We start from the raw sequence: 55,574 nt of genomic DNA on the forward strand, positions 1-55,574 counted from the left end.
CTTACCGCTGTCCATGCTTGGGCGTCAATTCCGTGATGCGCTCTTGGAGCGGCCGGATGTTGATCGCGCTTGGATCTTCAGCGGTGGCCCATCGTATCAGCGAGGCTGTGCGGTTCCAAATCCCGTTTCCGTCCTGCTGGGCAGTGCGGTGCGGACTGATCTGGATCAGGGCTGTCAACTCGTGGGACCGGCCTGCCTGGGGCGGCTTCGAGAGCCACCGCTTGGTGTCCGTTCCTCCCTCTCGGGCTGACGTCGAGAACATTAGATCACCAGATGTCGCAACACCAAATCGCCTGTCACCGGCGGCTGCCCGGACCCTCCACCGGGGCGGCTCGACGACCCGGCCGCGAGCCTGCGGCGGCTACCCGACAGGCGTCGGGTGGGGCGTGGCGGAGCCGCGCATCGGCTCCCAGATCCCGCGGCTGATCATCACCGAGCGCAGCCGGTCCGGGCGGTCGGTGATGATGCCGTCCACCCCCATGTCGAGCAGCTCGTGCATCAGGACCGGGTCATCCACGGTCCACACGACGACGCGGACCCCGAGTCGGTGGGCGCGGCGCACGAGGGACGGTGAGTGGATCGGCAGACGCCCGAGCTGGATCGGGACGTGCGCGAAGCGGCCCCGGACCACGGAGGCCGGCGGCTGCACTCCCGCCTTCGCCGCGGAGATCAGCGCGACGAGCGAGCGCCACCCGAGCGCGGTGCGCACGTGGGGTGACTGCGAGGCGAGCAGCTGGAGCCAGCCATCCCAGGCACCGGCGACACAGACCCGCTCCGCATAGTCGCGTCGCTGCAGCAGCCGCGCCATGGGGGCGATCGCCGCACGGTCCTTCAGGTCCACGGTGAAGCACGCGTCGGGGAAGGAGATCAGTGCCTCCTCGAGCGTCGGGATCGGCTCGGTCCCACCGACGCGGACATTGCGCTCGAGGTCCGCGAGGGTCCGCTCCCCCAGCCGACCCGTCCCGGTCGTGCACCGGTCGAGGTACTCGTCGTGGAAGCAGACGAGGTGACCGTCGGAGGTGAGCTTGATGTCGCTCTCGAGGTAGCGCAGGCCCAACGCGGTCGACATCCCGAACGCCGCGAGCGTGTTCTCGGGGGCCAGCTCGGCGCCACCGCGGTGCGCGATGGCCAGAGGCGTGGTCTCCTCGCCGTAGCTCATGTCTCGATGGTGACCCCTCCGACGGGCCCACTTGGCCAGAAACGGCCGGTTCCGAGCAAGGTTCACCGGAACTTCGACCGGGCGTCGTCCCCCCTTCGCCGGGTATGTCGTGACCGCCGCATCACGCCGGCGTACCCGCAGTCGACCGGACTCGTGGGTAGGCTGGCGACGAGAACGCACGCCACCCCCGGTGGCCGATGTCACCGAGCGACCAGGAGCAGCATGAGCAACGATCACGCCCGCACCGCCAGCACCGACCCCGCCACCCGGCGCCTCGTCGGTCAGCCCGCTCCGGGCGAGGCCGAGCGCACGGTCGGTCAGTTGGTCTCCGACGCCACGCACGACATCTCGGCCCTCGTCCAGAGCGAGATCCAGCTCGCCAAGGCGGAGGTCACCAAGGGCCTGTCCTTCGGCGGCAAGGGCGCGGGCCTGCTCGGCGGCGCCGCCTTCGTCGGACTGCTCGGTCTCATCTTCCTCTTCCACACCCTCGCCCAGGTCATCGCGATCTGGCTGCCGGTGTGGGCGGGCTACCTGATCGTCACCGTGCTCCTCTTCCTCATCGCGGCGGTCGCCGGCCTGCTCGGCCTCAAGGCGCTGAAGAAGGCCAAGGAGAACACCGTCCCGCAGAAGGCGATCAGCAACGCCAAGGAGACGGTCGCCGCCATCAAGCCGGGCAGCTGAACCCGCCCGACGCCGCGGCCGCCCTCGTCGAGGGCCCGTGGGAGCACCGATTCGTCTCGGCCAACGGGGCCCGGTTCCACGTCACCACGACGGGGACCGGGCCCGTCGTCGTCTTCGTGCACGGGTACCCCCAGTTCTGGTGGAGCTGGCGTGACCAGCTGCCGGCCGTTGCGGCCGCCGGCTACCGCGCCGTCGCCGTGGATCTGCGAGGCTTCGGCGCCAGCGACAAGCCGCCGACGGGGTACGACGCCCCCACTGCGTGCGACGACCTCGCGGCGATCGTGCGCAGCCTCGGTGCCGAGCGGGTGGTCTTCGTCGGCCTGGGGCTCGGTGCCACCTTCGTGTGGAGCATGCCGACCCACCACCCCTCGGTGACCGCAGCGGTCGCGCCGATCGGCATGCCGCACCCCGCGGTCTTCCACCACTCGATGTGGCGTCACCCCGTGCAGTGGCGGGCCAACCGCTACCTGCGGGCGATGCAGGCTCCCTTCGCCTCGGAGCGACAGCCTCCGAGCGTCGCGCGACGGCTCGCCGCGTGGTCGGGCCCGGACCATGGCTGGATGACCGATGAGGTCGTCGACCGGTACACGGAGGCGATGTCCTTCCCCTTCGCCGGCGTGGCCGCGGCCGAGTACCACCGGTGGTTCTACCGGTGTCGGCTCACCCCGACCGGCCTGAGGTACCTGCAACGGGTCAAGACACCGATCGAGGTGCCCGTGCTGCACCTGCACGGCTCGGCCGACCCGACGTCGCTGCCGACGATGGCTGCCGAGTGCGAGCGGCACGTCTCGGGACCGTTGACGGTGCGCACCGTGCCGGAGGTCGGCGCCTTCGTCCCCGAGGAGGCTCCCGAGGAGACGACCCGCGAGCTCATCGACTGGTTGGCCGTCGTCCACCCGAGCGCATGACGTACTGGCGCACGAAGCGCCACGGCAGGCGACGCCGCACACCTTCGTCCCACGGCTGGGTCAGGCCGGCCGCGTCGAGCAGCACGGTGAGCAGCTGCGCCGTGAAGCCCCACACGAAGAGGTCGGCCACCTCGAAGCCCGGCCCGACGTAGCCGCTCGGCCCCTTGACCATGAACCGGTTGGCGGGATCGACGAGGTCGGCGACGGGGATCCGCTCGACCCGCGCCACCTCGCCGGGGTCGACGACCCGCAGAGGTCCCGGGTCACGCCACCAGCCGAGGACGGGGGTGACCGCGTTCTCGCTCGGACCCAGCCAGAGGTCGGGGAAGGACCCGATGACGTCGACGCCCACCGGCTCGACGCCGACCTCCTCCCAGGTCTCGCGCAGCGCCGCGTCGACGGGCGTCTCCCCCGGGTCGAGCTTGCCCCCGGGGAAGGAGACCTGGCTCGCGTGGCTGCGCAGGCTGCCGGAGCGCTCGGTGAGGACGATGTCGTGCCCGCGCTCGCCCTCGGCGACGAGCATGAGGACCGCCGAGCGGCGTGGCGGGTCACTCGGTGGGGCGAACTGCGTGAACCACCCGGGCAGGTCCGCGCGCAGCGCGTCCTCCGCCTCGAGCAACCACGACGGCGGGACGGAGGGAGCGGTCACTGCTCCCCCTTCGTCGTGATCGCCTCGGGTGCCAGCTCGTACTTGAGGAGCTTGGCCGCCTTGTCCGGATCGGTCTCGCCGATGCCGTACGAGGGGCACCACTTGGTGACGGGGCAGGCCCCGCACGCCGGACGACGGGCGTGGCAGGTGCGCCGCCCGTGGAAGATCAGGACGTGGCTGAGCATGGTCCAGTCCTTGCGCGGGATGAGCTCACCGACGGCGTGCTCGACCTTGACCGGGTCCTCCTCGTCCGTCCAACCCATGCGACGGGCCAGCCGGCCGAAGTGGGTGTCCACGGTGATCCCGGGGATGCCGAAGGCATTGCCGAGGACGACGTTGGCGGTCTTGCGGCCGACACCCGGCAGCTTGACGAGGTCCTGCAGCCGGGGCGGCACCTCGCCCGCATGCTGCTCGACGATCGCCGCGCCGAGCTTGAGGACGGAGTTGGTCTTGGCCCGGTAGAAGCCGGTGGGACGCAGCACCTCCTCCATCTCGGTGCGGTCGGCGCTCGCCAGGTCGGCGGCCGTGGGCCAGCGGGCGAAGAGGGCCGGCGTCACCCTGTTGACCGTCACGTCGGTGGTCTGCGCGGACAGGACCGTGGCGACGAGCAGCTGCAGCGGGGTGTCGAAGTCGAGCTCGCAGTGCGCGTACGGGTAGCGCTCGTGGAGGGTGCGGTACATCCTCCGCGCACGACGGGTCAGGGCCAGATCGGACTCCTCGCGCACGACAGACACCCTCGTAGCCTAGGCCCCCGCTCGGACAGGTCCCGTGGCACACTGCCCTCTGTGAACCTCGATGTCGTACGCCGCGCCCCGCTCTTCGCGACCCTTGACGACGCCGACGCCGCAGAGGTGATGGCGACGATGACCCCCGTGCGCATGGAGCGCGGGGACGTCCTCTTCAACGAGGGGGACCAGGGCGACCGGCTCTATGTCATCACCGAGGGCAAGATCAAGCTCGGCCGCTCCTCCAGCGACGGCCGGGAGAACCTGCTCGCCATCCTCGGCCCGTCCGAGATGCTCGGTGAGCTCAGCCTCTTCGACCCGGGCCCCCGCACGGCCACCGCGACCGCTGTCGCCGAGACCCAGCTCATCGGTCTGGGCAACGAGCAGCTGACCCAGCTGCTCGGCGCCCACCCGCGCATCGCCGGCACCCTCCTCGCGGCCCTGGCCCGTCGCCTGCGCCGCACCAACGAAAACCTGGCCGACCTCGTCTTCACCGACGTCCCCGGTCGCGTCGCCAAGGCGCTGCTCGAGCTGAGCCAGCGCTTCGGCCGCCCCGTCGAGGACGGCGTCATGGTCGCCCACGACCTCACCCAGGAGGAGCTGGCCCAGCTCGTCGGCGCCTCCCGCGAGACGGTCAACAAGGCCCTGGCCGACTTCGCCTCGCGCGGCTGGCTGCGCCTCGAGGCCCGGGCGGTCCTGCTGACCGACGTCGAGCGCCTCCAGCGCCGCGCCCGCTGATCCAGACCGACCACAGAACCGCGCATTTCCCCGGGGAGATGCGCGGTTCTGTCGTCCCGGGCGTGCATTCGCCCGGGCGGATGCGCGGTGGAGGACGAAGGGGGCGTCAGCCCGCCTGCTCGAGGTAGCGCATCTGCGCGAGCACGGACAGCTTCGCCGCGGGCCAGACCGAGCGGTCGACGTCGGCGTAGACCGTGGCCACCACCGCGTCGGCGTCGAGCGCGCCGTCGGCCATCGCGGCGCGCACCTGCTCGAGGCGCTCCCGCCGGTGCACCCGGTAGAAGTCGACCATGGCGGCGGCATCGGGCACGGTCGGTCCGTGGCCGGGCAGGATCATCGCGACCTCACCGCCTCCGGTCAGTGCCTTGATCCGCTCGAGTGAGTCCAGGTAGGCCTCGAGCTCCCCGTCGGGGTGGGCGACCATCGTCGTCCCGCGGCCGAGGACCGTGTCGCCGGTGAGCAGCGCGTGGTCGGCCGCGAGCGCGAAGGAGACCGAGTCGGAGGTGTGGCCGGGCGTCGCGACGACCCGGACCTCGAGGCCGGACGCGGTGAGGACGTCGCCGTCGGTCAGGTCGTCGTGGCCGCGCCCGACCGCCCGGACCGGGGCGCCGGTGAGCTCGACGAGACGGGGCACCCCTTCGTCGTGGTCGCGGTGGCCGTGGGTGACGACGATCTGCGCCACCCGGGCGCCGATCGCGGTGACGTGGTCGACGACCCGCTGCTGGTGGGCGGCCTCGTCCTCGCCGGGGTCGATGACGATCGCCTCGGTGCCGCCGGGCGCCATGAGCACCCACGTGTTGGTGCCGTCGAGCGTCATCGGGCCGGGGTTGCCCTGCAGCAGGCAGTGGGCGTGATCGGTCACCTGACCGCCGACCCACTGGCCGAAGGGAGCAGAAGGCTCGGGTGCCACCGCGCCGGTCACGGCAGCTCCGCCCGCATCGCCGGGCCGGCGTCGGTCTGCACGAGGTGCGGCATGACCGCCGCGATCGGGAGGTCCTGGTCAAGTGCGGCCCGCACCGTGGTGACCTCGGCGAGCTGCTCGAGGCAGACGAGCGTCGGTGGCATGAGCATCAGGTCTCCGTCCTCGAAGGCGGCGACCGCCGCCGACGGCCGCAGCCACTCGGAGTGGTCGGCCTCGGTGGTCTCGCCGTCGGGGTCCTGGCCTTCCGGGACGGCGGCCACGAAGAAGTACGTGTCGTAGCGGCGCGGTTCGACCTCGGGGGTGATCCAGTGCGCCCGGTAGCGCAGCAGGTCGCTGCGCAGGACGAGGTGGTGCTCCAGGAGGACCTGACCGAAGCCGATCTCGTGGGCGACGAGCCGCCGACGGAGGTCGGCGGCGACCTCTGCGGCGAGGTGCGGGGTGCCGGCGTCCGCGTCATCGGCCGGGGAGGCCAGCAGGACGCCGGTCTCCTCGAAGATCTCGCGGACCGCGGCCGCGACGAGCATCCGCGCGCCGGCCTCGTCGGTGCCGAGGATCTCGGCCCACTCCTCGACGGCCGGTCCCGCCCAGGGCAGCTCGTCCTCGGCGTCGCGCCGGTCGACGCCTCCACCCGGGAAGACGTGCATCGAGGGAGCGAAGGCCATCGAGGAGACCCGGCGCAGCATGAAGACCTCGAGAGGGCCCTCGTCGTCGCGCACGAGCATGACGGTGGCGGCCGGCTTCGTGGGCGCCGGGGTGGCCTGCTCCGGCCGGTCACCGTCGAGGCCGAGCAGGGCCTCGCGCACCGAGCCGAGCAGGAAGTCGCGCTGGGCCATCAGGACCGGACCCGGACCGTGACCTCCACCTCGACGGGCGCGCCGAGAGGCAGCGCGGCGACGCCGACCGCGGAGCGGGCGTGCTCACCGGCGCTGCCGAAGACCTCGCCGAGCAGCTCGCTCGCGCCGTTGATGACACCGGGCTGGCCGGTGAAGTCGGGGGCGCTGGCGACGAAGCCGACGACCTTGACGACCTGCTCGACCCGGTCGAGGTCACCGATCGCGGAGCGGATGGCGGCGAGCGCGTTGATCGCGCAGACCCGGGCCAGCTCCTTGGCCTGCTCCGGGTCGACCTCGGCGCCCACGTGGCCGGTGGCCGGCAGCGCACCGTCGACGAGCGGCAGCTGGCCGGAGGTGAGCACGTGGTCACCGTCGACGATCGCGGGGACGTAGGCGCCGGCCGGAGCGGCGGGCTCCGTCAGGGTGATGGACAGCTCGGCGAGGCGCTCGTCGATGCGACCCATCAGGCGGCCTTGGGTCGCTTGAGGTAGGCCACGAGGTTGCCCCCGTCGCCCTGCAGGACCTGCACGAGCTCCCAGCCGTCCTCGCCCCACTGGTCGAGGATCTGCTTGGTCGCGTGGACGATGAGCGGAACGGTCACGTACTCCCACTGGGTCATGTCGGCACCCTACTCGTAGGCTGGCAGTCGTGACCGGCCCCTCCGACTCCCCCGTCCGGCTCCACGTCGTCACCGGCAAGGGCGGCACCGGCAAGACGACGGTCGCCACTGCCATGGCGCTTGCCCTGGCCGCGCGCGGCCAGCGTGTCCTGCTCGCCGAGGTCGAAGGGAGACAGGGCCTGGCCCAGGTCCTCGACGTGGCCCCGTTGGGCACCGAGGAGCGCCTCCTCGTGACCGACCCGTCGGGTGGCGAGGTGGTCGGCCTGTCCGTCGACGCCAAGACCGCGCTGCTGGAGTACCTGCAGAAGTTCTACAAGCTCGGCCGCGCCGGCTCCGTCCTGGAAAAGGTGGGCGCCGTCGACTTCGCGACGACGATCGCCCCGGGCGTGCGCGACGTCCTGCTCATCGGTCGCGTCTACGAGGCGGTCGGTCGGGTGACGAAGGGGGCGAAGCGCCGCCCCGTCTTCGACTCCGTCGTCCTCGACGCACCTCCGACCGGCCGGATCGGCCGGTTCCTCAACGTCAACTCCGAGGTCTCGGAAGTCGCCCGGGTCGGGCCGGTGCGCAACCAGGCCGACTCGATCACCCGACTGCTGCGCAGCCCCGCGACCGTCGTCCACCTCGTCACGCTGCTCGAGGAGATGCCCGTGCAGGAGACCCTGGACGCGATCGACGAGCTGGGCTCACTCCCCCTTCGGGTGGGGTCGGTCATCGCCAACGGCGTGCGCCGCCCCGTGGTGCCCGAGGAGCACGCCGCGGCGGTCGCCGCGCAGGACCCCGCCGTCGCCGAGTCCCTCGAGGAGGCCCTCACGGCCATCGGCGTGAGGACCGGGCCGGCGCTCGTCGGCGGCCTGCTGCAGGAGGGTGCCGACCACGTGGAGCGCGCCCGCCTGCAGGCCGAGCAGCACCACGTGCTGGACCAGCTCGACGTCCCGGTCCGGGTGCTGCCCCACCTGAGCGACGGCGTGGAGTCCGGGGAGCTGCGGCTGCTCGCGGACGAGCTCGCCGAGCAGGCGGGTCTGTGATGGCGACCGACCAGGGCCCCGTGCTCGACCTCGACACCGTCATCGACGACCCGGAGCGGCGCATCGTCGTCTGCTGCGGCTCCGGAGGCGTCGGCAAGACGACCACGGCCGCGGCACTCGCGCTGCGCGCCGCCGAGCGGGGACGGCGCGTCGTCGTCCTGACGATCGACCCGGCGCGGCGCCTGGCGCAGTCGCTCGGGCTCGAGGAGCTGGACAACACGCCGCGTCCCGTCGCCGGCATCGACCCGGCCTCCGGCGGCTCGCTCGACGCGATGATGCTCGACATGAAGCGCACCTTCGACGAGGTCGTCGAGGCGCACGCCTCCCCCGACAAGGCCGCGCAGATCCTCGCCAACCCCTTCTACATCGCCGTGTCGAGCTCCTTCGCCGGGACGCAGGAGTACATGGCGATGGAAAAGCTGGGACAGCTGCGCGGACAGATGGACGATGGCTCCCGCGACTGGGACCTCGTCATCGTCGACACGCCCCCGTCGCGCTCGGCCCTGGACTTCCTCGACGCGCCCCAGCGGCTCGGCTCCTTCCTCGACGGCCGCTTCATCCGCCTGCTCACCGCCCCGGCGAAGGTGGGCGGTCGGGCCTCCCTCAAGGTCTTCAGCGCCGGCGTCTCGCTCGCCAGCGGCATCATGACCAAGCTGCTCGGCGGGGAGTTCCTGCGCGACGTGCAGACCTTCGTCGCGGCGATGGACACGATGTTCGGCGGCTTCCGGCAGCGCGCCGACCAGACCTATGCCCTGCTCTCCCGGCCCGAGACCTCCTTCGTCGTCGTCGCCGCACCCGAGCGGGACGCCATGCGCGAGGCCGGCTACTTCATCGAGCGCTTGGCGAGCGACCGGATGCCCCTGGCCGGCGTCCTCGTCAACCGGGTCCACGTCGCCGCGGCCAAGCAGATGGGCGCCGGGCGGGCCGAGGACGCGGCCGCGCAGCTCGACGAGCTGGGCGGTCATGAGCTGGCGGCGTCGTTGCTGCGGGTGCACGCCGAGGTCGCCGAGACCGCGGCCAGGCACCGAGGGGTCGTCACCCGATTTCGCACCTCCCACCCGGGCGTCCCGCTGGGGACGGTGCCCGCGCACGCCGTCGACATCCACGACCTCGAGGGTCTGCGCCGGATCGGTGAGGCGCTCACCGGCCGCTGAGGACGTGGCCGGCGCGGTCCCGGCACCCCCGCGCGCGTCGCGGGCCGTGCTCAGGAAGCGCCGTTACCCTGTTGAGCATGTCTGACTCTCGGATGCCGCACCTCCTCCGACTGCTCGGCGCCTTCTTGGCCGTGTCCGTCGGGATCGGACTCGTGGGGGCCGGTGTCGTCATCCCGTTCGCGGGAGCGACCGGCGGGGCTGCGAAGTCCACCGCCACCGGGTTCAACGAGCTGGACGACGAGTTCACCGCCAACCCCCTGGCCCAGCAGTCGAAGATCTACTCGGCCGACGGCAAGCTGCTGGCGACCCCGTACGACGCCAACCGGATCGTCGTGCCCTTGAGCAAGATCTCGCCGTGGATGCGCAAGGCGCAGCTGGCGATCGAGGACAGCCGCTTCTACGAGCACGGCGGCATCGACGTCCGCGGCACGATGCGGGCGCTCGTCTCCAACGCCTCGAGCGGTCAGACCCAGGGTGGCTCGTCGATCACCCAGCAGTACGTCAAGCTCATGCTCCAGGAAAAGGCGCTGCGCAACGACGACCAGGAGGCGGCCAAGGCTGCGGTCGAGGTCTCCTACTCGCGCAAGCTGCAGGAGCTGAAGTACGCGCTCAACGTCGAGAAGACGCACACCAAGGACCAGATCCTCAACGGCTACCTCAACCTCGCCTTCTACGGTGACCAGGCCTACGGCGTCGAGGCGGCTGCCAAGCACTTCTTCAGCAAGAGCGCCAAGGACCTGACCATCGCGGAGTCAGCGGCTCTCGCGGGCGTCGTGCAGTCGCCCAGCGTGCTCAACATGCGCACCAACCCCGAGGCCGTCCAGGAGCGACGCGACGTCGTCATCAACCGCATGCAGCAGCTGGGCATGATCGACGCCGAGCAGGCCGAGAAGGCCAAGGCCAAGGACGTCGAGGACATGCTCAAGATCAAGCAGAACGAGGGCGGCACCTGCTCCAAGGCCGTCGACCCCTACTTCTGCAACTACGTCATCCAGTACCTGCGCCAGATGCCGGAGCTCGGGCCCGACCCGGACGCCCGCATGCAGGCGGTCAACACCGGTGGATTCACCATCAAGACCACGCTGCGTCGTGACTGGCAGAAGGAGCTCAAGGAGGAGCTGACCGACCGGGTCCCGCAGGGCACCGAGCGCTTCGGCAGCGCCGCCGCGATGATCGAGCCGGGCACCGGCAAGGTGCGCGCGATCGCGCAGACCTCGAAGTACAAGGTGGGCCTGAAGAAGGCGACGACCTCCTACTCCGAGCAGGCATGGACCGTCCCGGCCCAGTACGGCGGCACCAACGGCTTTGCCATCGGCTCGACGGCCAAGATGTTCGCGATCGTCGCCGCCCTGGAGAAGGGCATGCCGATGGACGCCACCGTCCAGACGCCTCCGGGGAGTCAGGCGACCTTCATGCCGAAGGACTTCGACCAGAAGTGCACCACCGCCTTCCCGTGGGAGGTCTCCAACGCCGAGAACGGCGCGGGCGGGACGATGACGCTGGCGCAGGCCACGAAGATGTCGGTCAACACCGTCTTCGCCCAGCTCGCCTCCGAGATGGGGTCCTGCCGGATCCCCAAGGTGATGGCGAAGATGGGCCTGAGCGACGGGTACGGGCTGCCCTACGGCCTGAACTACAACGACGGCAAGAAGGTCAAGGACGACTACGCGGTGTCCAACCTCGTCCTCGGCTCGGACTCGTCGACGCCGCTGCAGCTCGCATCGGCCTACGCGACCTTGGCTGCGGAGGGCAAGTACTGCCCGCCCAACCCCATCGAGTCGATCACGACGGCCAAGGGCAAGAAGATGAAGATCAAGCCCCCGCCGTGCAAGCAGGTCGTCGACAAGGGCATCGCGCGCGGCGCCACCGACCTGCTCACCAACACGATGGAGCCGGGCGGCACCGCGGCCGCGATGGTGCTCGACGACGGCCGCCAGGCTGCCGCCAAGACGGGTACCACCGACAACAACAAGCAGTCCTGGTTCGCCGGGTTCACCCCCCAGCTCGCGACCGCCGTGTGGGTCGGCTCGCCGATCCGTGAGTACGAGATGACCGGTGTCAACATCGGCGGCCAGTACTACGGCAAGGTCTACGGCGGCACGATCGCCGGTCCGATCTGGGAGGCGATCATGAACAAGGCCTCCGAGGACATGCCGAAGAAGAAGTTCAAGAAGCCCGGCGACAAGGTCGTCAACGGCGACATGCGCAAGATCCCTGACGTCGCCGGCATGGGCCCGACCCAGGCCGAGGAAAAGCTGAAGAAGGCCGGTTTCAAGGCCAAGGTCGGCGACCAGGTCAACAGCCACGCGCAGCCCGGCGCGGTCGCCTACACGCAGCCGCAGGGCAGGGCCCTCAAGGGCACGACGGTGACGATGTACATCTCCAACGGTGTGCCGCCGTACACCCCGCCGCCCCCGCCCACCTCGACCTACACGCCCCCGCCGCCGGTCACGACCACCCAGCAGCCGCGACCGACGTCCACGAGCTCGTCCTCGAGGTCGACGTCGAAGTCCTCCACCTCGTCGTCCAGGCCGAGGTCGACGTCCAGGACGTCCGACAAGCCGAAGACGACCACGCCCAAGCCGAAGCGGACGACGCGCCCGAGCAGTGACGGCGGGGACGACTGAGCCGGCTCAGCCGGCCAGGCGCGCCTTGACCTTGGCCGCGACGGCACCGCCGTCGGCTCGGCCGGCGACCTCCGCCTGCGCGACCTGCATGACCTGACCCATCTGGGCCATCGAGGTGGCTCCGACCTGCTCGACGGCACGGTCCACGATGGCGGTGAGCTCCTCGTCACCGAGCTGCTCGGGCAGGTAGGTCTCGAGGACGGCGAGCTCGGCCTCCTCACGCTCGGCGAGCTCGGGGCGCCCGGCGTCGCGGTACGCGGTGGCCGACTCCTTGCGCTTCTTGGCCTCCTTGGCCAGGACCTTGAGCGTCTCGTCGTCACTGAGCTCACGGGCGGACGTCCCAGAGACCTCCGCGGTGCTGATGGCGGTGAGCGCCATGCGCAGCGTGGCGACCGTGACCTGCTCGCGGGCGCGCATGGCCGCGTGCAGGTCGTGCTGGAGGGTGGTCTTCAGGGAGTCGCTCATGCACCGATTGTCGCAGCGTCTCCCCGCTGCGTCGTCCACTTTGCGAGGATGGGCCCGTGACCGCTCCCCCAACCGCCCGCTCCCTCGCCGGCGGCATCGCCGCGGCCGGGATCGGTGCCCTCGCGTGGGGCACTCTCGTCGAGCCGCGCCTGTTCGCCCTTCGTCGGTACACGGTGCCGGTGCTGCCGGCGGGATCCCTCCCGGTCCGGGTGCTGCAGGTGAGCGACATCCACATGGTCCCCGGCCAGCGCGCCAAGGCGGAGTGGATCCGCGACCTGGCCTCCCTCGAGCCGGACCTCGTCGTCAACACGGGCGACAACCTCAGCCACCTGCAGGCCGTGCCGGTGGCCCTCGACGCGCTCGGGCCGCTGCTGGAGCGGCCGGGCGTCTTCGTCATGGGGTCCAACGACTACTACGCCCCCACGCCGAAGAACCCGGCGCGCTACCTCACCAAGGACTACGCCAAGGTCGTCGCCGAGCGCGTCCACCTGCCGACCGACGAGCTGCGGGAGGGGATGACCTCCCGGGGGTGGATCGACCTCGACAACGCCCGCACGAGCCTCGACGTCGGCGGGCAGCGACTCGACCTCGTCGGCGTCGACGACCCGCACATCGGCCGCGACGACTACGCGAGCGTCAGCGGGCCGGCGAGCGCGGGAACAACGACGATCGGCGTCGCCCACGCGCCCTACCAGCGGGTGCTCGACGCGATGACCGGCGATGGCGCGCGCCTCGTCATCGCCGGTCACACCCACGGTGGCCAGCTGTGCGTCCCGGGCGTGGGCGCACTCGTCACAAACTGCGACCTGGACCGCAAGCGGGCGAAGGGGGTCTCCCGCTGGTGGCCGGGGGCCGGCACCTCCGCGCCGGCCCCGCAGGACCCCGCATGGCTGCACGTCTCCGCCGGGTTGGGCGCCTCGCGCTACGCTCCGGTGCGCTTCGCCTGCCGCCCCGAGGCCACTCTCATGACACTCGTCTCCGAGGAGCTGAACCGATGAAGCCACGCGACATCGTCTTCCTGACCGCTGCGACGCTCTTCGCCGGCAGTGCCTCGGCATGGGCGGTGGCCAGCTCGACGCCACCGGTGGACCTGCCGCCGGCGCCGACGCTCTCGACGAGCTCGTCGTCATCGACGTCCTCCTCCTCGACGTCGTCCAAGAGCAGGACCTCGAGCACCTCGAGCAGCTTCTCCTCCAGCAGTGCCTCGTCGACCGACTCGGAGACGATGGAGGAGCCGACCGAGACGTCGACGACGCCGGAGTGGACCCCGCCGGAGACGAGCAGCACCCCCGAGTGGACCCCGGAGCCAACCACCACCCAGCAGTGGACGCCGGAGCCAACCACCACCCAGCAGTGGACGCCGGAGCCGACCGCGACGTGGACGCCCGAGCCCACCCAGACCTGGACCCCACCGCCGCCGCAGGACACCGCGACGGACCCCGTCGTCCCCTTGCCGGAGGAGACGACCCAGGGCACCGACCCGCTGTCGGAGACCTCGACACCGCTGGGCGAAGGGGGCCCGGCCACCGTGGAGTAGCCCCGATTGTTGCTCGGCAGGGCGACTGGGTTATCCTTCCTTGTCGCTGCCTGATGCAGGTGGTGAGCACCTCGGGGTGTGGCGCAGCTTGGTAGCGCGCTTCGTTCGGGACGAAGAGGCCGCAGGTTCAAATCCTGTCACCCCGACCCGCCGAAACCGGCTCTGGTCCAACGGATCAGGGCCGGTTTTGTCGTTCCTGGACATCTCTCACTTGTATACAAGTCGTGGTGTTGCATACATTGGGTCACCGCTACCGAGGAGGACCCATGACCGACCGCCCCTGCTTCCACCTGGCCATCCCCGTCGACGACATCGCCGCGGCGCGCGAGTTCTACGGAGGTGTGCTCGGTCTGAGCGAGGGCCGCTCGGACACCCTGTGGGTCGACTGGAACTTCTACGGGCACCAGGTCGTCACCCACCAGACCGCCGCCGGTTCCCCCGGCCCGGCCGGCCACAACCCGGTCGACGACCACCAGGTGCCGGTCCCCCACTTCGGCGCCGTCCTGTCCTACGACGACTTCCACGACCTCGCCGGCAAGATGCAGGCCGCGGGCGCCGAGTTCGTGATCGAGCCCTACCTGCGCTTCGAGGGCCAGCCGGGCGAGCAGTGGACGATGTTCTTCCTCGACCCCGCCGGCAACGCCATGGAGTTCAAGGCCTTCGCCGACGAGTCGATGATCTTCGCCAAGTAACCGGTGACGACCTCCCCTTCGCCCTCGACCAAGGCCGGCCGTCTCCACGCCGACCTGCGGGACGCGATCCTCTCCGGGCGCCTGGCGCCCGGGGACCCGGTCGACGAGGCCACCACCGCCGCCGAGCACGGCGTCTCGCGCACCCCGGTGCGTGAGGCGCTGCGCGCGTTGACGAGCGAGGGCCTGCTCGTGCCCGGCCCGCGCCGGCAGCTGCGGGTCGTCGACGTCTCGCCCGAGCACCGACGGGAGGTGACCTCCCTTCGCATTGCCTTGGAGGGCACCGGCGCCCGCCGAGCCAGTGAGGTGCGCACGGACGACGACCTCGAGCGGCTCCGCGCACTCGTCGACCGCCAACGACGCCAGGCGACGGGGGACGACGCCGCCGCCTTCCTCGCCGCGGACGAGGACTTCCACCGCGCGCTCGCCGAGGTCGCGGGCATGCCGACGCTCCTGCTGCTGCTCGACCAGCTGGGCGCCTTCGTCCGGCTCGCCCGCCTCGGCGAAGCCACGCCCCGCCGTCACATGCTCGCCATCACCCGCGAGCACGACGACCTCGTGGACCTGCTGGAGGCCGGCGACGGCCAGGCGCTCGCGGACGCCCTGGCCGCGCACATCGGGAGCACCGCACCGCGCGACTGACCTACCCTGCAGGCATGAGCGACGACCCCTGCCCCTGCGGATCCGGGCTGCCGTACGCACAGTGCTGCGGTCCGCTGCTCTCGATGGAGCGCCAGGCCGCCACGGCCGAGGAGCTCATGCGCAGCCGCTACACCGCGCACGTCTACGTCAACGCGGAGCACCTGTGGCGCACGTGGGACGGGCGCACACGGCCCAAGCAGGTCCAGCTCGACGACACCCGCTGGCTGGGGCTGGAGATCCGCGAGGTGGTCGACGGGGGCGTCGACGACGCGACCGGCGTCGTCGACTTCGTCGCCCGGTACGAAGGGGGCGAGCTCGCCGAGCGCAGTGAGTTCACCCGCCGCGGTGGCCGCTGGTTCTACACGAAGGAGATCCGATGACCGAGGTCCGCTACGACGTCGCCGACGGGATCGCGACGATCACGCTCGACGCGCCCGACCGCCGCAACGCCCTGTCGGTCGAGATGTCCCGCGAGCTCATCGACGCCACCCGCACCGCGGAGACCGATGCCTCGGTGGGCGCGGTCATCGTCACCGGCGGGCAGCACTTCTGTGCCGGGGCGGTCCGCTCGGTCCTGGCCGAGACCGGCAAGGACCCGGTCGAGGACACCGCCTACCGCAACCTCGAGACGGTCTACTCCGCCTTCACCACGATCGGGTCGATCGACCTGCCGACCATCGCCGCCGTGCGCGGCGCCGCGGTCGGCGCGGGCCTGAACCTCGCCCTCGCCACCGACCTGCGCATCGTCTCCCGCACCGCCCGCCTGCTGCCCGGCTTCGCCCAGATCGGCATTCACCCGGGAGGTGGGCACCTCCACCTGCTCCACCGGGTGGCTGGCCGAGAGGTCACCGCAGCCATGGGCCTCTTCGGTGAGGAGGTGTCCGGCGAGCGCGCCGTCGAGCTCGGGATCGCCTGGTCCGCCCACGACGACGCCGAGGTCGAGGGTGCCGCGCGCGCGGTGGCCGCCCGGGCGGCCACCGACCCGGACCTGGCGCGTCGCCTGGTGCGCAGCTTCCGCCGCGAGACCGCCCCCGGCGGCCTGGCCTGGGACGCGGCCGTCGAGGTCGAGCACTCCCCCCAGATGTGGTCGCTGCGCCGCAAGCACGGCGCCTGACTCAGCCGCGCGGCTGGCCGATGTCCTCGAGCAGCTCGACGAACCAGTCGACGCCCGGGTCGAAGGCCCCACCGCCGGCGATGCGGTCGAACTCGATGACGCGCAGCTCGTCGCCGCGCTCCGTGTCCTGGCCGACGACACCGGAGCGGCCGTCGAGGGCTGCGGCCACGGCGAGCTCGGTGCAGCGGGCGATGAGGTCGAGGTCCTCGGCGTTCGGGGCGGCGGAGCGGGCGAAGTAGCCCGACTTCCACACCTTCGACTTCTCCGCGCCCACGCGCTCGGCGACGTCCGACGCGAGACGCTCCCCGGGGTCGAGGTCGTCGAGGCGCACGTGGCCGAAGGCGTCGCGCGGCACGTCCTGCCCGGCGGCCTCCATCGCGGCGACGATCTCGTCGACGCCTGCCCCCTCGGCAACGAAGACGTTGACGCACCCGAACTCATCCATGACGGCGGCCAGGCGCCGCCCTTCGCCGTCGAGGTCGATGGCGAGCTCCGGCACGTACACGGCGTGCACGTCCCACCGTCGCCGGTCGTTGCCGATGCCGGGGACGAACTCGCGGGTCGCCAGGTCGGCCCGGTAGCGCCGCGCGGTCTCGGCGGTCAGCCATCCGCTGTGCCGACCCATGACCTCGTGGACCACGAGCATGCGCGGATTGGACGAGTGCTCGCCGATGACGTTGCGGGCGAAGAGCGCGCCCTGCTCGGCCGCGGTCCAGGCGCCGAGGCTCTGCCGGATGGGGACGATGTCGTTGTCGATCGTCTTGGGCAGACCGACGACCCGCATCTCGTGGCCGTGCTCGGCCAGGTGCGCGGCGAGGTCCGCCGCGGTCGTGTTGGTGTCGTCGCCGCCGATGGTGTGCAGGACGTCGACGCCGTCCGCGGTGAGCTGGTCCGCGGCGACGCGCAGGGGGTCGGCCCCCTTCGCCACGAGACCACGCGCCTCGAGATCGGCCGCGTTGGTCAGCTTGACCCGGGAGTTGCCGAGCGGCGACCCGCCGAAGTCGTGGAGGCGGGAGGCCCCGGCACGCACCTCGTCGGTGACCTCGATGCTGCGGCCAGCGAGCAGACCGGCGTAGCCGTCGAGGTAGCCGATGATCCGCACGTCGGGCGCGACTCGCGTGTACCGCTCGATGAGTCCGCCGACCGCCGAGGAGAGGCAGGGCGCGATCCCACCCGCGGTGAGGATCGCGACGGTGCGAACGGTCATTTCTCGGCCGCCGTGCAGGGCTTCTGGATTGTCTCCGCCGGGCGCACGTACGGCTTGGCCTCGGGGACGGAGGACGCGGGCTTCAGGCCCTCGTACTTGTTGCCCAGGACGAGCGAGACGGTGGCCCCGGCGCGGTCGTCCTTTTGCAGCTGCACGCCGTCGATCTGCTCGGCGAGGCGCTTGGCGGCGCGCTGCCCGTCGGGACCGAAGCGGATGATCGCCACCTCGTCCTCGAGGAAGCTCATCCGCGGGTCATTGCCCGTCTTGCCGATCTTGAACTTGCGGTCCTTGAGACCGGACGCGGTCTCGGAGGCCAGGCCCTCCTTCCACGTCGTGTTGTACACGTTGACGCGGATCTCGGAGGGGGCGGGCAGCGGCGGGTCCGGCTCGTCGACGAGCTTGTCGAAGCCGTAGCCCAGCACGAGCTGGACATTGGTGCCGGGACGAGCGTCGTTCCAGATCTTGGCGCCGGGGATCTGCTTCTGCAGCAGCAGGGCGTTGTCCAGGCCCTCCGGGCCGTGGTAGATCGTCGCCGCGCCCTTGACGTAGACCGAGCTGTCGGCGTTGCCGACGGACGCGATCTTGAAGTCGCGCAGTCCGAGCTCGCGCGCGACGTCACTGCCGAGCCCGTTGGTGTCGTTGCTGTTGAGCAGCTTGATGTCGAAGGAGTCTCGCGCCGGCGCGGGCGCGGAGACCGGCTGGCAGGTCGCGGTCTCGGTGCCGATGAGGCCCGTGCCGTAGGCGGTCGCGACGGTGGCGGTGCCGAGCAGCAGGCCGGGGAGGGTCACGAAGAGCAGCAGACGACGACGTCGCTGACGTCGGAAGTGCGCGGCAGCCGCGCCCTCGAGTTCATCGAAGCCGACGACGCGGTACGAAACCGGTGCGTCGTCCGAGTGCTCATCCACCTCTTGACCCCTATCGCTCATCTGATCCCGCCCTACCACAAGTGTACGTGGCTCATACATTCACTCTGACCACACCAGTCACACAAGTCACAGGCGCAGATCGTTCCCTGACCGAGACCGTCCCGGCCTCTCACCACTGTTGACGCGTGGAGTGACGGGATGGTTGCGCGGAGGTCACCGACTGGCCACGAGCCCCCCTTCGTCGCCGTGGTCTCGATCACCCGTAGGTCGAAAGGGGTGACGCGCGGGCGTCCCGGCGCCCCGGACGACGCCCGGCAGACCGGAGTCAGGAGGCGGTGAGTTCGTCGCGGACGAGCTCCGCGACGAGGAGCATGGCGCTGGCGCCGCGACGCGTGGTGTCGGCGCTGACGAAGAGGTCGACGTGGTGGCCGGCCCCCTTCGGCTGGCGGATCCGACCGACGAAGCGTGGGTCGATCCCGACCGAGTCGACGGGGGTCGGGACCTCGCCGGTCTGCTCGTCGAGGTGGACGAGCGAGGGCGCGGCGACGCAGGCCTGCCGCACCTTGTCGATCGCGATGGGACGCGCGCACCGGGCGTGCAGGGCCATGGAGTGCGCGAGGACGACCGGCACCTGCACGAGCGTGACGACGACGGGAACGTTCTCCGCGAGGCCGAGGACCTTGCGCACCTCCTCACCCACCGCCAGCTCGGCGGAGGTGAATCCCCCTTCGTCGGCGTTGCCGACCCACGGGATGACGTTGAGGGCCAACGGCGCCGGGAAGGGGGAGGCCACCGGGAGGTCGGAGACCGCGGCCCGTACGTCGCCGGGGTGCTGGCCGATCGTCGCGTCGGAGGCCACGGTGTGCAGCTCCTCGCGCAGCCGTGCCACACCCCGGTCGGACTTGGAGACGGCGGCGATGAGGCCGGTGACGACGAGGTGCTGCAGCTCCCACCCCTGGTGGAGGACGTGCGCGGCGTCGATCAGGCCCCAGGTGACCGGACCCGGCAGGGCGATGATCCCCTTGGGCCGCTGGGCGACGAGCTCGGTGTTGATCCCCGGGACGACGAGCGGCACCTCGGGGTCGGTGCGGTGCGCCGCACTGGCGTCGACGACCACGGCCCCGGCGGCGACCGCCAGGGCCGCCCACTCGGGGGTGATCTCGGGCGAGAGGTTGAACAGGGCGACGTCGACGCCCTCGAAGGAGTCCTCCCGCAGCATCTCGATGGGCTCCTCGCTGCCCCGGACGCTCAGGGTGCGCGTGGTCACTCCCGGCGCGAGCAGCCGGATCTCGCCCCAGACGTCGTCACGCAGGGCGAGCGCCGAGACGATCGCCTCCGCGAAGCGTCCCGTCGCCCCCACCAGGGCCAGCGTGGGCCGGGTGGAGGACGACGGGGCGGGTCTCACCTGCCGGTGCCCGCGTAGACGACCGCCTCGCCGTCCTCGGAGTCCAGTCCGAAGGCGGTGTGCAGGGCTTGGAGAGCATCGTTGAGCTGGTCGGCCCGGGTCACCACGGAGATGCGGATCTCGGAGGTCGAGATCATCTCGATGTTGATGCCGGCGTCGGCGAGCGCACGGAAGAAGGTCGCCGAGACACCGGGGTTGGTCCGCATCCCGGCGCCGACGAGCGAGAGCTTGCCGATCTGGTCGTCGTACTGGATCGACTCGAAGCCGACCTCGTCCTTGGTCCGCATGAGGGCCTCGACCGCCTTCTGGCCGTCGGACATCGGCAGGGTGAAGGAGATGTCGGTGCGGCCGGTGTCGGCCTCCGAGACGTTTTGCACGATCATGTCGATGTTGACCTGTGCCTCGGCGATGGTCGTGAAGATCTGGCCCGCGCGGCCCGGCTCGTCAGGGACGCCGACGATGGTGATCTTGGCCTCGCTGCTGTCGTGGGCGACGCCCGCGATGATCGGTTCTTCCATGCCTTCGGCTCCTTCGGTGTCGGGGGGCAGCACCCACGTGCCTTCCTTCGAGGAGAAGGACGAACGCACGTGGATGGGGATGTCGAAGCGGCGCGCGTACTCGACGCACCGCAGGTGCAGGACCTTGGCGCCACTGGCGGCCAGCTCCAGCATCTCGTCGTGGGAGATGCGGTCCATCTTGTGGGCCTTGGGGACGATGCGGGGGTCCGCGGTGAAGATGCCGTCGACGTCGGTGTAGATCTCGCAGACATCGGCCCCGAGCGCCGCGGCGAGGGCCACGGCGGTGGTGTCGGAGCCACCGCGACCGAGGGTGGTGATCTCCTTGGTGCCCTGGCTGACGCCCTGGAACCCGGCGACGATGACGATGTGCTTCTTGCCCACGGCCTCGGTGATCCGGCCGGGCGTGACGTCGATGATCTTGGCCTTGCCGTGCTCGGTGTCGGTGATGACACCGGCCTGGCTGCCGGTGAAGGACCGCACGCTGTGGCCGAGGTCGGCGATGGCCATGGCGACCAGGGCCATCGACATGCGCTCGCCGGCGGTGAGGAGCATGTCCATCTCGCGGGGCGGCGGGACCGGGCTGACCTGCTCGGCGAGGTCGAGCAGCTCGTCGGTCGTGTCGCCCATGGCGGAGACGACGACACAGACGTCGTGCCCCGCCTTCTTGGTCTCGACGATGCGGTGCGCCACACGCTTGATGCTCTCAGCATCAGCGAGCGACGATCCGCCGTACTTCTGGACAACCAGGCTCAAGGACAGCTCCGTGGATTGGTTCGCGGGTCCGGCCCGGGCGCGGACCGGCACGACCCCACGAGGATAACGACCGGAGCGCGTCGGTCCGAGTCGCGTCCACGGTCGGGGGTCGGTCGAGACCCAGACGTGACCCTTCGGCGAGCGGGAGCGCAGCCGAGGAGTCAGGTGTTGAGCGCGTCGAACTCCGCCTCGCCGACGACCTCCGCGTCGGCGTCCAGGCGCAGGTGTGCGAGCAACGTCTGCAGCACGCGCACGGCCATCGCCGCCCGATCGCCCCAGTCGGCGAGGTAGCTGTACTGCCACCACCAGAGGGCCTCCACACCGCGTCCGGCGTCGTGATGGGCCAGGCCGTGCGCCAGAGCCGAGGCGATGGCGGCCAGGTCATTGCTCAGGGCGCCGCGAGTGGTCTCGACGGAGGTGACCGGGTCGACGACGTCGGCGTAGTCGTCGACGCCCTCGAGCAGCTGGGCCAGACCGACGCGCAGGGGGTCGAGCTCGGTGTCGGGACCCGGGTCCTGCTCGAAGCGCTCCTCGAGGACGACGTCGGCGATGGCCCCGAGGCGGGCGCCGACGAGCTGGATCTGGCTGGTCGTGAGCAGCAGCAGGGGAATCGCGCTCTCGGGGGCGGCCCCGGAGGCGATGTCGGCGACGGTCGCCAGCCAGGTGCGTGCCTCGGCGGCGCACTCGTCGGCGAGCAGGGTGGTCTCGTCAGGCACTGAGCAGCTTCCTCCCCTCGAAGGCCCGCCCGAGCGTGACCTCGTCGGCGTACTCGAGGTCGCCGCCGACCGGCAGCCCGGAGGCGAGGCGGGTGACCTTGATCTCGAAGGGGGAGAGCAGCCGCGCCGTGTAGGACGCGGTCGCCTCGCCCTCGAGGTTGGGGTCGGTGGCGATGATGACCTCGGCGACCGTGCCGTCGGACAGGCGCGACATGAGTTCGGTGAAGCGCAGGTCGTCGGGACCGACGCCGTCCATGGGACTGATCGCTCCGCCGAGGACGTGGTAGCGGCCGCGGAACTCACGGGTCCGCTCGATGGCCACGACGTCCTTGGGCTCCTCGACGACGCAGATGGCGGTGGCGTCGCGGCGGGGGTCGGCGCAGATGCGGCACTGCGGTCCCTCGGCGACGTTGCCGCACGTCTCGCAGAAGGCGACCTTGTCCTTGACCTCGCTGAGCGTCTGGACGAGTCGCTGGACGTCCTGCGGGTCGGCCTGCAGCAGGTGGAAGGCGATCCGCTGGGCACTCTTGGGGCCGACCCCGGGGAGTCGCCCGAGTTCGTCGATCAGGTCCTGGACCACGCCTTCGTACACGCCTCGACCCTACGCCCCGGGACCGTCAGCGCGGGACATCGACCCTCACTCCTCGCGGATGACCGTCCCACCGAGGATGCGCTCGATGACGGCCGGCCCGGCGGCCCCCGCGTCGATGATGTCCTCGTCGTCGTCGCTGACCGAGGAGTCGTCCGGCTCGGCCGGTCGCGTGGGCTCAGGAGGAGCGGCGGGTTCAGGGGCGGGTGCGGTGGCCCAGGCCGGCGCGGACGCCGCGGTCGATGGCGCACTCCCCCAGTCGGATCCGGCGGGTCCGGCCACCGGCGCGGGCACGCCGACGTCGGCCGGCGGAGGTGAGGCGTCCGCCGGTGCCTGCTGGGGCGCTGCCCCACCACTCGTGTCGGGCGCACCCGGTCCTCCGCCGGCGGCGGCACCGGACGTGGGGGCGTCCGGCGCGGGCGCGGACCGGGCCGTCGTGGCCTGTGCGCCGCCTCCGGTGGGGGTGGAGCCGGTGTCGTGCGGCACCCCTTCGACCCGGGCATCGACACCGAGGGTGTCGATGAGCGCCTGGCGCACGACCTCCGCGTGCGACCCGATGCGGAAGGCATTGGCCAGTCCGACCGTGGCGATGCCGAGCACCAGGCGCTGGCCGTCGTAGCTGAGCACCTGCGCGTGCTCCGAGAGGAAGGTCCAGGTCGCGCGGCGCATCTGGTAGATCCGTCCGAGGACGTCCGGCCAGCTGCGGCGCAGCGCCTCGACGTCGATGCCTCCAGCCGTCGTGCCCGTCGGCTGAGGCGCCGATGCACTCTCCGTCGGCTGAGGCGTCGACTCGCTCTCCGTCGGCTGAGGCGTCGCGACCCCCGAGTCGCGCATCTCCCCGGGCAAATGCGCGGGAGCAGGCGCAGAATCGCGCACTTCCCCGGGCGAATGCGCGGGAGTCGGCGCAGAATCGCGCACTTCCCTGGGCGAACGCGCGGCTGCCGGCGCAGATTCGCGCACTTCCCCGGGCGAATGCGCGGGGGCGGGCTCGGGTTGGCTGGGTGGAGCCGCCTGCGGCGTCGGCGCGGGTCGCGGCGGAGCCTGGGACGCCGGCTCGGCCACCGCGCCCGAGGGCACTCCCCCACCCGACGGCACGCCACCGACCTCGAGCCGCCGCTCGATGCGGTCGAGGCGCGCCGCGTAGCCCGACTCGCCTGCCGCAGCCGGCAGCAGGACGCGTGCGGCGATGATCTCGAGCTGGACCCGGGGTGAGGTGGCTCCGGTCATCTCGGTCAGGCCGGCGTTGACGATGTCGGCGGCCCGCGAGAGCGACGCCGGACCGAAGACCGCGGACTGCTGCCTCATCCGGTCGATCTGGTCGCCGGGGACGCCCCGCAGGATCGCCGCCGCGCCGTCCGGTGCCGCCGCGACGACGATGAGATCGCGGAATCGCTCGAGGAGGTCCTCGACGAAGCGCCGCGGGTCCAGCCCGGTCTCGATCACGGAGTCGATGACCTTGAAGACACCCGCGGCGTCACCCGCGCCGAAGGCGGTGACGGCAGCGTCGAGCAGCTCGCCGTCGGTGAACCCGAGCAGCGCGGCCGCGCGCTCGTAGGTCAGCCCCTGCTCGTCGCTGCCGGCCATGAGCTGGTCGAGGACCGACAGCGAGTCACGCACCGAGCCGCCACCCGCACGGACGACGAAGGAGAGCACGCCGGGCTCGACCTGCACGCCCTCTGCCTCGCACAGCTGCGCCATGTAGTCCTGCAGCCGCACCGGGGGGACGAGTCGGAAGGGGTAGTGGTGGGTGCGCGAGCGGATCGTGCCGATGACCTTTTCGGGTTCGGTCGTGGCGAAGATGAACTTCACGTGCTCGGGCGGCTCCTCGACGATCTTGAGCAGCGCGTTGAAGCCCTGCGGCGTCACCATGTGCGCCTCGTCGATGATGTAGATCTTGTAGCGGCTCTGCGCCGGGCCGAAGGAGGCCCGCTCGCGCAGGTCACGGGCGTCGTCGACACCACCGTGGCTCGCCGCGTCGATCTCGATGACGTCGACCGTGCCGGCCCCACCGCGCGCGAGCGCCACGCACGAGTCGCAGCGGCCGCAGGGGGTGGGGGTCGGCCCCTCCTCGCAGTTGAGGCACCGCGCCAGGATGCGCGCACTCGTCGTCTTGCCGCAGCCACGTGGCCCCGAGAAGAGGTAGGCGTGGTTGACCCGACCGGACCGCAGCGCCTGCATCAGCGGATCGGTCACGTGCTCCTGCCCGATGACGTCGGCGAAGGACTCGGGGCGGTAGCGGCGGTACAGCGCGGTGCTCACGGCACGACTCTACGTGCGGCGCACGACAGCAGCCTCCCCCCGAGCCCGCTTGTGCACAACGCAGCGCACCGACGCCGCGTCAGCGGCGCCGGTGCGCTGGAGTCAACGATCAGGGGCGAAGGGAGGAGGTCGCCTCGGTCAGTCGCGTCAGCTGCTTCAGGACATTGCCCAGCTCCTTGACGCGGCGCTCGGCAGGGGCGAAGACCGCTCCGTCCTCCTCGACCTCGAGCATCGTGCTGAACGAGACCTGGCCGCGCGTGACGTGCATCTGCACGTTGGCGAGGATCGTGCGCCAGTGCTCGACGGCCCGCACGCCACCATCGGCGCCGTAGGAGACGAGCGCCACCCCCTTGTGCAGCCACTCCGGGTAGAGGACGTCGAAGGCGTTCTTCAGCGCGGCGGGTACGCCGTGGTTGTACTCCGGCGTGACGAAGACGAACCCGTCGAACTGGTCGATCGTCTCGCTCCACCGGCGAGTCTTGGGATTGTCGTACTGGCGCTTGGCCGCCCCGGGGACGGTCGGCTCGTTGAGCAGGTCCAGGTCGTACTCGGCGAGGTCGACGAGCACGTACTCCGCGTCGTCGCGACCGGCCACCTGCTCCATGACCCAGTCCGCGACCTGGGCGCCGAAGCGGCCGGGTCGGGTGCTGCCGAGGATGATGGCGATCTTCACGAGTCTCCTTGTGTGTCGGGGGCACGCGTCGGGCCCGCCACCGTGGTGGTGACGGGCCCGACGGTCGTCAGGTCACCTGCGGGGACCCTCGTCCCCGCGGATGTCCTCGACCTTACCGCGCAGCTTGTCGATGAGACCCGGCTTGGCGTGGTCGCCGCCGGGCCGCTCCTCGGCGTCGAGGTGCGAGGGTCCGCGCGTGTCCTCCGGACCGGTGGACGAAGGGAGGTCACCCTCCGTCCTCATGTCGGGACGGGTGGGGTCGGAGGACTCCCAACCGTCAGCGGTCCCGGGCGCGGGCTCGGCTCCCGCGGGGGGCACCGTCCCCGGCTCGTGACGTACGTCGGATCGCGAGGGGTCCGAGGACTCCCACCCGTCGGCGGTCCGTGGGGCCGACTCGGCGTCGACCGGCGCAGCCCCGTGCTGGGTGTGACCGGGCTCGGCGGAGGCCACCCCGACACCGGGCTGGTCGACCTCGGGGTCTCGCGCGCCCGCTCCCCCGGTCACGGCCGGGTCCTGGGTCTCCCAGCCGCGCGTCGGGTCGTTCGCCCCCTCCACGGGGGGCGAACCCGGCGTGGCCGGGCTGGCCGGAGCGTCGGCGTAGGAGTCCTCTGACTCGATGACGCCGTCGCGGAAGCCGTCACGGTTGTCGTCACGGAACCCACCAGCATCCCGCGACTCGTCACGGAACCCACCAGCATCCCGCGTCTCATCACGGAACCCACCGGCATGGCCCGACTCGTCCCGGAACCCACCGGCTTGACCCGGCTGGTCCGGCAGACCGGCGTCACGCGTGTCGTGCCCAACGCCATCCCGCTCGTCACCGAAGGCGGTCGCACCTGCGGCGGCACCCCCGGCGCCCACGGCGGCGCCACCGGCCACGGCCGTCCCCGTGCCGACCCCACCGTCGCGCCGGTCGTCGTGGCGCACGTCGTCCTGGCGCACGTCGTCCGGTCGCACGTCACGACGGGTCGTGTCGTCCACGGAGCCCCGCTCGTCGACGTCGTCGATCCGTCGGCCCTGGTCGTCGACGTCAGTGATCCGGCGACCTTCGTCATCGGTGCGCACGTCCGGGTCCTTGGCGTCGGCCTCCCGGAGCTTCTCCTCGTAGGCGCGCTGGTCGTCGGCAGCAACCTGGGAGCGCGCCTGCGCCTCCTGCTGCATCCGCTCCGCCTCGACGCGACGCTGCTCGGCCTCGGCGGCCTGACGATCAGCGTGCGCCGCCTGGCGCTCCGCCTCTGCCTGTGCGGCGCGGGCGTCCGCGTCGGTCGCGGCCGCTGCGGCCTGGCTCTCGCGGGTCTGCCGCTCTCGCTCGGCGGCCTCCATGCGCAGCTGCTCGGCCTCTGCGCGCTCGCGCTCGATGCGCTTGGCCTTCGACCCGCGTGACAGGGCCACGATCAGTCCGATGACGACGAGCAGCAGCACGACGCCGATGATGATCCAGATCCACGTGTCCATGAGTCCCCTCCTCGGGGTGGGCTGCGGCCGCGGTCGCGACCGCTTGGTCACCAACCTAGAGGGATCTGCGCCGCACGCCACTCGAGAGACCGCCGCGTGTTTCGCCCGGGTCCGGACACGAGGACACCCCGCGTACCTGGAAGAGCTCACCTACCCTTGCTGCATTCCTGCCCTGGGGGAGTTCGGCGAGGTACCACCACGCGGGGTGCCGATCGCAGAGTCTACGTCGCCGTCGGTCCGGGATCCAACGCGCCCCGGGAGCGGCATGACGCAGGCCCGCCCCGCGCAGTGCGGACGGGCCTGTGGGTCGTGGCGGAGGATAGGGGATTCGAACCCCTGAGAGCTTTCACTCAACGCGCTTTCCAAGCGCGCGCACTAGGCCACTATGCGAATCCTCCGCGGGAGAGATTACCCGAGCGGTTCGCCACCTCGAAATCGGGTCGATTTCACCCCTTCGTCACCCGTCGGTGACCATGGGCCCATGACCCTGCCGTCCCCCCGCCGTCTCTACACCTTCGTCGCGACCGCCGAGGCCGTGACCTGGACCCTCCTGCTCATCGGGATGTTCCTCAAGTACGTCACGGAGACCACCGAGCTCGGGGTCCGCATCGGCGGGATGCTGCACGGCATCGTCTTCATCGCCTACGTCCTCGTGACCGTGATCGTGTGGATCGACGGTCGTTGGAGCACCAAGCACGGAGTCATCGCCCTGCTCTCCGCGATCCCGCCGCTCGTCACGCTGTGGACCGAGCGCTGGCTCGACCGCGGCGGTCACCTCTCGAGCACGTGGCGACTGCAGGCGAAGGGAGAGGCCGTCACCCCCTTCGAACGGATCGTCTCCGGCGGGCTCCGCCGCCCGCTCGCCGCCGCCGGGGCGCTCGTCGTCGCGGTCGTCGTCCTCACCGGCGTCGCCCTCGTCGCAGGACCCCCCACCGGCTGAGCGACCCAGATCACAGCGGATCGGGTCGCGGGGCGAACTCGAGACTGCCACAGTGGTTTTCGGTCTGAACCACCCTGCGACCGAAGGTCCGCCCTTGATCCCCTCAGCCCTGACCCCGGGCCGCCTGTGCGGTGGTGACGTCACCCGCTGGGAGATCGCAGCAGCGAGCCTCGCCGCGTGGGACGACGCCCCTCTCGACCCCCGTCCACCCAGCCACGACCAGCACGGGCGACTGCACGAGGACCCCGACGGCACCGCGGACCACTCCGCGTGGATCGGCTTCTCCGTCCTGCTGCCCGGCGCAACCTGCGAGACCGTGCAGCGGACGCTCACCGCGTGGATCCGTCAGCACGAGTCGCTGCGCAGCAACCTGCGTCTCACCGAGGGCCGGCCGCAGCGCCGCACGCTGGCGCCCGACGACCTCGCGCTCACGCCACGACCGCTCGGACCGCACGACCCGGACGAGCTGTGCGAGCTGCTCCGGCGCGAGTTCCACGCGAGCTGCCGCCCGACCCGCCGACCGGCGTGCGCCTTAGTCTCCGTCGCGACCGACCAGGGGCACGTCCTGCACGCCGCCTTCGACCACGTGACCTTCGACGGGTTGTCCGCCTACGGGGCGGTGGGCCACGTGGCCGGACTCCACACGGCGATCGTCAACGACGTCCACGAGCAGCACCACTCCCCCAGCTACGTCGACGTCGCCGAGCAGGAGGTCGCCGTCGGCGCGAGCACGACCACCGAGGATCCTCGCCTGGCACCGTGGCGCTCCTTCCTCGCCGAAGGGCGCATCCCGCCCGCTCCCGCGGCATCGGGCATCGACCCCGCCGGCCGCTACGACCACCGCTTGGTCCGCCACGACATCTGCGACGGAGACCGGGCCGCCCGGCTCGCCCTGGGCTACGCGGCCGAGGGCTTCCCCACCGGCATGTTGTGGACCGCCATCCTCATGCAGGCGATCGGCGAGCGGTCGCACGCACTCATGTCCACCCACGGTCGGCCGTCCCCGTTGTGGATGGACTCCGTCGGCTGGTTCGCCGGGGTGGCCCCGCTGTCGATGTCCCTGCCCGCCGGAGCGACCACGCGCGACTGGGTCATCGAGGGCGTGCGCGCCTGGCGGGAGAGCGCGCCGGCGGCAGCGCTGCCCCTCGGCCTCGTCTCGCAACTGCTCGACGTGCCCATGCACCCGCAGATCGTCCTGTCGATCATCGACGGCTCGCGCATCGACGGCCACGAGTGGTGGCGTCCCCTCGGCTCGGCCATCCACCTCGGCGACGTGCCCCCGAGCAGCCAGTGCCACATGTGGCTGACCATCCTGCCCGAGGGCGTCTCCCTGGCGACGCGCCTGCCCCTCGCCGACGGCAGCGAGGCATGGCTCGACGGCGTGGCCGAGCGCTTCGCCCGCATCGTCGAGACCGAGACCTCCCGCCCCTACGTCCCCCACCCGGAGGCCCTCCCATGATGACGATGAGCCGCATCACCGACCGGACGACCATCGACGGCACCTACCTCGCCTTCACACCGACGACCTCGATGGAGTCGGCCATGGCGAGCGCGGTGCCGGGCGACCGGCAGCCCTCCTTCATGCAGGCGGCCCACCTCGACCTGCGCACCGAGACGAGCGAGACCGGTGAGCAGGACGACATCTGGCTCGGCTTCACCTACCGGGTGCCCGGCCGCTTCGACGCCGAGGCGATGGCCCGCGCCATCACCCGCTGGGTGCAGCGTCACGGCGTCATGCGCGGTTGGTTCGTCGCCGACGCTGACCGTCCCACCGGGTGGACGCGCGTCGACCTCGCGCCCGCCGACATCGCGTTCACCCCACGCGAAGGGGGACCCGTCACCGCCGACGAGGTCAACGAGCGCGTCAGCGACGACTTCCGCGCGGGGTGCAATCCCCTCGGGCGCATCGGCTACTCCTTCCGCGCGGTCGCGGGCGAGGACGAGACGATCTTCTACATCGGGCTCGACCACAGCTACACGGACGGCTTCTCCTTCTTCCTCGTCTACTACGAGCTCGACGCGCTCTACACCGAGGAGGTCGGGGGTGCCGCGACCGAGTTGCCGCCGGTCGGTGACTTCATGGACTTCGCGCAGGTCGAGCGGGAGCGGGTCGCCGACGTCGACATCAACCACCCGTCCCTGCCCGGCTGGGCCGACTTCTGGTTTGCGGGCGACCAGGAGCTCGGCCGCTTCCCTCTCCCCCTGGGCACGGTCGTCGACGAGCCGGTCGAGCTGGAGCACCAGCAACAGCTCCTGCTGACCGGGGACGAAGCAGCCGCGCTGGACGCGGCCGCCGAGCGACTCGGCACGCGCACGACTCAGCTGGTCTACGCCGCCGTCGGTCTCGCCGGCCGCGAACTCGGTCAGGCGCAGTCCCTGCGGTTCCTCAACCCGGTGCACACGCGCGACGCCCCCGAGTGGCTGCTGGCCGCCGGCTGGTTCATCAACGTCATGCCCGTGCACATCGACGTCTCGGACGGTGACCTCGTGGAGGTCGCCGGCCGCGTGCGACAGGCCTTCCGCACCGCGCGGACCGCCTCCGAGCTGCCGGCGATGAAGATCTACGACGTCGTCGAGCAGGCTCTCGGGGTCAAGCTGTCGCAGGTCGGCGAGCGATTCATGCTCTCGTACATGGACCTGCGCCACCTGCCTGGAGCGACGACGTGGGGTGAGGCTGACGCGGTGCTCGTCTCGCGCGGCGGCCGGGACACCAACGCCACCTCGTGGATCATGCGTGAGGACACCGGCATGTACGTCGAGACCATCCTCCCCGGCACCGCCGAGGCGCTGGCCGCCGCGCCGCGGCTCTACGGGCGCACCGCAGAGATCCTGCGCGGCGTCCTCTGAGGGTCAGCGACCGAGTCGTGCGACGACCTCCTCGGCGATCGCGAGGCTCGACGTCGCCGCCGGTGACGGCGCATTGCGCACAGCGGTCACCGGTCCGACCTGCTCGATGACGAAGTCGTCGACGAGCGACCCGTCACGCCCCACCGCCTGGGCTCGCACACCCGCGCCACCGGGCACGAGGTCGGCGTCGCGCAGCTCCGGGACGTAGCGGCGGGCGGCGGCCGCGAATCGCCGCGCGGAGACCGAGCCGAGGACCTCGACCGCGCCGGTGCGCCAGTGGCGCGCGGCCACCGGCCGCATGCCGGGCCACGTCAGCGTCTCGAGGAGGTCGGGCACGGCAATATCCCGCAGTCGGTAGCCCTCGCGGGCCGTGGCGAGGACCGCGTTGGGCCCGACGTCGACGCTCCCGTCGACCCGGCGGGTCAGGTGCACCCCGAGGAAGGGCAGCGCCGGGTCCGGCACCGGGTAGACGAGGCCGCGCACGAGGTCGCGCCGCTCAGGGGCGAGCAGGTGGTACTCGCCGCGGAAGGGCACGATCCGCGGGTCCGGGTCGCCACCGGCCATCCGGGCCAGCCGGTCGACGTGGAGTCCGCCGCACAGGAGGAGGCGGTCCGCGGCGAGGCGGGTGCGCTCCCCCGCGTGCTCGACGAGCACCTCCACACCGGAGCGAAGGGGGCGGATGGCGACCACCTCGTGGCCCAGGAGGATCCTCCCTTCGCCCGTGGTCACGTCGTCGGCGATCGCCCGGGCGACGGCCGGGAAGTCGGTGATCGCCGTCGTCGGAGAGTGCAGTGCAGCGCGGCCGCGCACGTGCGTCTCGAGGTCACGCAACCCGTCGGGACCGAGGCGGACCACGCCCGGGACCCCGTTGGCCACGGCCCGCCGCTGCACCTCCTCGAGCCGCGCCTCGTCGTCTCGGTCGACGGCCACCACGACCTTGCCGACCTCGTCGTAGGTGATGCCGCGCTCCTGTGTGTACTCACGCAGCAGCCCGACCCCGCGACGGCACAGGCGCGCCTTGAGCGAGCCGGGTGGGTAGTAGACGCCCGCGTGGACGACCCCGGAGTTGTGGCTGGTCTGGTGGGCGCCGACCTGCGCCTCCTTGTCGAGCACCACGACCTCGGCGTCGGGCCGGGTGCGCTGCAGCTCGCGGGCGACCGCGAGCCCGACGATGCCGGCGCCGACGACGAGGGTGCGCGGGTGGGGCATCAGCCCGACGACCGCTGGCTCGTGATCTCGCCGACGGGCCTCACGCGCTCACGGTCGTTGTAGGTGTAGTAGTCGGTGGCCAGCTCCTGCTGGTAGACCAAGGGGTCCTTCGCCATCATGCCGCGCAGGATCTCTTGGTCGCTCTGCGCGCCGAGGATCAGCTGGGTCGCGCTGTCGGCGCCGCCCAGCTCGAAGACGGCGTCGGGGTTGTCCTCGCAGTGCCGCAGCACGTCCGTGGCACTGACGCTCCCGTCCGCGGGTATCGGGAAGTCCGGATAGTCCTGCGGATTGGCGTTGATCATGTTGGCCTGGGTCACCGCCGCCTGCGACCTCATCGCGGTCAGGTCGTCGTGGGTGAGGGTGAGCACGACGTTCTGCTCCGTCGTCGGGCTGACATCCCGGTCGAGGTAGATGCGGTTGTAGTTGCCCGCGGTGGCCGGGTCGACCCCTTCCATGCGCATGTAGTAGGTGTTGTCCTCGACGATCATGTTGCCGTCCGGGTCGAAGGTCGCCACGCCACCCACCTGGGTGCCGGCGGACTGACCGCTCCACTCCAGCGTGGTGGACCCGTCGGCGTGGGTGCGTTGCACTCCCCCGACCTCCCAGCTCGAGAGGGTGCCGCCCATCGTGATGTCGCCCAGTGTGCCGGAGGCGCCGAGGGACCGGGACGCGTTGAGTACGGTGACGTCAGCGACGTCGACGACCCCCGCGCTGTCGGCCGCCGGTATCGAGCCGTCCTCAAGGATCCCTCGGTAGGCCTCCTGCCCCGCAGGGGTGGACAGGTCCAGCGTCACCTCCTTGGCCGTGCCCGTCGTGACGCCGCTGGACGCGGTCACCTGGGCGTTGGCCTCCGTGCTGCCGACTCCCAGCGACATGGAGGCACGACTGAACTCGCTGTCCCCGACGAGCACGGTGACCTCGTCACCGTCGCCCTTCGACACCTCGACGAAGGCCCCGGAGCCGGACTCGATCCCGGCGCTGGCCAGGAGCCCGCGGAAGCGCACGTCCGCCTGGAGGGCCACGAAGTAGTCCTCGTTGAGCCGCACGCTCGTGCCGGGTGGCCACGACGCGGGGTCCGTCGGGTCGATGGTGGCCGGGTCCACACCGACCGGGGCAGTGACCGAGTAGCTGACCTCCGTGCCACCGGTCCCGCTGAAGCCGCCTCCTGTCGTCTTGCCTCCGGCGTCGCCGACCAGACCCGCCTCGACCCTCACGGTCAGCGTCGAGGTCTGCACGCTGCGTCCCTCGGAGTCGACGAACTCCGGGGAGGTCTCCACGGTCTCCGTGCCGGTCATCCGGACCTTCAGCCCCGGCTTGTCACTCCCTGGTGTGTCCGTGTTCGTGGTGAATCCGGGCTGGATGTTGCGTCCTCGATCGACCTGCGACCCCTCACCGATGGCTTGTGGAGGCTCCTCCTTCCCCCCACCCGCCTCCCGGGTGAAGGCGTTCGTCAGCGGCACACCGCCCTCCCCCCGGAGCGGGTTCCCTGCACCACCGAGGAGCGGGTTGCCTCCGGTCGGCGCGCCACCCTGCGCGCGCAGACCGGCGAACGGGTTGGCTCCGCCGCCTCCCGGCCCACCGGGTCCTCCTGCGCCACCGCTCTCACCGGACCCGGCCTCCTGCTGGTCCGCCTGCCCACGCAGCTCCTCCGCCCAGGCCACGAGCGTCGCGCCCGTGCCGGCGATGGTGGGTCGCAGGCCCTCGACCTGCGTGAGTAGGTGCTCGGCATCAGGCCCGCCCCAGGCCTCCTGCAGCATGGCCGCGAGCGGCACCAGCTCGTCGCCGATCTCCTGCACCCGCTGGCCTTGGCCGCGCATCGTCGTCGCGATGTCCCGCAGCCGTGCGGCGTCCGCCCCGTGGGTGACACCCGTCATCGTTCACTCCCCTGGTCCTTGCATTGGTCGATCATCGTGTCAGGCACTCGCGCCGTGAACGAGGGGACCTCAGTCCGTCCCCGTGCTCGTGACCTTGCCCCGGTGCCCGCGGTAGTTGTCCTGGTGCACGGAGTACTCCCGGGCCAGCTCGTTCTGGAACTCCACCGGGCCCTCGGCGCTCATGGCACGCAGGATCTCCGAGTCGTCCTGGGACGCGAGCAGATCGGTCGAGGCAGTGTCGATCCCGTCCAGTCCGCGAGCACGATCAGGGTGGCCGTCGACGTACTCGAGCACGTCGTCGGCCGTCCACTGCCGACCGTCGTCGATGTCGGTGCCCCGGTACCACTCCGGCTCGTTGTTGATCCTCGCGGCTGCGCTCTCGGCGGCCGTGTACCTCATGGCCTGCAGGTCGTTGGGGGTCAAGGAGATGGCGACGTTCTGGCTCTGCGACGGCCGTACGCCCGAGCCCTGGTGCTGGTTGTATTCGTGGGCGACGTCGGCGTCGACGTCCCGCTGACGCAGGTAGTAGGTGCTCTTGTCGCGGTCGACGTTGCCGTCGGGGTCGATGTGGGTACTGCCACCGACCTGCGTGCTGCCGTCCTTGCCCGACCACTCGACCGTCTCGCTGCCGTCGGCATGCTGCTTGGACAGTCCGCCGGCATTCCAGTTCGAGTCGGAGCTGCCGAAGGTCTTGTCCCAGAGGGAGACGGACGCGCCCGTGCTCCTCGATCCGGAGAACGCCTCGACGTCAGCGACGTCGACGACCCCGGGGGCGTCGGCCTGTGGCGCCTTGCCGAGCAGGACGAACCGGTTGTAGGCGTCCTGCCCCTCCTGCGTCGACAGGTCGAAGGTGACCTCCTTGGCGCGTCCCTGCGTGAAGTCGGAGTCGGCGGACAGCCGGGCGCTGACGTCGTCGGTGCCGAGCCCCAGCGAGCTCTTCGCCTTGTCGAAGTCGTCATCGCCCACGACCACCGTCACCTCGTCACCCTCACCGCGGGAGACCTCGACGTAGTGCTCCGTGCCGGACTCCGTGCCCATGTCGGCGGACAACAACTTGTAACTGGCACCGAGGCCGTTGCCCGTGTACCAGGAGCTGCCCAGCCGCGCGGACGTGCCCTCGGGCATGTTCGTCGGGTCCAGCGGGTTGACCGAGGCGGCGTCGGTCCCGTCCGGGCCCGTGACCGCCCAACTGCTCTCAGTGCCGGCGAAGGCCTTGCCGTCCACACCGATCCGGCCGACCTTGGCGCTCCCTTCGGCACTCAACTCGGTCGTCCCCGTCACGGTCGTCGTCTGCAGACCGCGACCCTGGGCGTCGACGCCCGCATCACTCGTCGAGCCCGTCGTCGTGTGACTCAGCTTGATGTTGTTGCCCGTCGAGTCCGTGTGCGAGGAGCTGCCCGTCCTCTTCTCGTCTCCGCCCGGCTTGCCGTCGATGACGTTGCGGGGCTTGACGTCGGGCGTCGGGTCGTTGCCGAACCGCGGACGGTCGATGGCCGCGGCCAAGGGATTGCGCATCCCCGTGTCGCCCCCGCCGCCATCCTTGGTCACCCCTCCGACGATGTCCTTGATGTGGTCCATGGCCTCCTGCCGGGTCGGTCCAGCAGGATTCGCCGCCCGCCCGTGGCTGTTGCCGCCTCCGCCACCGGCGCCCGAACCACCGGAGGCACCCGCACCACCCGACGCGTCGGTCTGCTCGTCAGCCTGGGCACGCAGCTCCTCCGCCCAGGCGATGACGGTCGCACCCGCGCTCGCGACGCTCGGGCGCAGCCCGTCGACGTCGGCGATCAGGGCTGCGGCATCCGGGCCGCCCCACGACTCCTCGAGGACCTGCGCGATGGGGCCGATCCGGTCGCCGATCTCCTTGACGCGCTGGCCGTGGCCGCGCAAGGCGTCCGCGACCTCACGCAGTCGCTCGGCGTCCGCCCCGTGGGTCACACCGGTCATCGTTCGCTCTCTCCCCCGATCGCGTGCAGTGTGCACAGATCCTGTCAGGTGCACACCGCCACCTCAACGGGGAGCACTCCCCGTTGAGGTGGGTCGATGGCGCTGAGCGGGCGTCAGCGGCGGCGGCGCGAGGTACCGAAGAGCGAGCGCGTGATCTCGCGGCCGATGACCGTGCCCGCCGACCGCAGCGCGGAACGGAAGGCGGACGAGCCCACGACCTTTTCGACCATGCCCGGCTCCTCCTTGGGTGCCTTCGACGGCGAAGGGGGCGTATCCCCCTTCGTCTCGACCGACGCCTCGTCGGCGGTCGGCGCCGCCTCGAGGCGGGCCGCGAGCTTTTCGTACGCGGACTCCCGGTCGAGGGCCTCGGAGTACTTCGGGGCGAGCGGGGAGCCGGCGACGGTCTGCTCGAGCAGCTCCTTGGTCGAGGGCGACATCAGCGACTGCGGCGCCCGCATCATCGTGTGTGCGACCGGCGTGGGCGTCCCCTTCTCCGACAGCACGGTGACGACGGCCTCGCCGGTGCCGAGCTGGGTGAGCAGCTCCGCGAGGTCGTAGTCGGTGTGCGGGTACGTCGAGACCGCGGCCTTGATCGCCTTGGAGTCCTCGGGGGTGAAGGCGCGCAGCTGGTGCTGCACCCGGTTGCCGAGCTGCGCCAGCACGTCGCCGGGCACGTCCTTGGGGCTCTGCGTCACGAAGAAGACACCGACGCCCTTCGAGCGGATGAGGCGCACGGTCTGCTCGATCGAGTCCTGGAAGGCCTTGCTCGCCTCGTCGAAGAGCAGGTGCGCCTCGTCGAAGAAGAAGACGAGCTTCGGCTTGTCGACGTCACCGACCTCGGGCAGGTCGTGGAAGAGGTCGGCGAGCAGCCACATGAGGAAGGTCGAGAACAGCTGCGGGCGCTGCTGGACGGCCGGCAGCTCGAGGCAGGTGACGATGCCGCGACCGTCGTCGGTCATGCGCAGCAGGTCGGCGGTGTCGAACTCCGGCTCCCCGAAGAAGACGTCGGCGCCCTGGTCCTCGAAGGCGATGAGCTCACGCAGGATGACTCCCGCGGTGGAGCTCGACAGCCCACCGAGCGCCTTGAGCTCGGCCTTGCCCTCGTCGGAGACGAGGTGCTGGATGACCGCGCGCAGGTCCTTGAGGTCGAGCAGCGCCAGACCGTTCTTGTCCGCGAAGTGGAAGATCAGGCCCAGGCTGGACTCCTGGGTGTCGTTGAGCCCGAGGACCTTGCTCAGCAGCGTCGGGCCGAAGCTCGTGATCGTCGTGCGGATCGGCACGCCGATGCCCTGGCCGCCGAGGGTGAGGAACTCGGTCGGGAAGGCGGTCGCCTGCCAGTCCTGCCCGATCGCCGACGTCCGGGAGGTGAGCTTGTCGCCCCCTTCGCCCGGGGTCGCGATGCCCGAGAGGTCGCCCTTGATGTCCGCGAGGAAGACGGGCACGCCGGCCGCCGAGAGCTGCTCGGCCATCAGCTGCAGGCTCTTGGTCTTGCCCGTGCCGGTCGCACCGGCGACCAGGCCGTGCTTGGTCAGGCTCGCCAGCGGCACGCGCACGGGCACGTCCGCATGCGTCGCGCCGTCGAGCACGGTGGCGCCGAGGTCGATCGCGGGTGACGCGAAGTCGTAGCCCGCGCGGATGGAGTCCAGGTGTGAAGAGTCGGTCACGGAGCCGAGACTAGTGCGACGTGCGGCGAGGACCCCTCTTATCGTGGCTGCGTGATCTTCCAGGCCGTCGGTGACACCCGCCCGTACCCCGACCACGGGCGGACGACCCCGCGCGACTGGGCGGACGTGCCGCCACGACCAGTCCGGCTGGAGCAGCTGACGACGACCAAGAGCTCCCTCAACCTGCACGACCTGCTCGCCGAGGACTCGACGTTCTACGGCGACCTCTTCCCCCACGTCGTCCTCTGGCGCGGACGCCACTACCTCGAGGACGGGCTGCACCGAGCGCTGCGCGCCGCCCTCCACCAGCGCTCGGCCCTGCACGCGCGCGTGCTCGAGGTGGAGGGCTGACCGTGCGCGAGGACTACGACTACGACGGCGAGGAGGACCCGGTCCGGGCGCGACGGCGCCGGTCGGTCATCACCTTCGCCGTGGTGCTGCTCCTCCTCTTCTTCGCGGTCTGGTACGCGTTGTCCTACATCCGCGCGGATCAGGCGCGCGGCGAGCAGGCCGCGACGTCGTCGAGCACGACGACGAGCAACGAGAGCTCGACCTGCGACATCTCACCCGGTCAGGTCGACGTCAACGTCTACAACGCCACCAACCGCGCCGGGCTCGCCGCCCGCGTCGCCGGCCAGCTGGAGGAGCGCGGCTTCAGCGTGAAGACGATCGCCAACGACCCGAAGAAGGCGAAGCTCGACGGCCCCGGCCAGCTGCGCTACGGGAGCAACGGCCGCAAGGGTGCGGACCTCGTGCGGGTCCACGTCGGGGAGTTCGAGATGATCCACGACGTGCGCAAGCGCCCGTCGGTCGACGTCGTCCTCGGTCCGACGTACGAGCAGCTGGTCCCCGAGGGCGAGCTGCCCACCTGCTGAGTCAGGGCCGGGTGGTCGTCAGCTCCACGCGGTCGTCACCCACGACGTCGCAGGTGATCGTCGTGTCGACCACCACGAAGCTGCTGCCCTGCGTGCACGTGTTGTCGTTGCCACCGGCCTGGATGACCGCCTCGCCGCCCTCGGCGGCGGAGACCAGGCGGATGCGGTCCTTGATCTGTTTGGTCTTCCCGTACCCCTCGCTCGCGTCGTAGGGGCGGGGGAACTCGTAGAAATCGTCGCCCTCGATCATGATCTCGCAGGTGTTGTCTGTGTCGCACTTCGAGCTCCACCGGTCGCAGCCGCTCAGCGGCACGACGACGGCGGCCGCGGCGAGGGCGGACATGAGGACCTTGGCTGGACGTCGCATGTCCCCAGACAAACAGACGGACGAAGGGGGCGCCACGGGGAGCGCTCCCCCGGTACGACACGCGGACCCGGCGACATGACGAAGGCCCTGAAACCCGTGAAGCATCCGGGGTTCCAGGGCCTTGGCCAACTGGCGGTGGCGGTGGGATTTGAACCCACGGTCGGCGTCAACCGACAAACGCTTTCGAGGCGTTCTCCTTAGGCCGCTCGGACACGCCACCGCGGAGCACAATACAAGGTCGAGGGCGCTGTCCCCGAATCGGACCGGCGGACGCGTCGCCGGATCAGCCCGGCTCGCCGCCCCGGCGGTCCTCGAAGAAGTCCACGAGGAGGCGCGCGGCCTCCCCTTCGCGCACCCCGCCGACGACCTCGGCGCGGTGGATCGACCGGCGGTCACGCACGACGTCCCACACCGACCCGCAGGCGCCCATCTTGGGGTCCCAGGCGCCGAGGACCACGCGGGGCACCCGGCTGGCCACGACGGCGCCGGCGCACATCGGGCACGGCTCGAGGGTGGCGACGAGCGTGCACCCTTCGAGGCGCCACTCCCCCTTCGCCCGCGCCGCGGCGCGCATCGCGACGACTTCGGCGTGCCCGGTCGGGTCGCCGTCCCGCTCACGGGTGTTGCGCCCTTCGCCGATGACCACGCCGTCCGCGTCGACGACGACCGCACCCACCGGGATGTCGCCGTCGGCGGCGGCCGCCGCGGCCAGCTCGAGGGCGCGGCCCATCCACGCCTCCTCGGCGGGGCGCTGCGGCCGGGTGGGGTCGGGACTCACGGGACCAGTGTCGCGCACGGTAGTTTCGGGGCCATGCGCGTCATCGTCGCGGACCACCCGCTCATCGCCCACAAGCTGACCTACCTGCGACACAAAGGCACCGACAGCCCGACCTTCCGCCGGCTCGCGGACGAGCTCGTCACCCTGCTCGCCTACGAGGCGACGCGCGAGGTGCGCACCGAGGCCTTCGACATCGAGACCCCGGTCGGCCCGACGACGGGCACCAAGCTGTCGACGCCCAAGCCGCTCGTCGTGCCGATCCTGCGCGCCGGCCTGGGCATGCTCGAGGGCATGGTGCGGCTGCTGCCGACCGCCGAGGTCGGATTCCTCGGCATGCTGCGCAACGAGGAGACGCTCGAGGCGGTCACCTACGCCAACCGGCTGCCCGACGACCTGTCCGGCCGCCAGTGCTACGTCATCGACCCGATGCTCGCCACCGGCGGGACGCTCGCGATGTCGATCCGCTACCTCGTCGAGCGCGGCGCCGACGACATCATCGCCGTCACGCTCCTGGCCGCCCCCGAGGGGATCGACGCCATCGAGCACGAGCTGCGCGACCTCGAGGTGCCGGTCACGCTCGTGACCGCCGCCGTCGACGAGCGGCTCAACGAGGACGGCTACATCGTGCCCGGCCTCGGCGACGCGGGTGACCGTCTCTACGGCGTGGTCTGACGCGTCACACCCGTCACATCTGCCACACTGGACCGGATTCACGCCCTGACGTGGACCGCCGCTGCCCACAGATGACGGAGAAGAACGAGCCATGAACACGCCGCCGATCAAGAAGATCGTCCTCTGGCTGCTCACGATCTTCCTCCTCTACGCCATCCTCACCTCGCCCGACGAGGCCGCCAACATCGTCGGCTCCGCCTGGGACGTCGTCGCCAACGGCGTGCGCAACATCGGGCAGTTCTTCGACTCGCTGATCGCGAGGTGACGATGCCGGAGGAGGTCGCCCACCGGGGACTGCGCAAGTACCTCCTCCCCGGCGAGACCGCGGTGGCGGAGATCCGTCACCACCGCATCGTCCTGCTCAAGCCCGCGCTGGTCGTCCTCGCCGCCACCGCCCTGTGCGTGTGGCTGGACATCTCGGTCAGCGACGCCAACAGCGGCATCCTCGGCTACCTCTGGTTCCTGTATCTCGGCGTCCTCGGCTGGGCGGGCTGGCAGTGGATCGAGTGGCGCCACACCCGTGTCGTCGCGACGGACAAGCGGATCGTGCTCTTCGAGGGGTGGATCAACCACAAGGTCTCGATGATGCCGCTGAAGAAGGTCACCGACATGGGCTACGAGCGCTCCCTGCTCGGCCGCATCCTCGGCTACGGCACCTTCGTCCTCGAGAGCGCCGGGCAGGACCAGGCCCTCTCGAGCATCGAGTTCGTCCCCGACCCGGACGACAACTACCGGGCGATCTGCTCGGTCGTCTTCGGCATGGGCCCCCTCGACGAGGACGACGAAGGGAGCGAGCCCGTCTGGGACACCGAAGCGGACTACGCGACCCGGCTGGGTGTCGTCGACGGGGTCTACGTCGGCGGGGGCCCCGTGCCTGATCCCGAGGTCTACGGCCCGCCGCCCCGCCGGGACAGCCTGATCTACCGCAGCCACGACCTCGAGCACCGCGACCGCGACGCCGACACCGGCGAGCTGCCGCCGTACGACCCCGACGCCCGCTGACGCGGGCGCTGCCCCCCTTCGGGATCGACGCGGCCTCAGCCACGACGCCACGAACTACTGCAGGCAGCAGTTCGTGGCGTCAGCCGTAGCTCGAACTCCTGCTGGCGATACCAACCTGAGCCGGCAGCAGTTCGTCAGGGAGGTGGTCCGTCAGGCGTACTGACGGGTGGTGTCGCGCATCCGGCGCAGCGCCGTCACGGCCTCCCAGCCGCAGATGACCGCGATGCCGACGGCGACGGCCGGGATCGAGATGGTCCAGTCCGCGTCCCAGCCGAAGGTCGCGTTGAACTCGGCCGGCAGGTCCGTGAGCAGTCGGTCGCTCAGCAGCAGCCACACGAGCACGACACCCGAGACGACGGCACTGACGAGGCTGACGGCGGCCAGGGTCCGGGTCCACCCACCGCGCGCCCAGGCCGCGATCGTCACCAGGACGTCGAGGGCGAGGAAGCCGACGATCAGGGCACCCCACCCCCAGCCCAGGTCGGGATCGAGGACCTGCACCGCGTCCTCGCCGACGCCGCCGAGCTGCCAGACGACCAGGCCGATGACGACGAGGGTGGCGACGACTTCGAAGAGCATCTCCGCCAGGCTCGCCCGGCGAGCACGGTCGGCGGGGTCGGCGAGCTCGTCGGGGCTCCAGGTCTCGGCGAACGTGTCCTGCTCGGACGCGCTGCCGTACCGCTCGACGACGGCGAAGACGAGCGTGGTCCAGAAGACGACGTGCACGATGACCGACAGCGCGATCACGGCCGCCTCGCCGACGATGCCGCCGAAGCTCGCACCGGCGACGAAGGTCTGCGCGATGACCGAGCCGAGCACGGCCAGCGGGACGACGATCGCCAGCAGCACCTTGACCAGGCGCACCCATGCGGGGAAGTACGCCGGCCCGATGAGGTGGTTGGGCCGGCCGCCGTACTCGCGGGCGAGGACGTCGGGGTCGCCGAGCTCGAGGATCGTCTCGCGCTCGGCCGTCGCCGTCTCCTCACCGGCGGCGACCCTCCCTTCGACTGTCTCCTCGATGGTCCCCCGCAGCTCGCGGGCCACGTCGGGGCCCGTCTCCGGGGGCAGCTGGCGGGTCACCGTCCAGACATAGCGATCGGTCAGGCTCGTCCTGCTCATGGCGTCTCTCCGTCCAGTCCCTCGATCGCCGAGTCGAGCGATCGCCATTCGGTCATCAGTCGTGTGCGCAGCTGCGCGCCCTCGGCGCTCGTCCGGTAGAACTTGCGCGGCCGCGCCTCGTCGGTGTTCCACTCGCTCGTGAGCAGCCCCTGCTTCTCGAGGCGGCGCAGCAGCGGGTAGAGCGTGTTGCCGTCGACGGCGAAGCCAGCGGCGTCGAGCGTCTCGAGCAGGGCGTATCCGTACCTGGGGTGCTCGAGGGTCGCCAGGCAGGCGAGCACGACGGTCCCGCGCCGCAGCTCCTGCAGGTGCCCTCCGAGCAGTTCGTCGTCCATGCGTCACACCATAGTGTGCGAGACACACTATTGTCCATCGCCCATTGATGTCGCGTTGGATGGGTGGCGCACGGGCCGCGCATCCGCCCGGGGAAATGCGCGCCCATGGACCCCAGAACGCGCATTTCCCCGGGGAAATGCGCGCCAGTGGACCCGAGAACGCGCATCCGCCCGGGAAATGCGCGCCAGTGGACCCGTCGACACGGCATGACGAAGGGCGGCGCCCACCCCGATCGGGTGGGCGCCGCCCTGCGTCGCTTCGAGGCTCGCTGGCGCTCGCGCCTCAGCGAGCGACAGTCGGTCAGAGGGACTTGAGGATGTCCTCCACCCGGTCCTTGGCGTCGCCGAAGAGCATCTGGGTGTTGTCCCGGAAGAACAGCGGGTTCTGGACGCCCGCGTACCCCGTGGCCATGGAGCGCTTGAAGACGATGACGTCCTTGGCGTTCCACACCTCGAGCACCGGCATGCCCGCGATCGGGCTGGTCGGGTCCTCGGCAGCGGCCGGGTTGACCGTGTCGTTGGCGCCGATGACGAGGACGACATCGGTCTCGTCGAAGTCGTCGTTGATCTCGTCCATCTCGAGCACGACGTCGTAGGGCACCTTGGCCTCGGCGAGCAGGACGTTCATGTGACCGGGGAGGCGACCGGCGACCGGGTGGATGCCGAAGCGGACGTCCACCCCCTTCGCCCGCAGCTTGGCGGTGAGGTCGGCGACCGGGTACTGCGCCTGGGCCACCGCCATGCCGTAGCCCGGCGTGATGACCACGGACGACGCGTCGGAGAGCAGCTCAGCGACCTGCTCCGCCTGGACCTCACGGTGCTCGCCGTGGTCCTCGTCCCCGGAGGACTTCGGCGCCTCGGCACCGAAACCACCGGCGATGACGGAGATGAAGGAGCGGTTCATCGCCTTGCACATGATGTAGCTCAGGAAGGCACCGGAGGAGCCGACGAGCGCACCCGTGACGATGAGCAGGTCGTTGGAGAGCATGAAGCCCGCCGCGGCCGCGGCCCAGCCCGAGTAGCTGTTGAGCATCGAGATGACGACCGGCATGTCACCGCCGCCGATGGAGGCGACGAGGTGCCAGCCGAAGAGCAGCGCGATGACCGTCATGATCCCGAGCACCAGGAGCGAAGGGGTGATGACGTAGACGACGCAGAGCGCGATCGAGACGAGCACGGCGAGCAGGTTGAGCCAGTGGCGCGCCGGCAGCACGAGCGGAGCGGACTTCATCTTCTCGCTGAGCTTGAGGTAGGCCACGACCGAGCCGGTGAAGGTGACCGCACCGATGAAGACGCCGATGAAGACCTCGCCGTTGTGGATCCCGACCATGTCGAGGGCCTCGAGGCGCTTGTGCTCGGCGACGGCCTCGGGGCTGTCGCCGTGCGAGGCGAAGAAGGTGTTGTAGCCGACGAGCACGGCGGCCAGACCGACGAAGGAGTGCATCATCGCGATGAGCTGCGGCATGCCGGTCATCTCGACGCGGCGGGCGATGCGCACACCGACGGCCGCACCGAGGGCCATGGTGATGACGAGGACGCCCAGCCCCCACTTGCCGGCGTCGGTGGCCGGACCGTCGGAGTAGACCCCGTCGATGACCAGGGCGATCGTGGCCAAGAGAGCGATGGCCATGCCGGCCATGCCGAACCAGTTGCCGTGCTTGGCCGTCTCGTGCTTGCTCAGGCCGGCGAGGGAGAGGATGAAGAGGAGCGCCGCGACGATGTAGGCGGCGGTGACGACGGTGGACAGCACGACTCAGCCCTTCCGGAACATGTTGAGCATCCGGTTCGTGACCGTGAAGCCACCGAAGACGTTGATGCTGGCGAAGAAGATGGCAGCTGCGGCGATGACCTGGATGACGATGTTGGACGAGGTCACCTGCAGCAGTGCGCCGACGACGATGATCCCGGAGATCGCATTGGTCACCGACATCAGCGGCGTGTGCAGCGCGTGCGCGACGTTGCCGATGACGTAGAAGCCGATGACCACGGCCAGCGCGAAGACGATGAAGTGGGACAGGAAGGCCGTCGGCATGAAGGCGGCGGCGATGAGGAAGAGGAGCGCCGCACCTCCGATGAGCCAGAACTTGCGGTTGGGGTCGACGACCTTTTCCGGCTGCGGCTCGGCGGGGGCCGCAGCTGCGGCCGGGGCCTTGGGGGCGGCCGAGACCTGCACGGGCGGCGGTGGCCAGAGCGTCTCGCTGTCCTTGGTCACGGTCATGCCGCGCACGACCGTGTCCTCCATGTCGAGGACCGGCTGGCCGTCCTTGTCCGGCGTCACCAGCTTGAGCAGGTTGACGATGTTGGTGCCGTAGAGCTGGCTGGCCTGCGTGGGCAGGCGACCGGCCAGGTCGGTGTAGCCGATGATGCGCACACCGTTGTCGGTGACGACCCGCTCGTCCGCGACGGAGCCGGCGACATTGCCGCCCGAGCCTGCCGCCATGTCGACGATGACCGAGCCGGGCTTCATCGAGGCGACCATCTCCTCGGTGATCAGGCGCGGAGCCGGCTTGCCGGGGATCAGGGCCGTCGTGATGATGATGTCGACGTCCTTGGCCTGCTCGGCGTAGAGCTCGGCGGCCTTGCGGTTGAAGTCCTCGCCGGTCTCCTTGGCGTAGCCGTCGGTGGAGACCTCCTGCTCGATGTCGATCTCGAGGAACTCGGCGCCCATCGACTCGACCTGCTCGGCCACCTCGGGCCGCACGTCGAAGGCGCGCACGATCGCGCCGAGCGACCCGGCGGCACCGATGGCCGCGAGGCCGGCGACGCCGGCGCCGCAGACGAGGACCTTGGCCGGCGGGACCTTGCCCGCGGCCGTGACCTGGCCGGTGAAGAGGCCGCCGAACTCGTGCGCGGACTCCACGACCGCGCGGTAGCCCGCGATGTTGGCCATGGAGGAGAGCACGTCGAGCGACTGCGCACGCGAGATGCGCGGCACGGCGTCCATCGCGAGCGCGGTGACGCCCTGGGCACGCAGCGCCTCGACCTTGTCGGGGTTGAGGGCCGGCGCGAGCAGCGAGGCGAGGATCGCGCCGGACGCCAGGCGCGACACCTCCTCGTCGGAGGGCGCGTTGACCTTGGCGACGACATCGCTCGCCCAGACCTGGTCGGCGGGCTCGAGGGTCGCACCGGCGTCGACGTAGGCCTGGTCCGGGTAGGCAGAGGCCTCACCGGCGCCGGACTCCACGACGACGTCGTATCCGAGCTTGATCAGCTGCTCGACCGTTTTGGGGGTCGCCGCGACGCGGGTTTCTCCGCGCTTCGACTCCTTGGGCACGCCAAGTCGCATCGTCACTCCTGGTCAGGGGTGTGGGTGTGGTTCAGGGCAACCTACGACAGGGCGCAATGCGGTGTCAGCGTTTGTGACGGGGACGATGATCACACGCCACAACGTGAGACGGGGCAACGCCATTGGCGCTCAGGGGCTGGCGCTCAGGGGCTAGGCGCTCAGGCGCGCTCGTCCTCGTCGAGGTCCTCGTCGTCGACCTGGTCGCCGTCGAGATCGGAGGCGGCGAGGGCCGCCTCGCGGGCAGCCTCCTCGTCCTCCCAGACCGTGTGCGAAGGATCGGTGCTCACTCCGCCAGTGTAGATGGACTACTGACGGGTAACCTAGAGGCGTGGAGCACTACGACGAGGTCAGTGGCGGCATGCGGGCCGTCTCCGCGGCGGCCGCCCACGGGGTGGAGACGATGTTCACCCTCTCGGGCGCGCACGTCTTCCCCCTGTACGACGGGGCGGTGACGTCCGACCCGCCGATGCGACTGCTCGACGTGCGGCACGAGCAGACCGCCGTCTTCGCCGCGGAGGCGACCGGCAAGCTCACCCGCACCCCCGGGCTCGCCGTCCTCACCGCGGGCCCCGGCGTCACCAACGGCGTCAGCGCGATCACGCAGGCGCACTTCAGCGGTGCTCCGCTCGTCGTCCTCGGCGGCCGCGCGGCCTCCTTCTCCTGGGGACGCGGAGCCCTGCAGGAGTTCGACCACCCGAGCGTCCTCGGGCCGATCACCAAGCGGGCGGCGACCGTGGGCTCGGTCGACAAGATCGCCGACGAGGTCGACGAGGCCTTCCGCCTGGCCGCGGCCCCGCACCGTGGCCCCGTCTTCCTCGACGTGCCGATGGACGAGCTCTTCGGCGACGCCGAGGACCGGCCCGTCGCGGCCGGCACCACGGCGCCACACCCGCCCGAGGCCGGCGACGTCGACGCCATCGCCCGGCTGCTGGCCGGCGCGGAGCGTCCGCTCGTCATCCTCGGCACCGACGTGTGGAGCGACGGCGCCGACGAGCCCGCTCGACGCTGCGTCACCGACCTCGGGCTGCCCACGATCACCAACGGCATGGGTCGCGGGATCCTGCCCGCCGGGCACGAGCTGCTCGTGGGCAAGGCCCGCCGCAGCGCGGTCGGTGGGTGCGACCTCGCGATCGTCGTCGGCACGCCGCTCGACTTCCGCCTCGGGTACGGATCGTTCGGCGGGCAGGGCGGGGCGCCCGAGGCGCAGGTCGTGCACGTGGCCGACTCCCCCGGCCAGCTGAGCACGCACGCGCAGCCGGCCGCGACCGCGGCCGGCGACCTCACCTCCTTCTTCGACCAGCTCCAGGCAGCCGTCGAGGCCCTCCCCCACACCGACTGGTCGGCCTGGGCAGACGGACTCTCCCAGGAGGCCGCCTCCCGCGCCGCGCAGGACCGCGAGCTGCTCACCAGCCCGGTCGCGCCCATCCACCCGGCGCGGATCTACGGCGAGCTGGTGCCGCGTCTGGCCGATGACGCGGTCGTCATCGGCGACGGCGGCGACTTCGTCTCGTGGGCGGGGCGATTCGTCGAGCCCTCCCGGCCGGGACGCTGGCTCGACCCCGGCCCCTTCGGCTGCCTGGGCGCCGGCCTCGGTGCGGCGATCGCGGCCCGCATCGCCCACCCTTCGTCCCAGGTCGTGCTGCTCCTCGGCGACGGCGCCTCCGGCATGTCGCTCATGGACGTCGACACCCTCGTGCGGCACGGCCTGCCCGTCGTCATGGTCATGGGCAACAACGGCGCGTGGGGCCTGGAGAAGCAGCCGATGCAGATGCTCTACGGCTACGACGTCGCGGCCGACCTCGCCCCGGGCACGCGATACGACCAGGTCGTCACGGCCCTCGGCGGTGGCGGCGAGCTCGTCACCGACCCGGCGCAGATCGGACCGGCGCTGGACCGGGCCTTCGCCTCCGGCGTGCCCTACCTGGTCAACATCGTCACCGACCCCGAGATCCCCTACCCCCGGTCGACGACGGGGATGTGACCCCGCCCGCGGGTCGGCCACAAACTATGGCTGGCTACACCTGCGATCGTCAGCCAGAGCACGTGGTGTGGCCGACCATCCAAGGTGCAGCCAGCCACAGTTCGTTTGGGGCGGGCCGGCCGGCGGGTCACAGACGAAGGGAGCGCCTCACGAGCTCGGGCTCGGCGTCACCTGGTCGTCGTTCGCGAAGTTCAGACTGGCCCTGCCGTCGGTGATCTCGGTGACGGTCACGGTCATGCCGATCGAGGTCCCGTCCGGCATCGCCCAGCTGCAGGTGGTCGTCGCATCGACCTGCGCGGACAGCGGGTCGGGGCACTCGAGGGTCGAGCCCACCGGCATCTTCGGCCCGATGAGCCGCTCGGCCTGGGAGGTGATGTCCGCCGGCTGGACCGTCGGCCCGCTCACGCTCTCCGGGGGCGGGTCCGTGTCGGCGCCGCACCCGGCCGCGAAGGTCGCGCAGAGCAGGGTCAGGACGGTGACGCTGGCGACACGCACGGTGTTCCTCTCGAGACGGTGCACGGTGGGCGCCACGCTACTGGGAGACTGCCTGCCATGCGCCAGATCCGACAGAGCCGCAAGTTGAGGGACGTCCGCTACGACGTGCGGGGGCCGATCCTCGTCGAGGCACAGCGACTGGAGGCCGAGGGACACAAGATCCTCAAGCTCAACATCGGCAACACCGCCCCCTTCGGCTTCGAGGCGCCCGAGGCGATCGTCGCCGACATGACCCGGCACCTGCCGGACGCGCAGGGCTATGTCGACAGCAAGGGCATCTACTCCGCCCGCACGGCCGTCGCGCAGTACTACCAGTCCCGCGGGCTCAAGGAGACGACCGTCGAGGACGTCTACATCGGCAACGGCGTCTCCGAGCTGATCACGATGGTGCTGCAGGCCTTCGTCGACGACGGCAACGAGATCCTCATCCCGGCTCCGGACTACCCGCTGTGGACCGGCGCCGTCTCGCTCGCCGGCGGCACCCCGGTGCACTACCGCTGCGACGAGGCGAACGGCTGGAACCCCGATCTGGCGGACATCGAGTCCAAGATCACCGACAACACCCACGCGATCGTCATCATCAACCCCAACAACCCGACGGGCGCGGTGTACTCGGCCGAGATCGTGCGCGGTCTGGTCGACATCGCCCGCCGCCACGACCTCGTCGTCATGGCCGACGAGATCTACGAGAAGATCGTCTTCGACGACGCCGTCCACCACCACGCGGCCGAGTACGCCGGCGACGACGTGCTGTGCCTGACCTTTTCGGGCCTGTCCAAGGCGTACCGCGTGTGCGGCTACCGCGCCGGCTGGGTGATGATCTCCGGTCCGCGGCACCAGGCGAGCGACTTCCTCGAGGGCCTGACCCTGCTGGCCAACATGCGCATGTGCTCCAACGTCCCGGCCCAGCACGCGATCCAGACCGCGCTCGGCGGCTACCAGTCGATCAACGAGCTCATCGTCCCGGGCGGGCGCTACCACGACCAGATCAAGCTGGCCTCGCGCCTGCTCAACGAGATCCCCGGCGTCAGCTGTGTCGAGCCCAAGGGCGCGCTGTACTGCTTCCCGCGCCTGGACCCCGAGGTCTACCGGATCGAGGACGACGAGGCATTCGTCATCGACCTGCTGCGGGCGAAGAAGATCCTCGTCACCCACGGCACGGGCTTCAACTGGCCCACGCCTGACCACTTCCGCCTCGTCACGCTGCCCGACGAGGACGTGCTCACCGAGGCCATCGGCCGGATCGCCGAGTTCCTCGAGACCCGACGGGCGTGAGCGAGGGCGTCGCCGCGGGGCGCGACATGGTCGTGTCGAAGGGGGGAACCCTCGCCGCCGTCGCGGCCGGCGGGGCGATCGGCTCGCTGGGGCGTTGGGGCGCAGGGCTGCTCGCCCCCGGCGCGGTCTGGCCGACCCTGCTCGTCAACGTCACGGGAGCCCTGGCGATGGGGCTGCTCGTCGCCTGGCTCGCCGCCGGCGAACGCCATCCCCTCGTACGACCCGCCGTCTCGGTCGGACTGCTCGGTGGCTGGACCACCTACTCCTCCTTCGCCCTGGACGCGCACGGCCTGGCCGGTGACGGGCGCGGCGGTCTGCTCGCCTACCTCGCACTCACCCTGGGGCTCGGTCTCGGCGCCGCGCTGCTCGGCCTCGTCGTCGGCGACCGGCTCTGGCACACCTCGGCCTCGGCCGACGAGGCCGTCGCGGAGGAGGAGCTGTGACCGCGCTGCTCGTCGCGCTCGGCGCGGCGCTCGGGGCCGCCGCACGACACCTGGTCGTGACCTCCCTTCGCTCTCGTGGGGCCACGGCCGCGGGCGGTGTGCTGGTCGTCAACGCGACCGGCTCCCTGCTGCTCGGGCTCGTCGCCGGCCATGCCTCCGGCGCGGCCCCGGGGTGGCTGCTGCCCTTGGTGGGCGTGGGCTTCTGCGGCGCGTACACGACCTTCGCCACGCACGCCGTCGAGGTGGTCTCCGCGGCCCGGACGGGCCGGACGCGGCACGCGGTCGCCGACGTCGCCCTCAACCTCGCCCTCGGGATCGCGCTCGTCTCCCTCGGCTGGGCCATCACAGTGTAGGGACCGGGGTCTCGAGGCTCCTCGCTGGCGCTCATCGCTCCTCGACCAGCGAAAGCAGGAGCACGACGTGACGAAGGGAGGGACCCACCAGGTGGTGAGTCCCTCCCTTCGACGTCGGGCCGTCAGGCCTTCTTGGCCGCCTCGAGGCGCGCGGAGACGTCGTTCCAGTTGACGATGTCCCACAGCTTCTCGATGTAGTCCGGCTTCACGTTCTTGTACTGCAGGTAGTACGCGTGCTCCCAGGCGTCGAAGGCCAGGAGCGGCGTCATGCCGGCAGCGACGTTGCCGTGGTGGTCGTAGACCTGGGTGACGAGGAGGCGCTGGCCGAGCGGCTCCCAGGCCAGGACGCCCCAGCCCGAACCCTGCGTGGTCTGCGTCGCCGCGGTCAGCTGCGCGCGGAACTTGTCGAAGGAACCGAAGTGCTCGTCGATCGCGGTGCCGAGGGCGCCGTCGGGCTTGTCGCCACCGTCCGGGGAGAGGTTCTCCCAGAAGATCGAGTGCAGCACGTGCCCGGAGACGTTGAAGGCCAGCGTCTTTTCCAGGCCGACGATCCCACTGAGGTCGCCCTTGTCGCGGGCCTCCGCGATCTTCTCCGTGGTGTCGTTGGCGCCCTTGACGTAGGTCGCGTGGTGCTTGTCGTGGTGCAGCTCGAGGATCTCGCCGCTCATGGCGGGCTCGAGTGCTCCGTAGTCGTAGGGGAGATCGGGAAGGGTGTACATGGAACCTCCGTGATTGACGGGTGCTGTGCTTCCTACCCTTCCACGCTCTCGTCATGCGGTCCATGAAAGGTCACCCTCACCGGACCGGACGGCGATGGTGGGACGTCCTACAATCTGCGGCATGACCGATCCGGACCCGATCAGGGGCGCCCACGAGCAGTGGGTCTCCCACGGCTGGGCCGACGCCGCCGACGGCATGGCCCTGGTGACCTCGATCGTGCGCGCCCAGCAGCTCGTCCACGAGCGCGTCGAGTCGGTCCTGCGTCCGCACGGGCTGACCTTCGCCCGCTTCGAGATCCTGCGACTGCTCGCCTTCAGCCGCCGCCGGTCGATGCCGATGAGCCGGCTGGGCTCGCTGCTCCAGGTCCACGCGACGAGCGTGACGAGCGCGGTCGCCCGGCTCGAGGCGCAGGGCTTGGTCGAGCGACTGCGCCGGGAGACCGACCGCCGGGTCGTCCTCGCCTCCCTCACCGCCGCCGGGGAGCGGGTCGTCGAGCAGGCCACCCGGGACCTCAACGAGCAGGTCTTCACCTCCCCGGGCCTCGACCCCGAGGACGTGCGCGCCACGACCCGGCTGCTGTCCTCCCTTCGCGCCGCGCACGGGGACACGGTGCGCTGACCTTCGAGACGGTCGCTGCGCGACCTCCTCAGGGAGCATGGCCGAGACGGTCGCTGCGCGACCTCCTCAGGGAGCGTGGCCGCACCAACGACAATTGCGGCCAATTACTTGGATGTCCTAGTATCTGGGGTGACAGCACCACTTCGATGACGAGGTCCCACCATGGCTGCGCCCACCAAGCCCGAGCTGCACTCCCCGACCCACCCGGTCCGATTCGTCACGGCCTCAGCGCTCTTCGACGGCCACGACGCGTCGATCAACATCATGCGCCGGATCATGCAGAGCCAGGGGGCGGAGGTCGTCCACCTCGGCCACAACCGCTCCGTGCAGGAGGTCGTCGACGCGGCGATCGACGAGGACGTGCAGGGCGTTGCGGTCTCGTCCTACCAGGGCGGGCACGTCGAGTACTTCGAGTACCTGACCCAGCTGCTGCGCGAGCAGGGCGCGGGCCACGTCAAGGTCTTCGGTGGTGGCGGCGGCGTCATCGTCCCCGAGGAGATCACCCGGCTGCGTGAGGCCGGCGTGACGATCTTCTCCCCCGAGGACGGCCAGCGCCTGGGCCTGCCCGGCATGATCAACACGCTCATCGCCGACTGCGACACCGACGTGTGGGAGCAGGGCCCGGTCAGCCTCGACGCCGTCCTCTCCGGCGAGCGCGCCGCGCTCTCCCGCGCCATCTCGGGTGCCGAGCTCGGGCACCTCGACGAGTCCTTCCTCGCCGGCATCGCCGAGGCGGCCCAGCGCTCCACCGCACCGGTCCTCGGCCTCACCGGCACCGGCGGCTCGGGCAAGTCCTCGCTCACCGACGAGCTCGTGCGACGCTTCCGCGTCGACCAGCAGGACAAGCTGCGCATCGCCGTCATCGCCGTCGACCCCACCCGCAGGAAGGGGGGCGGCGCCCTCCTCGGAGACCGCATCCGGATGAACTCGCTCGGCGAGAGCGTCTCCGGGGCCTCCCCCGTGTTCTTCCGGTCGCTCGCGACCCGCGGCGACCGGGAGGTCCCGCAGGCGATGCAGACGATCATCGACATCACCAAGGCGGCCGGCTTCGACCTGGTCATCGTCGAGACCCCGGGCATCGGCCAGGGCGACGCGGCGATCGTCCCCTTCGTCGACGTGCCGATGTACGTCATGACGCCGGAGTTCGGCGCGGCCAGCCAGCTGGAAAAGATCGACATGCTCGACTTCGCCGAGGTCGTCGCGATCAACAAGTTCGAGCGCCGCGGCGCGGCCGACGCCCTGCGCGACGTCGCCCGGCAGCTCGTGCGCAACCGTGAGGCCTTCGGTCAGCGCCCCGAGGACATGCCGGTCTTCGGCACCTCCGCCGCGACCTTCAACGACGACGGCGTCACCGCCCTCTACCAGCACCTGCGGGGCCTGCTCGCCGAGCACGGCCTGCCGGTGCAGGAGGGGCAGCTCGCGCCCGTCGACACGAAGTTCTCCACCCGCTTCGGCCAGGTCGTCCCGGCCACCCGGGTGCGCTACCTCACCGAGATCACCGACACCGTCCGCGGCTACCACGCCCGCACCACCGAGCTCGCCGAGACCGCCCGCCGCGTGCAGCGGTTGGCGGCCGTCGACGACGAGCTGACCGCTGCCGGCAAGGACGGCCACGGCGTCGACGAGCTGCTCGACGCGGCCCGCCGCGACCTGCCCGTCGAGGTCAGCGAGCAGATCGAGCGCTGGCCCGCCGTCGTCGAGTCCTACTCGGGCGACGAGCAGGTCGTCACCATCCGCGGCAAGGAGCTGCACACCAAGCTGACCAAGGAGTCGTTGTCGGGCAACAAGATCCCGCGCGTCGCCCTGCCCAAGCACACCGACCACGGTGACCTCGTCACCTTCTGGCGCTCCGAGAACCTGCCCGGCTCCTTCCCGTACACCGCCGGCGTCTTCCCCTTCAAGCGGGACAACGAGGACCCGGCGCGCATGTTCGCGGGCGAGGGTGACCCCTTCCGCACCAACCGACGCTTCAAGCTGCTGTCGCAGGGCCAGCCGGCCACCCGCCTGTCCACGGCCTTCGACTCGGTGACCCTCTACGGGCGCGACCCCGGCGAGCGGCCCGACATCTACGGCAAGGTCGGCACCTCGGGTGTCTCCGTCGCGACGCTCGACGACATGAAGGCGCTCTACTCCGGCTTCGACCTGCTCGCCCCCACGACGAGCGTGTCGATGACGATCAACGGCCCCGCCCCGACGGTGCTCGCCTTCTTCCTCAATACCGCGATCGACCAGCAGGTCGAGGCCTTCCGCGAGCGCGAGGGTCGTGAGCCGTCCGGCGCGGAGGCCGAGGAGCTGCGCGCCCACGCGCTGCAGAACGTCCGCGGCACCGTCCAGGCCGACATCCTCAAGGAGGACCAGGGGCAGAACACCTGCCTGTTCTCCACCGAGTTCAGCCTGCGCATGATGGCCGACATCCAGGAGTGGTTCATCGAGCAGGGGGTGCGCAACTTCTACTCGGTGTCGATCTCCGGGTACCACATCGCCGAGGCCGGGGCGAACCCCATCAGCCAGCTCGCCTTCACCCTCGCCAACGGCTTCACCTACGTCGAGGCCTACCTCGCGCGCGGCATGGACATCAACGATTTCGCGCCGAACCTGTCCTTCTTCTTCTCCTCCGGCATGGACCCGGAGTACTCGGTCCTCGGCCGGGTCGCCCGCCGCATCTGGGCAGTGGCGATGAAGGAGAAGTACGGCGCCAACGAGCGCAGCCAGAAGCTGAAGTACCACATCCAGACCTCCGGCCGGTCGCTGCACGCGCAGGAGATGGACTTCAACGACATCCGCACGACGCTGCAGGCGCTCAACGCGCTCTACGACAACGCCAACAGCCTGCACACCAATGCCTACGACGAGGCGGTCACCACCCCGTCGACGGAGTCCGTGCGCCGCGCCCTCGCGATCCAGCTGATCATCAACCGCGAGTGGGGCCTGGCGATGAACGAGAACCCGCTCCAGGGCTCCTTCATCATCGACGAGCTCACCGACCTCGTCGAGGAGGCCGTGCTCACCGAGTTCGACCGGATCAACGACCGCGGCGGTGTGCTCGGCGCGATGGAGACCGGCTACCAGCGGGGCCGGATCCAGGACGAGTCCCTGCTCTACGAGCACCGCAAGCACGACGGCACGCTGCCGATCGTCGGCGTCAACACCTTCCTCCGCGAGGACGGGGCGAAGGGGGAGCCCGACGAGATCGAGCTCGCCCGCGCCACCGAGGACGAAAAGGTCTCGCAGCTGCAGCGCGTGCGCTCGTACCAGGACGAGCACCGCGAGGAGGCCGAGCAGGCGATCGCCCGCCTCAAGGAGGCGGCGACGACCGACGCCAACGTCTTCGAGGTGCTCATGGACGCCGCCCGGGTCTGCAGCCTGCAGCAGGTGACCGACGCCTTCTTCGAGGTCGGTGGCCAGTACCGGCGCAACGTGTGACCCGCCCGCCGGTGGAGGTCCGCTGGGTAGCGTGCCTCCTGTGAGCACCGAACGCTGGCCGGCGCAGGTCTACGGCGAGGGAGAAGAACCCGACTACCGCTTCTCCCTCGCCAACGAGCGCACCTATCTCGCGTGGCTGCGCACCACCCTCGCGCTGCTGGCGGCCGGCGTCGCCGTGGACGTGCTCGACCTCGGCGTCCCCGACACCCTCACCCGCGCGCTGGCCGCGATGCTGCTCGTCCTCGGCGCACTGTGCCCACTGCTCGCCTTCCTCCGGTGGGCGATGGCCGAGCGGGCGATGCGCCGGGGCGAGCCGCTCCCTTCGCTCGGGGTGGCGGCCGCGGTGATCACCGGCGTCGTCCTCGTCGCCGCAGCAGTCCTCGCCGTCGTCGTCGCGGGGTCCTGACGCCATGAGCGAGCTCGCCCGCG

58 protein-coding genes, 3 tRNA genes and 1 other RNA gene (1 of these 62 running past the window's edge) are annotated in these 55,574 nt (G+C 70.9%); 28 read left to right on the forward strand and 34 right to left on the reverse strand.

The window, feature by feature from the left end; all coding sequences use genetic code 11:
• Positions 1-361 precede the first annotated feature (361 nt).
• Positions 362-1,159: a glycerophosphodiester phosphodiesterase family protein gene (locus tag JAN01S_RS06475; protein ID WP_068315452.1), complete on the reverse strand. Its 798-nt coding sequence runs from the start codon at positions 1,157-1,159 to the stop codon at positions 362-364.
• Positions 1,160-1,381: 222 nt separating this feature from the next.
• On the opposite strand from JAN01S_RS06475, the gene JAN01S_RS06480 reads away from it, so the two are divergent.
• Together JAN01S_RS06480 and JAN01S_RS06485 are read left to right on the forward strand one after the other, a co-directional pair.
• Positions 1,382-1,840 (forward strand): phage holin family protein, encoded by a 459-nt coding sequence (locus tag JAN01S_RS06480; protein ID WP_068315455.1) that lies wholly within the window; start codon positions 1,382-1,384, stop codon positions 1,838-1,840.
• A complete protein-coding gene (locus JAN01S_RS06485; RefSeq protein ID WP_280513180.1) occupies positions 1,837-2,748 on the forward strand; it encodes an alpha/beta fold hydrolase in 912 nt (303 codons plus the stop codon). The genes JAN01S_RS06480 and JAN01S_RS06485 overlap by 4 nt, the downstream gene beginning before the upstream one ends.
• Here the strand turns inward: JAN01S_RS06485 and JAN01S_RS06490 are convergent.
• Together JAN01S_RS06490 and nth are read right to left on the reverse strand one after the other, a co-directional pair.
• Positions 2,711-3,397 carry an NUDIX hydrolase gene (locus JAN01S_RS06490; RefSeq protein WP_084360072.1) on the reverse strand — a complete coding sequence of 229 codons (687 nt, stop codon included), beginning with the start codon at positions 3,395-3,397 and terminating at the stop codon, positions 2,711-2,713. The two genes, JAN01S_RS06485 and JAN01S_RS06490, sit on opposite strands and share 38 nt — an antisense overlap.
• Positions 3,394-4,077, reverse strand: coding sequence for an endonuclease III (nth, locus tag JAN01S_RS06495; RefSeq protein ID WP_084360073.1), 684 nt, complete (start codon positions 4,075-4,077; stop codon positions 3,394-3,396). Before nth ends, JAN01S_RS06490 begins: the two co-directional genes overlap by 4 nt.
• A 105-nt stretch (positions 4,078-4,182) precedes the next feature.
• On the opposite strand from nth, the gene JAN01S_RS06500 reads away from it, so the two are divergent.
• Positions 4,183-4,860 (forward strand): Crp/Fnr family transcriptional regulator, encoded by a 678-nt coding sequence (locus tag JAN01S_RS06500; RefSeq protein ID WP_068315465.1) that lies wholly within the window; start codon positions 4,183-4,185, stop codon positions 4,858-4,860.
• 106 nt (positions 4,861-4,966) lie between these two features.
• On the opposite strand, the gene JAN01S_RS06505 is transcribed toward JAN01S_RS06500, so the two are convergent.
• The 4 genes from JAN01S_RS06505 to sp36 are packed head-to-tail and all read right to left on the reverse strand — an operon-like array spanning position 4,967 to position 7,234.
• Complete coding sequence (locus tag JAN01S_RS06505) at positions 4,967-5,782, reverse strand: MBL fold metallo-hydrolase (RefSeq protein WP_068315469.1); 816 nt, start codon at positions 5,780-5,782, stop codon at positions 4,967-4,969.
• Positions 5,779-6,615: an NUDIX hydrolase gene (locus JAN01S_RS06510; RefSeq protein WP_169797176.1), complete on the reverse strand. Its 837-nt coding sequence runs from the start codon at positions 6,613-6,615 to the stop codon at positions 5,779-5,781. Before JAN01S_RS06510 ends, JAN01S_RS06505 begins: the two co-directional genes overlap by 4 nt.
• A complete protein-coding gene (locus JAN01S_RS06515; RefSeq protein ID WP_068315473.1) occupies positions 6,615-7,079 on the reverse strand; it encodes a RidA family protein in 465 nt (154 codons plus the stop codon). Before JAN01S_RS06515 ends, JAN01S_RS06510 begins: the two co-directional genes overlap by 1 nt.
• Positions 7,079-7,234: a Sp36 family protein gene (gene sp36 / locus JAN01S_RS16845; protein WP_007926759.1), complete on the reverse strand. Its 156-nt coding sequence runs from the start codon at positions 7,232-7,234 to the stop codon at positions 7,079-7,081. The genes JAN01S_RS06515 and sp36 overlap by 1 nt, the downstream gene beginning before the upstream one ends.
• 29 nt (positions 7,235-7,263) lie before the next feature.
• On the opposite strand from sp36, the gene bagA reads away from it, so the two are divergent.
• The 3 genes from bagA (at position 7,264) to JAN01S_RS06530 (ending at position 12,040) form a co-directional block, all read left to right on the forward strand.
• Positions 7,264-8,259 (forward strand): ATPase BagA, encoded by a 996-nt coding sequence (bagA, locus tag JAN01S_RS06520; RefSeq protein WP_068315477.1) that lies wholly within the window; start codon positions 7,264-7,266, stop codon positions 8,257-8,259.
• Positions 8,259-9,413, forward strand: coding sequence for an ArsA family ATPase (gene bagB, locus JAN01S_RS06525; RefSeq protein WP_068315480.1), 1,155 nt, complete (start codon positions 8,259-8,261; stop codon positions 9,411-9,413). The genes bagA and bagB overlap by 1 nt, the downstream gene beginning before the upstream one ends.
• Positions 9,414-9,490: 77 nt before the next feature.
• On the forward strand, positions 9,491-12,040 hold the full coding sequence (locus tag JAN01S_RS06530) for a transglycosylase domain-containing protein (protein WP_084360074.1): 2,550 nt from the start codon (positions 9,491-9,493) through the stop codon (positions 12,038-12,040).
• A gap of 6 nt (positions 12,041-12,046) precedes the next feature.
• Here the strand turns inward: JAN01S_RS06530 and JAN01S_RS06535 are convergent, their stop codons facing one another.
• Positions 12,047-12,505 (reverse strand): GatB/YqeY domain-containing protein, encoded by a 459-nt coding sequence (locus tag JAN01S_RS06535; protein ID WP_068315486.1) that lies wholly within the window; start codon positions 12,503-12,505, stop codon positions 12,047-12,049.
• Positions 12,506-12,561: 56 nt separating this feature from the next.
• On the opposite strand from JAN01S_RS06535, the gene JAN01S_RS06540 reads away from it, so the two are divergent.
• Positions 12,562-13,503, forward strand: coding sequence for a metallophosphoesterase (locus JAN01S_RS06540; RefSeq protein WP_068315489.1), 942 nt, complete (start codon positions 12,562-12,564; stop codon positions 13,501-13,503).
• Here the strand turns inward: JAN01S_RS06540 and JAN01S_RS16850 are convergent.
• On the reverse strand, positions 13,469-14,032 hold the full coding sequence (locus JAN01S_RS16850) for a hypothetical protein (RefSeq protein WP_157075634.1): 564 nt from the start codon (positions 14,030-14,032) through the stop codon (positions 13,469-13,471). The two genes, JAN01S_RS06540 and JAN01S_RS16850, sit on opposite strands and share 35 nt — an antisense overlap.
• Positions 14,033-14,114: 82 nt before the next feature.
• Between JAN01S_RS16850 and JAN01S_RS06555 the strand changes: the two genes are divergently transcribed.
• The 5 genes from JAN01S_RS06555 (at position 14,115) to JAN01S_RS06575 (ending at position 16,487) form a co-directional block, all read left to right on the forward strand.
• Positions 14,115-14,188 (forward strand) — tRNA-Pro (locus JAN01S_RS06555).
• 120 nt (positions 14,189-14,308) lie between these two features.
• A complete protein-coding gene (locus JAN01S_RS06560) occupies positions 14,309-14,734 on the forward strand; it encodes a VOC family protein (RefSeq protein ID WP_068315499.1) in 426 nt (141 codons plus the stop codon).
• A 3-nt stretch (positions 14,735-14,737) separates the two neighbouring features.
• Positions 14,738-15,373: a GntR family transcriptional regulator gene (locus tag JAN01S_RS06565; protein WP_068315502.1), complete on the forward strand. Its 636-nt coding sequence runs from the start codon at positions 14,738-14,740 to the stop codon at positions 15,371-15,373.
• 14 nt (positions 15,374-15,387) lie between these two features.
• A complete protein-coding gene (locus tag JAN01S_RS06570; protein WP_068315505.1) occupies positions 15,388-15,753 on the forward strand; it encodes a YchJ family protein in 366 nt (121 codons plus the stop codon).
• Positions 15,750-16,487, forward strand: coding sequence for an enoyl-CoA hydratase-related protein (locus JAN01S_RS06575; protein WP_068315508.1), 738 nt, complete (start codon positions 15,750-15,752; stop codon positions 16,485-16,487). Before JAN01S_RS06570 ends, JAN01S_RS06575 begins: the two co-directional genes overlap by 4 nt.
• 1 nt (position 16,488) lies before the next feature.
• Here the strand turns inward: JAN01S_RS06575 and JAN01S_RS06580 are convergent, their stop codons facing one another.
• From JAN01S_RS06580 to JAN01S_RS06630, 11 genes are all read right to left on the reverse strand, one after another.
• Positions 16,489-17,694: a pyrophosphate--fructose-6-phosphate 1-phosphotransferase gene (locus tag JAN01S_RS06580; protein WP_068315511.1), complete on the reverse strand. Its 1,206-nt coding sequence runs from the start codon at positions 17,692-17,694 to the stop codon at positions 16,489-16,491.
• Positions 17,691-18,599, reverse strand: a complete 909-nt coding sequence (locus JAN01S_RS06585; RefSeq protein WP_068315513.1) for a LytR C-terminal domain-containing protein — start codon at positions 18,597-18,599, stop codon at positions 17,691-17,693. The genes JAN01S_RS06580 and JAN01S_RS06585 overlap by 4 nt, the downstream gene beginning before the upstream one ends.
• A 286-nt stretch (positions 18,600-18,885) precedes the next feature.
• Positions 18,886-19,920, reverse strand: coding sequence for an Asd/ArgC dimerization domain-containing protein (locus JAN01S_RS06590; RefSeq protein WP_068315517.1), 1,035 nt, complete (start codon positions 19,918-19,920; stop codon positions 18,886-18,888).
• Between the two features lie 41 nt (positions 19,921-19,961).
• Positions 19,962-21,236 (reverse strand): aspartate kinase, encoded by a 1,275-nt coding sequence (locus tag JAN01S_RS06595; protein ID WP_068315608.1) that lies wholly within the window; start codon positions 21,234-21,236, stop codon positions 19,962-19,964.
• Positions 21,237-21,397: 161 nt separating this feature from the next.
• Positions 21,398-21,952, reverse strand: a complete 555-nt coding sequence (locus JAN01S_RS06600) for a DUF5063 domain-containing protein (protein ID WP_068315518.1) — start codon at positions 21,950-21,952, stop codon at positions 21,398-21,400.
• A complete protein-coding gene (recR, locus tag JAN01S_RS06605) occupies positions 21,945-22,544 on the reverse strand; it encodes a recombination mediator RecR (protein ID WP_068315519.1) in 600 nt (199 codons plus the stop codon). Before recR ends, JAN01S_RS06600 begins: the two co-directional genes overlap by 8 nt.
• A 45-nt stretch (positions 22,545-22,589) precedes the next feature.
• Positions 22,590-24,800: a DNA polymerase III subunit gamma and tau gene (locus JAN01S_RS06610; RefSeq protein ID WP_068315522.1), complete on the reverse strand. Its 2,211-nt coding sequence runs from the start codon at positions 24,798-24,800 to the stop codon at positions 22,590-22,592.
• A gap of 109 nt (positions 24,801-24,909) precedes the next feature.
• The gene (locus tag JAN01S_RS06615; protein WP_068315524.1) at positions 24,910-25,473 is read right to left on the reverse strand and encodes an NADPH-dependent FMN reductase; all 564 of its coding nucleotides are present in this window, start codon (positions 25,471-25,473) and stop codon (positions 24,910-24,912) included.
• Between the two features lie 72 nt (positions 25,474-25,545).
• Positions 25,546-26,928, reverse strand: coding sequence for a hypothetical protein (locus JAN01S_RS06620; protein WP_068315527.1), 1,383 nt, complete (start codon positions 26,926-26,928; stop codon positions 25,546-25,548).
• Between the two features lie 116 nt (positions 26,929-27,044).
• An RNA gene (gene ffs / locus JAN01S_RS06625) (signal recognition particle sRNA small type) lies at positions 27,045-27,141 on the reverse strand.
• A 97-nt stretch (positions 27,142-27,238) separates the two neighbouring features.
• Positions 27,239-27,326: transfer RNA gene (locus JAN01S_RS06630), tRNA-Ser, on the reverse strand.
• An 83-nt stretch (positions 27,327-27,409) separates the two neighbouring features.
• Between JAN01S_RS06630 and JAN01S_RS06635 the strand changes: the two genes are divergently transcribed.
• The 3 genes from JAN01S_RS06635 to JAN01S_RS06645 all read left to right on the forward strand — a co-directional run bounded on the left by JAN01S_RS06635 (position 27,410) and on the right by JAN01S_RS06645 (position 30,715).
• A complete protein-coding gene (locus JAN01S_RS06635; protein ID WP_068315530.1) occupies positions 27,410-27,868 on the forward strand; it encodes a DUF3817 domain-containing protein in 459 nt (152 codons plus the stop codon).
• Positions 27,869-27,962: 94 nt separating this feature from the next.
• Positions 27,963-29,327, forward strand: a complete 1,365-nt coding sequence (locus JAN01S_RS06640; RefSeq protein ID WP_068315532.1) for a non-ribosomal peptide synthetase — start codon at positions 27,963-27,965, stop codon at positions 29,325-29,327.
• Positions 29,328-29,332: 5 nt separating this feature from the next.
• Positions 29,333-30,715, forward strand: coding sequence for a condensation domain-containing protein (locus tag JAN01S_RS06645; RefSeq protein ID WP_169797177.1), 1,383 nt, complete (start codon positions 29,333-29,335; stop codon positions 30,713-30,715).
• Positions 30,716-30,718: 3 nt separating this feature from the next.
• Here JAN01S_RS06645 and lhgD read toward each other — a convergent pair whose 3' ends face one another.
• The 4 genes from lhgD to JAN01S_RS06665 all read right to left on the reverse strand — a co-directional run bounded on the left by lhgD (position 30,719) and on the right by JAN01S_RS06665 (position 37,406).
• On the reverse strand, positions 30,719-31,924 hold the full coding sequence (gene lhgD, locus JAN01S_RS06650; RefSeq protein WP_068315538.1) for an L-2-hydroxyglutarate dehydrogenase: 1,206 nt from the start codon (positions 31,922-31,924) through the stop codon (positions 30,719-30,721).
• The gene (locus JAN01S_RS06655) at positions 31,924-33,798 is read right to left on the reverse strand and encodes a WXG100 family type VII secretion target (RefSeq protein WP_068315541.1); all 1,875 of its coding nucleotides are present in this window, start codon (positions 33,796-33,798) and stop codon (positions 31,924-31,926) included. Before JAN01S_RS06655 ends, lhgD begins: the two co-directional genes overlap by 1 nt.
• A gap of 69 nt (positions 33,799-33,867) precedes the next feature.
• Complete coding sequence (locus JAN01S_RS06660; protein ID WP_068315543.1) at positions 33,868-35,742, reverse strand: hypothetical protein; 1,875 nt, start codon at positions 35,740-35,742, stop codon at positions 33,868-33,870.
• A 113-nt stretch (positions 35,743-35,855) separates the two neighbouring features.
• Positions 35,856-37,406, reverse strand: a complete 1,551-nt coding sequence (locus tag JAN01S_RS06665; protein ID WP_068315546.1) for a helicase HerA-like domain-containing protein — start codon at positions 37,404-37,406, stop codon at positions 35,856-35,858.
• A gap of 51 nt (positions 37,407-37,457) precedes the next feature.
• On the opposite strand from JAN01S_RS06665, the gene JAN01S_RS06670 reads away from it, so the two are divergent.
• Both JAN01S_RS06670 and JAN01S_RS06675 read left to right on the forward strand, forming a co-directional pair.
• On the forward strand, positions 37,458-37,757 hold the full coding sequence (locus JAN01S_RS06670; protein WP_068315549.1) for a type II toxin-antitoxin system VapB family antitoxin: 300 nt from the start codon (positions 37,458-37,460) through the stop codon (positions 37,755-37,757).
• Between the two features lie 2 nt (positions 37,758-37,759).
• A complete protein-coding gene (locus JAN01S_RS06675; RefSeq protein ID WP_068315552.1) occupies positions 37,760-38,281 on the forward strand; it encodes a LytR C-terminal domain-containing protein in 522 nt (173 codons plus the stop codon).
• 1 nt (position 38,282) lies between these two features.
• Here the strand turns inward: JAN01S_RS06675 and JAN01S_RS06680 are convergent, their stop codons facing one another.
• The 3 genes from JAN01S_RS06680 to JAN01S_RS06690 all read right to left on the reverse strand — a co-directional run bounded on the left by JAN01S_RS06680 (position 38,283) and on the right by JAN01S_RS06690 (position 39,378).
• The gene (locus JAN01S_RS06680) at positions 38,283-38,648 is read right to left on the reverse strand and encodes a hypothetical protein (protein ID WP_157075636.1); all 366 of its coding nucleotides are present in this window, start codon (positions 38,646-38,648) and stop codon (positions 38,283-38,285) included.
• A gap of 130 nt (positions 38,649-38,778) precedes the next feature.
• A tRNA-Ser gene (locus tag JAN01S_RS06685) sits at positions 38,779-38,868 on the reverse strand.
• 63 nt (positions 38,869-38,931) lie between these two features.
• Positions 38,932-39,378 (reverse strand): nucleoside deaminase, encoded by a 447-nt coding sequence (locus JAN01S_RS06690; protein WP_068315558.1) that lies wholly within the window; start codon positions 39,376-39,378, stop codon positions 38,932-38,934.
• 81 nt (positions 39,379-39,459) lie between these two features.
• Between JAN01S_RS06690 and upp the strand changes: the two genes are divergently transcribed.
• From upp to JAN01S_RS06700, 3 genes are all read left to right on the forward strand, one after another.
• Positions 39,460-40,098 carry a uracil phosphoribosyltransferase gene (upp, locus tag JAN01S_RS06695; RefSeq protein ID WP_068315561.1) on the forward strand — a complete coding sequence of 213 codons (639 nt, stop codon included), beginning with the start codon at positions 39,460-39,462 and terminating at the stop codon, positions 40,096-40,098.
• 91 nt (positions 40,099-40,189) lie between these two features.
• A complete protein-coding gene (locus JAN01S_RS17090) occupies positions 40,190-40,363 on the forward strand; it encodes a hypothetical protein (protein WP_169797178.1) in 174 nt (57 codons plus the stop codon).
• A 2-nt stretch (positions 40,364-40,365) separates the two neighbouring features.
• The gene (locus JAN01S_RS06700; RefSeq protein ID WP_068315565.1) at positions 40,366-41,100 is read left to right on the forward strand and encodes a PH domain-containing protein; all 735 of its coding nucleotides are present in this window, start codon (positions 40,366-40,368) and stop codon (positions 41,098-41,100) included.
• 150 nt (positions 41,101-41,250) lie between these two features.
• On the opposite strand, the gene JAN01S_RS06705 is transcribed toward JAN01S_RS06700, so the two are convergent.
• The 5 genes from JAN01S_RS06705 to JAN01S_RS17670 form a co-directional block, all read right to left on the reverse strand.
• Positions 41,251-42,219 (reverse strand): permease prefix domain 1-containing protein, encoded by a 969-nt coding sequence (locus JAN01S_RS06705; protein ID WP_068315568.1) that lies wholly within the window; start codon positions 42,217-42,219, stop codon positions 41,251-41,253.
• Entirely contained in the window at positions 42,216-42,551 is a 336-nt protein-coding gene (locus JAN01S_RS06710) for a PadR family transcriptional regulator (protein ID WP_068315570.1), read from the reverse strand. Before JAN01S_RS06710 ends, JAN01S_RS06705 begins: the two co-directional genes overlap by 4 nt.
• Positions 42,552-42,852: 301 nt before the next feature.
• Entirely contained in the window at positions 42,853-44,301 is a 1,449-nt protein-coding gene (pntB, locus tag JAN01S_RS16855) for a Re/Si-specific NAD(P)(+) transhydrogenase subunit beta (RefSeq protein WP_068315572.1), read from the reverse strand.
• A 3-nt stretch (positions 44,302-44,304) separates the two neighbouring features.
• Entirely contained in the window at positions 44,305-45,837 is a 1,533-nt protein-coding gene (locus JAN01S_RS16860; RefSeq protein ID WP_068315574.1) for a Re/Si-specific NAD(P)(+) transhydrogenase subunit alpha, read from the reverse strand.
• A 158-nt stretch (positions 45,838-45,995) separates the two neighbouring features.
• Positions 45,996-46,124, reverse strand: a complete 129-nt coding sequence (locus JAN01S_RS17670; RefSeq protein WP_280513179.1) for a hypothetical protein — start codon at positions 46,122-46,124, stop codon at positions 45,996-45,998.
• 41 nt (positions 46,125-46,165) lie between these two features.
• Between JAN01S_RS17670 and JAN01S_RS06725 the strand changes: the two genes are divergently transcribed.
• The gene (locus tag JAN01S_RS06725; protein ID WP_218000007.1) at positions 46,166-47,818 is read left to right on the forward strand and encodes an acetolactate synthase; all 1,653 of its coding nucleotides are present in this window, start codon (positions 46,166-46,168) and stop codon (positions 47,816-47,818) included.
• A 147-nt stretch (positions 47,819-47,965) separates the two neighbouring features.
• Here JAN01S_RS06725 and JAN01S_RS06730 read toward each other — a convergent pair whose 3' ends face one another.
• Complete coding sequence (locus tag JAN01S_RS06730) at positions 47,966-48,337, reverse strand: fimbrial protein (protein ID WP_157075637.1); 372 nt, start codon at positions 48,335-48,337, stop codon at positions 47,966-47,968.
• A gap of 33 nt (positions 48,338-48,370) precedes the next feature.
• On the opposite strand from JAN01S_RS06730, the gene JAN01S_RS06735 reads away from it, so the two are divergent.
• Genes JAN01S_RS06735 through JAN01S_RS06745 form a run of 3 tightly spaced genes read left to right on the forward strand, consistent with a single transcriptional unit; the run spans position 48,371 to position 50,384 of the window.
• On the forward strand, positions 48,371-49,588 hold the full coding sequence (locus JAN01S_RS06735; RefSeq protein WP_068315578.1) for a pyridoxal phosphate-dependent aminotransferase: 1,218 nt from the start codon (positions 48,371-48,373) through the stop codon (positions 49,586-49,588).
• Positions 49,585-50,031, forward strand: coding sequence for a FluC/FEX family fluoride channel (locus JAN01S_RS06740; RefSeq protein WP_157075638.1), 447 nt, complete (start codon positions 49,585-49,587; stop codon positions 50,029-50,031). Before JAN01S_RS06735 ends, JAN01S_RS06740 begins: the two co-directional genes overlap by 4 nt.
• On the forward strand, positions 50,028-50,384 hold the full coding sequence (locus tag JAN01S_RS06745; protein ID WP_068315580.1) for a fluoride efflux transporter FluC: 357 nt from the start codon (positions 50,028-50,030) through the stop codon (positions 50,382-50,384). The genes JAN01S_RS06740 and JAN01S_RS06745 overlap by 4 nt, the downstream gene beginning before the upstream one ends.
• A 122-nt stretch (positions 50,385-50,506) precedes the next feature.
• On the opposite strand, the gene JAN01S_RS06750 is transcribed toward JAN01S_RS06745, so the two are convergent.
• Positions 50,507-51,103, reverse strand: a complete 597-nt coding sequence (locus JAN01S_RS06750) for a superoxide dismutase (RefSeq protein WP_068315583.1) — start codon at positions 51,101-51,103, stop codon at positions 50,507-50,509.
• A 121-nt stretch (positions 51,104-51,224) separates the two neighbouring features.
• On the opposite strand from JAN01S_RS06750, the gene JAN01S_RS06755 reads away from it, so the two are divergent.
• The 4 genes from JAN01S_RS06755 to JAN01S_RS06770 all read left to right on the forward strand — a co-directional run.
• Positions 51,225-51,722, forward strand: a complete 498-nt coding sequence (locus JAN01S_RS06755) for a MarR family winged helix-turn-helix transcriptional regulator (RefSeq protein ID WP_068315586.1) — start codon at positions 51,225-51,227, stop codon at positions 51,720-51,722.
• Between the two features lie 162 nt (positions 51,723-51,884).
• Positions 51,885-55,145 (forward strand): fused isobutyryl-CoA mutase/GTPase IcmF, encoded by a 3,261-nt coding sequence (gene icmF, locus JAN01S_RS06760; RefSeq protein ID WP_068315589.1) that lies wholly within the window; start codon positions 51,885-51,887, stop codon positions 55,143-55,145.
• Between the two features lie 40 nt (positions 55,146-55,185).
• Complete coding sequence (locus JAN01S_RS06765; protein ID WP_068315592.1) at positions 55,186-55,551, forward strand: YidH family protein; 366 nt, start codon at positions 55,186-55,188, stop codon at positions 55,549-55,551.
• Positions 55,552-55,555: 4 nt separating this feature from the next.
• Positions 55,556-55,574, forward strand: the 5' portion of a protein-coding gene (locus JAN01S_RS06770; protein ID WP_068315596.1) for a DUF202 domain-containing protein. Its footprint extends 308 nt past the window's final position; 19 of the gene's 327 nt are visible here — the first part of the coding sequence; the start codon lies at positions 55,556-55,558; the stop codon falls past the right edge of the window.

It is taken from the genome of Janibacter anophelis NBRC 107843 (assembly GCF_001570945.1).
Lineage (GTDB): Bacteria > Actinomycetota > Actinomycetes > Actinomycetales > Dermatophilaceae > Janibacter > Janibacter anophelis.

Excerpts from the sequence above, each read along its gene's own strand:
- JAN01S_RS06510 (WP_169797176.1), bottom strand. The coding sequence starts at position 6,615 with ATGGCCCAGCGCGACTTCCTGCTCGGCTCGGTGCGCGAGGCCCTGCTC.
- sp36 (WP_007926759.1), bottom strand. The coding sequence starts at position 7,234 with ATGACCCAGTGGGAGTACGTGACCGTTCCGCTCATCGTCCACGCGACC.
- JAN01S_RS06560 (WP_068315499.1), top strand. The coding sequence starts at position 14,309 with ATGACCGACCGCCCCTGCTTCCACCTGGCCATCCCCGTCGACGACATC.
- JAN01S_RS06635 (WP_068315530.1), top strand. The coding sequence starts at position 27,410 with ATGACCCTGCCGTCCCCCCGCCGTCTCTACACCTTCGTCGCGACCGCC.
- lhgD (WP_068315538.1), bottom strand. The coding sequence starts at position 31,924 with ATGCCCCACCCGCGCACCCTCGTCGTCGGCGCCGGCATCGTCGGGCTC.
- JAN01S_RS06515 (WP_068315473.1), bottom strand. The coding sequence starts at position 7,079 with ATGGGTCGCATCGACGAGCGCCTCGCCGAGCTGTCCATCACCCTGACG.
- JAN01S_RS06570 (WP_068315505.1), top strand. The coding sequence starts at position 15,388 with ATGAGCGACGACCCCTGCCCCTGCGGATCCGGGCTGCCGTACGCACAG.
- JAN01S_RS16860 (WP_068315574.1), bottom strand. The coding sequence starts at position 45,837 with ATGCGACTTGGCGTGCCCAAGGAGTCGAAGCGCGGAGAAACCCGCGTC.
- JAN01S_RS06705 (WP_068315568.1), bottom strand. The coding sequence starts at position 42,219 with ATGAGCAGGACGAGCCTGACCGATCGCTATGTCTGGACGGTGACCCGC.
- JAN01S_RS06620 (WP_068315527.1), bottom strand. The coding sequence starts at position 26,928 with ATGGACACGTGGATCTGGATCATCATCGGCGTCGTGCTGCTGCTCGTC.
- icmF (WP_068315589.1), top strand. The coding sequence starts at position 51,885 with ATGGCTGCGCCCACCAAGCCCGAGCTGCACTCCCCGACCCACCCGGTC.
- JAN01S_RS06655 (WP_068315541.1), bottom strand. The coding sequence starts at position 33,798 with ATGACGGGTGTCACCCACGGGGCGGACGCCGCACGGCTGCGGGACATC.
- JAN01S_RS06710 (WP_068315570.1), bottom strand. The coding sequence starts at position 42,551 with ATGGACGACGAACTGCTCGGAGGGCACCTGCAGGAGCTGCGGCGCGGG.
- JAN01S_RS06750 (WP_068315583.1), bottom strand. The coding sequence starts at position 51,103 with ATGTACACCCTTCCCGATCTCCCCTACGACTACGGAGCACTCGAGCCC.
- JAN01S_RS17090 (WP_169797178.1), top strand. The coding sequence starts at position 40,190 with ATGAACACGCCGCCGATCAAGAAGATCGTCCTCTGGCTGCTCACGATC.
- JAN01S_RS06755 (WP_068315586.1), top strand. The coding sequence starts at position 51,225 with ATGACCGATCCGGACCCGATCAGGGGCGCCCACGAGCAGTGGGTCTCC.
- JAN01S_RS06475 (WP_068315452.1), bottom strand. The coding sequence starts at position 1,159 with ATGAGCTACGGCGAGGAGACCACGCCTCTGGCCATCGCGCACCGCGGT.
- JAN01S_RS06680 (WP_157075636.1), bottom strand. The coding sequence starts at position 38,648 with ATGCGACGTCCAGCCAAGGTCCTCATGTCCGCCCTCGCCGCGGCCGCC.
- JAN01S_RS06660 (WP_068315543.1), bottom strand. The coding sequence starts at position 35,742 with ATGACCGGTGTGACCCACGGGGCGGACGCCGAGCGACTGCGTGAGGTC.
- JAN01S_RS06735 (WP_068315578.1), top strand. The coding sequence starts at position 48,371 with ATGCGCCAGATCCGACAGAGCCGCAAGTTGAGGGACGTCCGCTACGAC.
- nth (WP_084360073.1), bottom strand. The coding sequence starts at position 4,077 with ATGTACCGCACCCTCCACGAGCGCTACCCGTACGCGCACTGCGAGCTC.
- JAN01S_RS06575 (WP_068315508.1), top strand. The coding sequence starts at position 15,750 with ATGACCGAGGTCCGCTACGACGTCGCCGACGGGATCGCGACGATCACG.
- JAN01S_RS06690 (WP_068315558.1), bottom strand. The coding sequence starts at position 39,378 with ATGGGCCGCGCCCTCGAGCTGGCCGCGGCGGCCGCCGCCGACGGCGAC.
- JAN01S_RS06480 (WP_068315455.1), top strand. The coding sequence starts at position 1,382 with ATGAGCAACGATCACGCCCGCACCGCCAGCACCGACCCCGCCACCCGG.
- JAN01S_RS06580 (WP_068315511.1), bottom strand. The coding sequence starts at position 17,694 with ATGACCGTTCGCACCGTCGCGATCCTCACCGCGGGTGGGATCGCGCCC.
- JAN01S_RS06645 (WP_169797177.1), top strand. The coding sequence starts at position 29,333 with ATGAGCCGCATCACCGACCGGACGACCATCGACGGCACCTACCTCGCC.
- JAN01S_RS06530 (WP_084360074.1), top strand. The coding sequence starts at position 9,491 with ATGTCTGACTCTCGGATGCCGCACCTCCTCCGACTGCTCGGCGCCTTC.
- JAN01S_RS06535 (WP_068315486.1), bottom strand. The coding sequence starts at position 12,505 with ATGAGCGACTCCCTGAAGACCACCCTCCAGCACGACCTGCACGCGGCC.
- bagB (WP_068315480.1), top strand. The coding sequence starts at position 8,259 with ATGGCGACCGACCAGGGCCCCGTGCTCGACCTCGACACCGTCATCGAC.
- upp (WP_068315561.1), top strand. The coding sequence starts at position 39,460 with ATGCGCGTCATCGTCGCGGACCACCCGCTCATCGCCCACAAGCTGACC.
- JAN01S_RS06700 (WP_068315565.1), top strand. The coding sequence starts at position 40,366 with ATGCCGGAGGAGGTCGCCCACCGGGGACTGCGCAAGTACCTCCTCCCC.